Annotated in this window: 47 protein-coding genes, 3 tRNA genes and 1 pseudogene (2 of these 51 running past the window's edge); 21 read left to right on the top strand and 30 right to left on the bottom strand. The window is 59.2% G+C overall.

Features of this window, described 5'->3' with window-relative positions; genetic code table 11:
• The 8 genes from JZ00_RS18070 to JZ00_RS18035 all read left to right on the top strand — a co-directional run.
• Positions 1-1,168: the 3' portion of an ABC transporter substrate-binding protein gene (locus JZ00_RS18070; protein WP_039592274.1), read on the top strand. Its footprint begins 458 nt before the window's first position; the window shows 1,168 of its 1,626 coding nt (coding positions 459-1,626); the start codon falls outside the window, past its left edge; it ends in the stop codon at positions 1,166-1,168.
• Positions 1,169-1,460: 292 nt separating this feature from the next.
• Positions 1,461-3,062 carry an ABC transporter substrate-binding protein gene (locus JZ00_RS18065; RefSeq protein WP_039592275.1) on the top strand — a complete coding sequence of 534 codons (1,602 nt, stop codon included), beginning with the start codon at positions 1,461-1,463 and terminating at the stop codon, positions 3,060-3,062.
• Positions 3,063-3,233: 171 nt separating this feature from the next.
• Positions 3,234-4,667: an OprD family porin gene (locus JZ00_RS18060; RefSeq protein ID WP_039592276.1), complete on the top strand. Its 1,434-nt coding sequence runs from the start codon at positions 3,234-3,236 to the stop codon at positions 4,665-4,667.
• Between the two features lie 75 nt (positions 4,668-4,742).
• Complete coding sequence (locus tag JZ00_RS18055; protein ID WP_039592277.1) at positions 4,743-6,338, top strand: ABC transporter substrate-binding protein; 1,596 nt, start codon at positions 4,743-4,745, stop codon at positions 6,336-6,338.
• Between the two features lie 76 nt (positions 6,339-6,414).
• Positions 6,415-7,425, top strand: coding sequence for an ABC transporter permease subunit (locus tag JZ00_RS18050; RefSeq protein ID WP_039592278.1), 1,011 nt, complete (start codon positions 6,415-6,417; stop codon positions 7,423-7,425).
• A gap of 10 nt (positions 7,426-7,435) precedes the next feature.
• Positions 7,436-8,347, top strand: a complete 912-nt coding sequence (locus JZ00_RS18045) for an ABC transporter permease subunit (RefSeq protein WP_039592279.1) — start codon at positions 7,436-7,438, stop codon at positions 8,345-8,347.
• Between the two features lie 10 nt (positions 8,348-8,357).
• On the top strand, positions 8,358-9,326 hold the full coding sequence (locus JZ00_RS18040) for an ABC transporter ATP-binding protein (RefSeq protein ID WP_039592280.1): 969 nt from the start codon (positions 8,358-8,360) through the stop codon (positions 9,324-9,326).
• The gene (locus tag JZ00_RS18035; protein ID WP_039592281.1) at positions 9,326-10,306 is read left to right on the top strand and encodes a peptide ABC transporter ATP-binding protein; all 981 of its coding nucleotides are present in this window, start codon (positions 9,326-9,328) and stop codon (positions 10,304-10,306) included. The genes JZ00_RS18040 and JZ00_RS18035 overlap by 1 nt, the downstream gene beginning before the upstream one ends.
• A 47-nt stretch (positions 10,307-10,353) precedes the next feature.
• Here the strand turns inward: JZ00_RS18035 and JZ00_RS18030 are convergent, their stop codons facing one another.
• Positions 10,354-10,821, bottom strand: coding sequence for a hypothetical protein (locus JZ00_RS18030; RefSeq protein WP_039592282.1), 468 nt, complete (start codon positions 10,819-10,821; stop codon positions 10,354-10,356).
• Positions 10,822-11,079: 258 nt separating this feature from the next.
• Positions 11,080-11,331 (bottom strand): hypothetical protein, encoded by a 252-nt coding sequence (locus JZ00_RS18025; RefSeq protein WP_039592283.1) that lies wholly within the window; start codon positions 11,329-11,331, stop codon positions 11,080-11,082.
• A gap of 373 nt (positions 11,332-11,704) precedes the next feature.
• Here JZ00_RS18025 and JZ00_RS32005 point away from each other — a divergent pair, with 373 nt between their 5' ends.
• Positions 11,705-11,989 carry a DUF4440 domain-containing protein gene (locus JZ00_RS32005; RefSeq protein ID WP_082112105.1) on the top strand — a complete coding sequence of 95 codons (285 nt, stop codon included), beginning with the start codon at positions 11,705-11,707 and terminating at the stop codon, positions 11,987-11,989.
• On the opposite strand, the gene JZ00_RS18020 is transcribed toward JZ00_RS32005, so the two are convergent.
• Complete coding sequence (locus JZ00_RS18020) at positions 11,922-13,505, bottom strand: peptide chain release factor 3 (protein WP_039592284.1); 1,584 nt, start codon at positions 13,503-13,505, stop codon at positions 11,922-11,924. The genes JZ00_RS32005 and JZ00_RS18020 overlap by 68 nt on opposite strands.
• Positions 13,506-13,834: 329 nt before the next feature.
• On the opposite strand from JZ00_RS18020, the gene JZ00_RS18015 reads away from it, so the two are divergent.
• Genes JZ00_RS18015 through JZ00_RS18000 form a run of 4 tightly spaced genes read left to right on the top strand, consistent with a single transcriptional unit; the run spans position 13,835 to position 17,302 of the window.
• Entirely contained in the window at positions 13,835-14,551 is a 717-nt protein-coding gene (locus JZ00_RS18015) for an ABC transporter permease (protein ID WP_039592285.1), read from the top strand.
• 25 nt (positions 14,552-14,576) lie between these two features.
• Positions 14,577-15,479, top strand: coding sequence for a glycine betaine ABC transporter substrate-binding protein (locus JZ00_RS18010; RefSeq protein WP_039592286.1), 903 nt, complete (start codon positions 14,577-14,579; stop codon positions 15,477-15,479).
• 15 nt (positions 15,480-15,494) lie between these two features.
• Entirely contained in the window at positions 15,495-16,148 is a 654-nt protein-coding gene (locus JZ00_RS18005) for an ABC transporter permease (protein WP_039592287.1), read from the top strand.
• Entirely contained in the window at positions 16,145-17,302 is a 1,158-nt protein-coding gene (locus JZ00_RS18000; RefSeq protein ID WP_039592288.1) for an osmoprotectant ABC transporter ATP-binding protein OsmV, read from the top strand. The genes JZ00_RS18005 and JZ00_RS18000 overlap by 4 nt, the downstream gene beginning before the upstream one ends.
• 3 nt (positions 17,303-17,305) lie before the next feature.
• On the opposite strand, the gene JZ00_RS17995 is transcribed toward JZ00_RS18000, so the two are convergent.
• The 3 genes from JZ00_RS17995 to JZ00_RS17985 are packed head-to-tail and all read right to left on the bottom strand — an operon-like array spanning position 17,306 to position 20,344.
• Complete coding sequence (locus JZ00_RS17995; protein ID WP_152668449.1) at positions 17,306-17,914, bottom strand: hypothetical protein; 609 nt, start codon at positions 17,912-17,914, stop codon at positions 17,306-17,308.
• 41 nt (positions 17,915-17,955) lie between these two features.
• Positions 17,956-18,879 carry a hypothetical protein gene (locus tag JZ00_RS17990; RefSeq protein WP_152668448.1) on the bottom strand — a complete coding sequence of 308 codons (924 nt, stop codon included), beginning with the start codon at positions 18,877-18,879 and terminating at the stop codon, positions 17,956-17,958.
• A 46-nt stretch (positions 18,880-18,925) separates the two neighbouring features.
• On the bottom strand, positions 18,926-20,344 hold the full coding sequence (locus JZ00_RS17985) for a DUF2599 domain-containing protein (protein WP_235433101.1): 1,419 nt from the start codon (positions 20,342-20,344) through the stop codon (positions 18,926-18,928).
• A 798-nt stretch (positions 20,345-21,142) separates the two neighbouring features.
• On the opposite strand from JZ00_RS17985, the pseudogene JZ00_RS30920 reads away from it, so the two are divergent.
• Together JZ00_RS30920 and JZ00_RS17980 are read left to right on the top strand one after the other, a co-directional pair.
• Positions 21,143-21,277: pseudogene (locus JZ00_RS30920) on the top strand (glycine/betaine ABC transporter ATP-binding protein); the annotation flags it as partial.
• Positions 21,278-21,696: 419 nt separating this feature from the next.
• Entirely contained in the window at positions 21,697-22,860 is a 1,164-nt protein-coding gene (locus tag JZ00_RS17980; RefSeq protein ID WP_039592292.1) for a type III PLP-dependent enzyme, read from the top strand.
• Between the two features lie 43 nt (positions 22,861-22,903).
• Here JZ00_RS17980 and JZ00_RS17975 read toward each other — a convergent pair whose 3' ends face one another.
• Together JZ00_RS17975 and JZ00_RS17970 are read right to left on the bottom strand one after the other, a co-directional pair.
• Positions 22,904-23,782 carry a hypothetical protein gene (locus JZ00_RS17975; RefSeq protein WP_039592397.1) on the bottom strand — a complete coding sequence of 293 codons (879 nt, stop codon included), beginning with the start codon at positions 23,780-23,782 and terminating at the stop codon, positions 22,904-22,906.
• Between the two features lie 87 nt (positions 23,783-23,869).
• Positions 23,870-26,098, bottom strand: a complete 2,229-nt coding sequence (locus JZ00_RS17970) for an alpha-xenorhabdolysin family binary toxin subunit A (protein WP_039592293.1) — start codon at positions 26,096-26,098, stop codon at positions 23,870-23,872.
• Between the two features lie 529 nt (positions 26,099-26,627).
• On the opposite strand from JZ00_RS17970, the gene JZ00_RS17965 reads away from it, so the two are divergent.
• Positions 26,628-29,153, top strand: coding sequence for a PepSY domain-containing protein (locus JZ00_RS17965; protein ID WP_200900491.1), 2,526 nt, complete (start codon positions 26,628-26,630; stop codon positions 29,151-29,153).
• A gap of 37 nt (positions 29,154-29,190) precedes the next feature.
• On the opposite strand, the gene JZ00_RS17960 is transcribed toward JZ00_RS17965, so the two are convergent.
• From JZ00_RS17960 to ptsP, 4 genes are all read right to left on the bottom strand, one after another.
• Positions 29,191-30,732, bottom strand: coding sequence for an alkaline phosphatase D family protein (locus JZ00_RS17960; RefSeq protein WP_039592295.1), 1,542 nt, complete (start codon positions 30,730-30,732; stop codon positions 29,191-29,193).
• Positions 30,733-30,855: 123 nt separating this feature from the next.
• Positions 30,856-32,601, bottom strand: a complete 1,746-nt coding sequence (locus tag JZ00_RS17955) for a PTS fructose-like transporter subunit IIB (RefSeq protein WP_039592296.1) — start codon at positions 32,599-32,601, stop codon at positions 30,856-30,858.
• 13 nt (positions 32,602-32,614) lie between these two features.
• A complete protein-coding gene (gene pfkB, locus JZ00_RS17950) occupies positions 32,615-33,556 on the bottom strand; it encodes a 1-phosphofructokinase (RefSeq protein ID WP_039592298.1) in 942 nt (313 codons plus the stop codon).
• Positions 33,556-36,420, bottom strand: a complete 2,865-nt coding sequence (gene ptsP, locus JZ00_RS17945; RefSeq protein WP_039592299.1) for a phosphoenolpyruvate--protein phosphotransferase — start codon at positions 36,418-36,420, stop codon at positions 33,556-33,558. The genes pfkB and ptsP overlap by 1 nt, the downstream gene beginning before the upstream one ends.
• A 289-nt stretch (positions 36,421-36,709) precedes the next feature.
• On the opposite strand from ptsP, the gene cra reads away from it, so the two are divergent.
• Both cra and JZ00_RS17935 read left to right on the top strand, forming a co-directional pair.
• Entirely contained in the window at positions 36,710-37,705 is a 996-nt protein-coding gene (gene cra, locus JZ00_RS17940; RefSeq protein WP_039592300.1) for a catabolite repressor/activator, read from the top strand.
• A 16-nt stretch (positions 37,706-37,721) separates the two neighbouring features.
• A complete protein-coding gene (locus tag JZ00_RS17935) occupies positions 37,722-38,498 on the top strand; it encodes a TatD family hydrolase (RefSeq protein ID WP_039592301.1) in 777 nt (258 codons plus the stop codon).
• Positions 38,499-38,551: 53 nt separating this feature from the next.
• Here the strand turns inward: JZ00_RS17935 and JZ00_RS32000 are convergent, their stop codons facing one another.
• The 4 genes from JZ00_RS32000 to JZ00_RS17915 all read right to left on the bottom strand — a co-directional run bounded on the left by JZ00_RS32000 (position 38,552) and on the right by JZ00_RS17915 (position 44,451).
• Complete coding sequence (locus JZ00_RS32000; protein WP_411829963.1) at positions 38,552-39,256, bottom strand: methyl-accepting chemotaxis protein; 705 nt, start codon at positions 39,254-39,256, stop codon at positions 38,552-38,554.
• Positions 39,257-40,782: 1,526 nt separating this feature from the next.
• Complete coding sequence (ampE, locus tag JZ00_RS17925) at positions 40,783-41,619, bottom strand: regulatory signaling modulator protein AmpE (protein WP_039592303.1); 837 nt, start codon at positions 41,617-41,619, stop codon at positions 40,783-40,785.
• Positions 41,616-42,176: a 1,6-anhydro-N-acetylmuramyl-L-alanine amidase AmpD gene (gene ampD, locus JZ00_RS17920; RefSeq protein WP_039592304.1), complete on the bottom strand. Its 561-nt coding sequence runs from the start codon at positions 42,174-42,176 to the stop codon at positions 41,616-41,618. The genes ampE and ampD overlap by 4 nt, the downstream gene beginning before the upstream one ends.
• 64 nt (positions 42,177-42,240) lie before the next feature.
• Positions 42,241-44,451: a DUF1631 domain-containing protein gene (locus JZ00_RS17915; RefSeq protein ID WP_039592305.1), complete on the bottom strand. Its 2,211-nt coding sequence runs from the start codon at positions 44,449-44,451 to the stop codon at positions 42,241-42,243.
• Between the two features lie 233 nt (positions 44,452-44,684).
• On the opposite strand from JZ00_RS17915, the gene nadC reads away from it, so the two are divergent.
• Positions 44,685-45,533, top strand: a complete 849-nt coding sequence (gene nadC, locus JZ00_RS17910; protein WP_039592306.1) for a carboxylating nicotinate-nucleotide diphosphorylase — start codon at positions 44,685-44,687, stop codon at positions 45,531-45,533.
• A gap of 38 nt (positions 45,534-45,571) precedes the next feature.
• Here nadC and JZ00_RS17905 read toward each other — a convergent pair whose 3' ends face one another.
• Positions 45,572-45,877, bottom strand: coding sequence for a DUF6388 family protein (locus JZ00_RS17905; RefSeq protein ID WP_039592307.1), 306 nt, complete (start codon positions 45,875-45,877; stop codon positions 45,572-45,574).
• Positions 45,878-46,232: 355 nt separating this feature from the next.
• On the opposite strand from JZ00_RS17905, the gene JZ00_RS17900 reads away from it, so the two are divergent.
• Complete coding sequence (locus tag JZ00_RS17900; protein WP_039592308.1) at positions 46,233-46,484, top strand: type II toxin-antitoxin system HicA family toxin; 252 nt, start codon at positions 46,233-46,235, stop codon at positions 46,482-46,484.
• Complete coding sequence (locus JZ00_RS17895) at positions 46,481-46,822, top strand: type II toxin-antitoxin system HicB family antitoxin (protein WP_039592309.1); 342 nt, start codon at positions 46,481-46,483, stop codon at positions 46,820-46,822. The genes JZ00_RS17900 and JZ00_RS17895 overlap by 4 nt, the downstream gene beginning before the upstream one ends.
• Before the next feature lie 17 nt (positions 46,823-46,839).
• On the opposite strand, the gene JZ00_RS17890 is transcribed toward JZ00_RS17895, so the two are convergent.
• From JZ00_RS17890 to glmM, 13 genes are all read right to left on the bottom strand, one after another.
• Positions 46,840-46,915, bottom strand: a tRNA-Thr gene (locus tag JZ00_RS17890).
• A 125-nt stretch (positions 46,916-47,040) separates the two neighbouring features.
• On the bottom strand, positions 47,041-49,146 hold the full coding sequence (gene pnp / locus JZ00_RS17885; RefSeq protein ID WP_039592310.1) for a polyribonucleotide nucleotidyltransferase: 2,106 nt from the start codon (positions 49,144-49,146) through the stop codon (positions 47,041-47,043).
• 177 nt (positions 49,147-49,323) lie between these two features.
• A complete protein-coding gene (gene rpsO, locus JZ00_RS17880; protein WP_039592311.1) occupies positions 49,324-49,593 on the bottom strand; it encodes a 30S ribosomal protein S15 in 270 nt (89 codons plus the stop codon).
• Between the two features lie 142 nt (positions 49,594-49,735).
• Positions 49,736-50,653 (bottom strand): tRNA pseudouridine(55) synthase TruB, encoded by a 918-nt coding sequence (gene truB / locus JZ00_RS17875; protein WP_039592312.1) that lies wholly within the window; start codon positions 50,651-50,653, stop codon positions 49,736-49,738.
• A 3-nt stretch (positions 50,654-50,656) separates the two neighbouring features.
• Positions 50,657-51,058 (bottom strand): 30S ribosome-binding factor RbfA, encoded by a 402-nt coding sequence (rbfA, locus tag JZ00_RS17870; RefSeq protein ID WP_039592313.1) that lies wholly within the window; start codon positions 51,056-51,058, stop codon positions 50,657-50,659.
• Between the two features lie 159 nt (positions 51,059-51,217).
• The gene (gene infB / locus JZ00_RS17865; protein WP_039592314.1) at positions 51,218-53,737 is read right to left on the bottom strand and encodes a translation initiation factor IF-2; all 2,520 of its coding nucleotides are present in this window, start codon (positions 53,735-53,737) and stop codon (positions 51,218-51,220) included.
• A 27-nt stretch (positions 53,738-53,764) separates the two neighbouring features.
• Positions 53,765-55,246, bottom strand: a complete 1,482-nt coding sequence (gene nusA / locus JZ00_RS17860) for a transcription termination factor NusA (RefSeq protein WP_003177868.1) — start codon at positions 55,244-55,246, stop codon at positions 53,765-53,767.
• Positions 55,247-55,305: 59 nt separating this feature from the next.
• Positions 55,306-55,764 (bottom strand): ribosome maturation factor RimP, encoded by a 459-nt coding sequence (gene rimP / locus JZ00_RS17855; protein ID WP_033864484.1) that lies wholly within the window; start codon positions 55,762-55,764, stop codon positions 55,306-55,308.
• A 136-nt stretch (positions 55,765-55,900) separates the two neighbouring features.
• A tRNA-Met gene (locus JZ00_RS17850) sits at positions 55,901-55,977 on the bottom strand.
• A 97-nt stretch (positions 55,978-56,074) separates the two neighbouring features.
• Positions 56,075-56,160: transfer RNA gene (locus JZ00_RS17845), tRNA-Leu, on the bottom strand.
• Positions 56,161-56,182: 22 nt separating this feature from the next.
• The gene (secG, locus tag JZ00_RS17840; protein ID WP_030139789.1) at positions 56,183-56,566 is read right to left on the bottom strand and encodes a preprotein translocase subunit SecG; all 384 of its coding nucleotides are present in this window, start codon (positions 56,564-56,566) and stop codon (positions 56,183-56,185) included.
• Positions 56,567-56,570: 4 nt separating this feature from the next.
• Complete coding sequence (tpiA, locus tag JZ00_RS17835) at positions 56,571-57,326, bottom strand: triose-phosphate isomerase (protein ID WP_039592315.1); 756 nt, start codon at positions 57,324-57,326, stop codon at positions 56,571-56,573.
• A gap of 66 nt (positions 57,327-57,392) precedes the next feature.
• Positions 57,393-57,671, bottom strand: the 3' portion of a protein-coding gene (gene glmM / locus JZ00_RS17830) for a phosphoglucosamine mutase (protein ID WP_039592316.1). 1,059 nt of this gene lie beyond the right edge of the window; the window shows 279 of its 1,338 coding nt (coding positions 1,060-1,338); its start codon lies off the right edge, out of view; it ends in the stop codon at positions 57,393-57,395.

Genomic DNA, 57,671 nt, shown 5'->3' with positions numbered 1-57,671 from the left:
TAAAGTCGACGACCACACCGTCAAGTTCACCTTGAAAGATGTCGATGCCGCGTTCATCCAGAACATGGCCATGAGCTTCGCCTCGATCCAGTCCGCCGAGTACGCCGCCCAACTGCTCAAGGAAGGCAAGGCCCCGGACATCAATCAGAAACCGGTCGGCACTGGCCCGTTCGTGTTCAAGAGCTACCAGAAAGATTCCAACATCCGCTACACCGGCAACAAGGAATACTGGAAGCCTGAAGACGTGAAGATCGACAACCTGATCTTCGCCATCACCACCGACCCTTCGGTACGTATCCAGAAGCTGAAGAAAAACGAGTGCCAAATCACCCTCTTCCCACGCCCGGCCGACCTGAAGGCACTGAAGGAAGACAAAGCGCTGAAGATGCCTGACCAGGCGGGTTTCAACCTGGGTTATGTGGCTTACAACGTGATGGACAAAGTCAAAGGCGACGACAAGCCCAACCCACTGGCTGACCTGCGCGTTCGTCAAGCCTTGGACATGGCCGTGAACAAGCAACAGATTATCGACTCGGTGTACCAAGGTGCGGGCCAACTGGCAGTCAACGCCATGCCTCCGACCCAGTGGTCCTACGACACCACCATCAAAGATGCCAAATACGACCCTGAAAAAGCCAAGTCGCTGCTCAAGGAAGCCGGCGTCAAGGAAGGCACAGAAATCGTTCTGTGGGCCATGCCGGTTCAGCGTCCGTACAACCCGAACGCGAAACTGATGGCAGAAATGCTGCAGAACGACTGGTCCAAGATCGGCCTGAAGGTCAAGATCACCAGCTACGAATGGGGCGAGTACATCAAGCGTTCCAAAGGTGGCGAGAACCAGGCCATGATCATTGGCTGGAGCGGTGACAATGGTGACCCGGACAACTGGCTCAACGTGCTGTTCGGCTGCGACTCGCTGGCCGGCAACAACTTCTCCAAATGGTGTGACAAGAAATTCGACGGCCTCGTGAAAGAAGCCAAGCGCACCACCGACCAGGCCAAGCGCACCGAACTCTACAAACAGGCGCAACACGTCCTCAAGGATGCTGTGCCGATGACACCTATCGCTCACTCGACGGTGTACCAACCCATGCGCGCCAACGTGCAGGACTTCAAGATCAGCCCCTTTGGCTTGAACTCCTTCTACGGCGTCAGCGTCAGCAAATAAGCTCCAGAATCGGCGACGTTGCCTAACGTCGCCGATTTTTTTGGGCTGATGTATCGGAATCTTCCTACGCAGGACCCCGATATCTCACACGGCAGAAGGTAAAGGCGCGTTGCCTTTTCCTACAAGTCTTTAGGACTCAGCGCATTTACTGCCAGACCGACGGCCCCTACCGTCAGGGCTGACAGTATTTGCATGAGTTCTCGGTCTGCCATATGCATGGTTTGGACTCAATGCAGCCATCGGATCCCGGAAGGGTTCGGGCGCATTGCACAACACTACAAGAGGGAGCGTCATGCGCCATACCTTGGTTTTATCCGCATTGCTGGGCACCGGCCTGCTGGCCGCCACATCCGCAGCCCAGGCCGCCGGTGGCAGCCTGGTGTTCTGTTCCGAAGGCAGCCCCGCCGGTTTCGACACCGCGCAATACACCACCGCCACCGACAACGATGCGGCCGAGCCGCTGTACAACCGCCTGGCCGAGTTTGAAAAAGGCGCGACCAATGTCGTCCCAGGCCTGGCAACGAGGTGGGACATTTCCGAAGACGGCTTGAAATACACTTTCCACCTACGCGAAGGGGTGAAGTTTCATACAACCGATTACTTCACGCCGACCCGGGACTTCAACGCCGACGACGTGCTCTTCACCTTCAACCGCATGCTTGACCCACAGCATCCGTTCCGCAAGGCCTACCCCACCGAGTTCCCGTACTTCAACGGCATGAGCCTGAACAAGAACATCGCCAAAGTGGAAGCGACCGGGCCGCTGACCGTGGTCGTGACCCTCAACAGCGTGGACGCCGCGTTCATCCAGAACATCGCCATGAGTTTCGCCGCGATCCTGTCGGCCGAATACGCCGACCAGTTGCTCAAGGGCGGCAAGCCGAGCGACATCAACCAGAAGCCGATCGGCACCGGGCCGTTCGAGTTCAAGAGCTACCAGAAAGACTCCAACATCCGCTACGTCGCCAACGACAAGTACTGGGCGCCGGAACGGGTGAAGCTGAAAAACCTGATTTTCTCCATCAACACCGACGCGTCGGTGCGGGTGCAGAAACTCAAGGCCAACGAATGCCAGGTCACCCTGCATCCACGTCCGGCCGACGTGCCGGCCTTGAAGAACGATCCCAAGCTGCAGTTGATCGAGAAACCGGGTTTCAACCTCGGCTACATCGCCTATAACACCCGCCACAAACCGTTCGACCAGGTCGAAGTGCGCCGGGCCCTGGACATGGCGGTGAACAAGCAAGGCATTCTCAATGCGGTGTACCAAGGCGCGGGGCAACTGGCGCAGAACGCCATGCCGCCAACCCAATGGTCCTACGACGACACCATCAAGGACGTGCCCTACAACCCGGAAAAAGCCAAGGAGCTGCTCAAGGCCGCCGGGGTCAAGGAAGGCACCGAAATCACATTGTGGGCGATGCCTGTACAACGCCCCTACAACCCCAACGCCAAACTGATGGCCGAGATGCTCCAGGCCGACTGGGCGAAGATCGGCCTGAAAGTGAAGATCGTCAGCTACGAATGGGGCGAGTACATTAAACGCACCAAGAATGGCGAGCACGACATCAGCCTGATCGGTTGGACTGGCGACAATGGGGACCCGGACAACTGGCTGGGCACGCTGTACAGCTGTGACGCCATTGGCGGCAACAACTACTCCATGTGGTGTGACCAGGACTACGACAAGCTGATCAAGCAGGCCAAGGTCGTCACCGACCGCGACCAGCGCACCGTGCTCTACAAACAGGCCCAGCAATTGCTCAAGCAGCAAGTGCCGATTACCCCTGTTGCCCACTCGACGGTCAACCAGCCGCTGAGTGCCAAAGTCGAAGGATTCAAAGTCAGCCCCTTCGGTCGCAACGTCTTCTCGGGCGTCAGCCTGAACCCATAACCGTCTAGCCACGCAGCGCGGGCTTCCTTTGGAAGCCCCACGCCGACGTCTTGCCGTAATTCGCCGATTCGGCGCCAAGCAAACGTTTGCAAGCTGCGAATGAGTTAAAAACCAATAGCCGATTCACCCAAAAAGATCGGCATGAAAAAGAAAGAAAAAGGAGCGTTACCAATGAAACTGAGCAGCACCGCGATACTGGCCTTGGCCATCAGCAGCGTTACGGCCACGGCTTACGCAGATCCTCAAAGCCAGGCTGTCAGCCCGGTCTCCCTCAAAGAAAAAAGCGCCCAAAGCGAAGCTACCGGCTTCTTGGAAGGGCAATCGGTGACAGGGTCCACGCGTAACTGGTACGCGAACGAGCAGCTCAAGCGTGGCGGGAAGTTCGTCTACACCAAAAACGGCGCTCTAGCCGAAACTGACCGCCGGATCAACTGGGTTCAGGGCACCATCGTCAATTACACCTCGGGCTTTACCGAAGGCACCGTCGGTTTCAGCACTGAAATCGCTGCCTATAACGCCATTGCGCTGGAGCGTGATCGTGAAAACCTGGCGGCTGGCAATGGCGGCGCCCCGAAAACCGGAACCGCCTCGGGCAACAACCGTACCCTGACCGAAAAAGGCGGTGACGCGGTGGGCCAGTGGAGCAAACTGGGTTTGGCTAACGTGAAGGCGCGCTTCTCCAACAGCACGCTGACCGCCGGTCGCCAAAGCTACAGCAGCCCGCAAGTCGACACGATCGGTAACCGAGCCCTGCCATCAAGCTTTCAAGGGGTGAGCTTGAATGTCGCGGAGCTGGAAAACCTGACCTTCGACGCAGCAACCTTCGATCGCGTGTCCCCACGTTCGGAACAAAGCCTGCGTAAATTCCGCGCCGAATACGCCAACGGTCGCCAAGAGTCCGACCATATCCACACCGCCGGCATCACCTACACGCCGCTCGCCAGCCTGACCACAAGCCTCTGGGCCACCAAGGCCGAAGATCTTTGGAACCAGTATTATTTCGGCGCTAGCCATGTGCTTGGCGACAGCTCCGTGCTGAGCCTGACTACCGGGCTGAACTATTACAAAACCCAGGAAGAAGGCAAAGCGCTGATCGGCGACATCGACAATGACACCTATTCGTTGTCATTCGGCCTGACGCACCAGGCGCACACCCTTACCCTTTCCTACCAGCAAGTGAACGGTAACGAGTATTTCGACTACCTGAACGAAACCAACGGCATCTACCTGGCCAACTCCCTATTGTCGGACTTCAACGGCCCGAACGAAAAATCCTTCCAGGTCGCCTATGGCCTGAACATGGCTGAATATGGCGTTCCAGGCCTGAAATTCAATATCTACCAGGCACGTGGCTGGGGCATCGACGGCACCCACTACAGCGGCAACAACGGCGTGGTTGGCAAAGGCTACGATGGTATCCAGACTCAGGACGGCGAACACCATTACGAATACGGCATCGGCGCATCCTATGCCGTACAGAGCGGCCCTTTGAAAGCCACCGCGATCCGCGCGACCTACACCGCACACCGCGCCAGCGAAAACCAGTCTGACGGCAGCATCAACGAATTCCGCCTGGTCACCACCATTCCGTTCAACATTCTCTAACCTTTCCACCGACGGTCGACCCACAAGGTCGACCGTTCGGTTTTTTGCCGTTCAACCGATTGCAGAGGATTGACGATGAACATGAACCCCCTACGCGCCGCCATCGCCGCCGCGCTGCTGAGTGTCGCCGTTGGCGCCACGGCCAAACCCCTGGTGGTTTGCACAGAAGCCAGCCCGGAAGGCTTCGACATTGTCCAGTACACGACTGCAGTCACCGCCGATGCTGCGGCGGAAACCGTTTTCAACCGCCTGGCCGACTTCAAGCCCGGCACCACCGAAGTGATTCCGGCCCTGGCCGAATCCTGGGACATCAGTGAGGATGGCCTGACCTACACCTTCCATTTGCGCAAGGGCGTCAAATTCCACACCACCGATTACTTCAAGCCGACCCGCGACATGAACGCCGACGATGTGGTCTGGAGTTTCCAGCGTCAGCTGGACCCGAATCACCCATGGCACAAATTGTCGAGCGTGGGCTTCCCGTACTTTGAAAGCATGGGCTTTAAGGAACTGCTCAAAAACGTCGAGAAAGTCGACGAACACACGGTCAAGTTCAGCCTGACCCGCCGCGAAGCGCCGTTCCTGGCCGACATCGCCATGGCTTTTTCCTCGATCTACCCGGCTGAATACGCCGACCAGTTGCTCAAGGCCAACAAAACCGGCGACCTCAACAGCAAACCGATCGGCACCGGCCCGTTCGTGTTCCAGCGCTACAACAAGGACGCCCAGGTTCGCTTCAAGGCCAACCCGGACTACTTCCGTGGCAAGCCGCCGGCGGACGCGCTGATCTTGGCCATCGCCACCGACAACAACGTGCGCATGCAGAAGCTCAAGACCAACGAGTGCCAGATCGCGCTGTATCCCAAACCCGACGACATCCCCAGCGTCAAGAAAGACCCGAACCTGAAGGTCACCGAGCTGGACGCGATGACCGTTTCCTACACCGCCATGAACACCAGCCACAAATACATGAGCGACGTGCGGGTACGCAAAGCCATCGACCTGGCCTTCGACAAGGAAGCCTACGTCAACGCGCTGTTCGGCAAGGGCAACGCTACCGTGGCGGTCAACCCGTACCCGCCGACACTGCTGGGCTTCAACCACGACCTGAAGAACCCGGCCCGCGACCTCGACAAGGCGCGCCAGTTGCTCAAGGAAGCCGGCGTACCGGAAGGCACCGTGTTCACGCTGTTCACCCGCAACGGCGGCGGCCCGACCAACCCCAATCCGATGCTCGGCGCGCAGATGATGCAGGCCGACCTGGCGAAAGTCGGGATCAAGGTCGATATCCGCGTGATGGAATGGGGCGAAATGCTCAAGCGCGCGAAAAACGGCGAGCACGACATGGTCTCCGCCGGATGGGCGGGCGACAACGGCGACCCGGATAACTTCCTGACGCCTATGCTCAGTTGCGAGGCCGCCAAGAACGGCGAAAACTACGCGCGCTGGTGCAATGAGAAATTCCAGGCGCTGCTCGACCAGGCACGCGCCACAGTGAACCCCGAGGAACGCGCCAAGCTCTATGAACAGGCCCAGGTGATTTTCAACCAGGACCAGCCATGGATCAGCATGGCCCACACCCGGATGTTCACTGCAATGCGCAAGAACGTAGAGGGCTACGTGATTAGCCCGCTCACCACCAACAACTTCGCCACCACCCAGGTGAAGTAGATAAGAAAACGCCCGGCGACTCTTGATCCCGAGAATCGCCGGGCACGCCTAACCGGCTGATGAGGTACACCTGAAGATGTTTAGTTTTATTGCCCGCCGACTGGGATTATTAATCCCCACGTTCTTCGGCATCACCTTGCTGACCTTCGCGTTGATTCGCATGATCCCCGGCGACCCCGTGGAAGTGATGATGGGCGAACGTCGGGTCGATCCCGAAATGCATGCACAGGCAATGGAACGCCTTGGCCTCAACAAACCGCTGTATGCCCAGTACCTGGACTACATCGGCAAACTGGCCCAGGGCGATCTCGGCGAATCGCTGCGCACCCGTGAAAGCGTATGGACCGAGTTCAGCTCCCTGTTTCCCGCGACCCTGGAACTGTCCATGGCCGCGCTGTTGTTCGCCGGTATCCTGGGCTTGCTGGCCGGGGTGATCGCGGCACTCAAGCGAGGATCGCTGTTCGACCATGGCGTGATGGGCATCTCCCTGGCGGGGTATTCGATGCCGATCTTCTGGTGGGGCCTGATCCTGATCATGTTCTTCTCGGTGTCCCTGGGCTGGACGCCGGTGTCGGGACGCATCGACCTGCTCTACGACATCGAGCCGAAAACCGGCTTCATGCTGATCGACACGCTGTTGGCCGACGAGCCGGGCGCGTTCCTCGATGCGCTGCATCACCTGATCCTGCCGGCCATCGTGCTGGGCACCATTCCGCTGGCGGTGATCGCCCGCATGACCCGCTCTTCGATGCTCGAAGTGCTGCGCGAAGACTACATCCGCACCGCCAAGGCCAAGGGCCTGTCGCCGTCGCGAGTGGTGTTCGTGCACGGCCTGCGCAACGCGCTGATCCCGGTGCTGACCGTGGTCGGCCTGCAAGTCGGCACGCTGCTGGCCGGTGCGGTCCTGACCGAAACGATCTTCTCCTGGCCGGGCATCGGCAAGTGGCTGATCGAAGCCATCGGCGCCCGGGACTATCCCGTGGTGCAGAACGGCATCCTGTTAATCGCCTGCCTGGTGATTCTGGTCAACTTCGTCGTGGACGTTCTCTACGGCTTTGCCAACCCACGTATCCGTCACCAGCGCTGAGATCAAGACCATGAGTACTCCAACTACCGCGGTAGCAGTCGATCAAAGCCTGCTGTACCCATCCCCGTACAAAGAATTCTGGCAAGCGTTCTCCCGCAACAAGGGCGCTGTCGCCGGGCTGCTGTTCATGACCCTGATCGTGTTCTGCGCGATCTTCGCCCCGTGGGTCGCGCCTCACGATCCGAGCGAGCAATATCGCGACTTCCTGCTGACGCCGCCGGCCTGGCTCGAAGGCGGGCAGATGCAATTTTTGCTGGGCACCGACGAGCTGGGCCGCGACCTGCTCTCGCGGCTGATCCAGGGTTCGCGGCTGTCGCTGCTGATCGGCTTGTCGTCGGTGGTGATGTCGTTGATCCCGGGCATCCTGCTGGGCCTGTTCGCCGGATTCTTCCCGCGTATCCTCGGCCCGACCATCATGCGCCTGATGGACATCATGCTCGCCCTGCCGTCCTTGCTGCTGGCCGTGGCGATCGTCGCCATCCTCGGCCCAGGCCTGATCAACACCGTGATCGCCATCGCCATCGTCTCGCTGCCATCCTACGTGCGCCTGACCCGCGCTGCCGTGATGGGCGAGCTGAACCGCGACTACGTGACCGCCGCCCGCCTGGCCGGTGCCGGCCTGCCGCGTCTGATGTTCATCACCGTGCTGCCCAACTGCATGGCACCGCTGATCGTCCAGGCAACGCTGAGCTTTTCCTCGGCGATCCTCGACGCCGCCGCCCTGGGCTTCCTCGGCCTCGGCGTCCAGCCGCCCACCCCCGAGTGGGGCACCATGCTGGCCTCGGCCCGCGACTACATCGAACGCGCCTGGTGGGTCGTGAGCCTGCCTGGCTTGACCATTTTGCTCAGCGTGCTGGCAATCAACTTGATGGGCGACGGGCTGCGCGATGCGCTGGACCCGAAACTCAAGAATGCCGCCTGAGGAGATTCCCATGTCACTGCTAGAAATCAAGAATCTCAACGTCCGCTTCGGCGACGCCACCGCCGTGCCGGTGGTCGACGGCCTGGACCTGAGCGTGGAAAAAGGCGAAGTCCTGGCGATCGTCGGCGAATCGGGCTCGGGTAAATCCGTGACCATGATGGCGCTGATGGGCCTGATCGAGCACCCTGGCATCGTCACCGCCGACGCGCTGAACTTCGACGGCAAGAACATGCTCAAGCTGAGCAACCGCCAGCGTCGGCAGATCGTCGGCAAGGACCTGGCGATGGTCTTCCAGGATCCGATGACCGCGCTCAACCCCAGCTACACCGTGGGTTTCCAGATCGAAGAAGTGCTGCGCCTGCACCTGAAGATGTCCGGCAAGGCCGCCCGCAAGCGCGCCATCGAACTGCTGGAAAAAGTCGAGATCCCCGGCGCCGCCAGCCGCATGGACGCCTACCCGCATCAACTGTCCGGCGGCATGAGCCAGCGTGTGGCGATTGCCATGGCGATTGCCGGCGAGCCGAAGCTGCTGATCGCCGACGAACCGACCACCGCCCTCGACGTGACCATCCAGGCGCAGATCATGGACCTGCTGCTGGCCCTGCAAAAAGAGCAGAACATGGGCCTGGTGCTGATCACCCACGACCTCGCCGTCGTCGCCGAAACCGCCCAGCGCGTGTGCGTGATGTACGCCGGCCAGGCCGTGGAAGTCGGTAAGGTGCCCGAACTGTTCGACATCCCCGCCCATCCCTACAGCGAAGCGCTGCTGGCGGCGATTCCGGAACACAGCATGGGCGCCGAGCGCCTGGCGACCTTGCCCGGCATCGTCCCCGGTCGCTACGACCGTCCGCAGGGCTGCCTGCTGTCGCCGCGCTGCCCGTACGTGCAGGACAACTGCCGTCAACAACGCCCGGCGCTCGATCCGAAATCCAACAGCCTCGCCCGCTGCTTCTACCCGTTGAACCAGGAGGTGGCGTGATGGCCGTCGTACTTACCGCCCGTGACCTGACCCGTCACTACGAAGTGTCCCGTGGCATGTTCAAGGGCCATGCGACCGTGCGCGCCCTCAACGGTGTGTCGTTCGAACTGGAAGCCGGCAAGACCCTGGCCGTGGTGGGTGAATCCGGTTGCGGCAAATCCACCCTCGCCCGGGCCCTGACGCTGATCGAAGAACCGTCCGCCGGCTCCTTGAAAATCGCCGGCCAGGAAGTCGCCGGCGCCAACAAGGCCGAACGCAAGCAATTGCGCAAAGACGTGCAGATGGTCTTTCAGAGTCCGTACGCTTCTCTCAATCCACGACAGAAAATCGGTGATCAGCTGGCCGAGCCATTGCTGATCAACACCAACCTGTCGGCCACCGAGCGGCGGGAAAAAGTCCAGGCGATGATGAAGCAGGTGGGCTTGCGCCCCGAGCATTACCAGCGCTACCCGCACATGTTCTCCGGCGGCCAGCGCCAGCGCATCGCCCTGGCCCGCGCCATGATGCTGCAACCCAAGGTGCTGGTGGCGGACGAACCGACCTCGGCACTGGACGTGTCGATCCAGGCTCAGGTGCTGAACCTGTTCATGGACCTGCAGCAGGAATTCAACACCGCCTACGTGTTCATTTCCCACAACCTGGCGGTGGTGCAGCACGTAGCCGACGACGTGATGGTGATGTACCTCGGCCGCCCGGTGGAAATGGGCCCCAACGAGAACATCTACAGCCGCCCGTTGCACCCGTACACCCAGGCGCTGCTGTCGGCCACACCAACCATCCACCCGGACCCGAACAAGCCGAAGATCAAGATCGTCGGCGAACTGCCCAACCCGCTCAACCCGCCGTCCGGCTGCGCCTTCCACAAGCGTTGCCCGTACGCGACCGAGCGTTGCAAGACTGAAGAACCGGCGCTTCGCCCACTCGATAACCGTTTGGTAGCGTGTCACTACGCCGAGCGGTTTCTGGATGGTGCGGCGTAAGGCGGTTTAGCGAAGGATCCGTGGCGAGGGAGCAAGCTCTCTCGCCACTACGCTGTGCCTATTCCCCGACGTCGACGAAATACAGAAGATTCACGCTTACTCCAGGGCGAAGCGCCTCTGAGGCTGCCCGTCCCATTTATCTGGATAGCCAGGCCGTCGATGCTGACGTCGAATTTGAACTCGATCTCCGCGCACCAATGATTATGGTCAGGTGAGGAAAAATCCGTGCTCTTGCGCGTGATGTAGCCGCGTTGCCAAGGCTCGAGCTTTCCTTCTATTTCATAAAAAGCCTTAGCTAATGAGTCCAACGTGTATATCCCTGGGCCACCAGGAGGGAAATAAAACGTCAACTGTCTTGCTCCACCATTATTTGATGTCCAATCGGCTTGAACTACGAAATCAGTGCCCCCGTCATCAGCAATCAGTGTCAAATCCTTCAAAACTTCAAACTCAACACCTCCTACAGATCCCTTCATCCAACCAGAGGCTTCAGGATGCTGGTCACTGATTTTCATGTTTGATCTCCTTTCCCGGAACTGATGAGCCATCGGGCAGCCATTTCCAATGGTTATAAGAGCCACACGAAAATCCGTCTACTGTCAGACCTGACAGGTGGTCTCAGCTTTTTCGTATGAGACAAACAAGTAATCCTCCGACTCTTTTCGGCCTACTGCGCCCGGAACGTCGGACCGCTCCAGCGGGAGCCCCCGCCCTCGAGGCAATAAAAAACCTCCAGTCCGACCAAGGCTGGAGGTTTTTTCATGTCGGATGTTCTACGTCTGGCTATCGCCCTCCGCATCCTCATCCTCATCCGGCATATCGACTGGCGAACCATCATCATCCTCGCCATCGTCCGGATCGCCTGCATCCGCATCGGTCGCGGCAAGCATAAACTCGCCCTGCGCCACCGCCCCGCTCGATGCGTGTTTCTCATGCTCATCACACTCAGCCCACGCAGCCGTAGAACCGAGGGACAGCAACACCAATACCTTCAGCAAAAACATCATGCGCAACAGCTTATTCATAGCCCAATTCCTTCTTTTCGGATAAAGCAGAGCCCGACGGCGCCTAAGAGAAGCTAATTATGAATAGAACGGTTCATCAAATAGGACGCCCCGGAACAGCTGGAAATGCCGCCGTTCTACAGATTGGTTTCGAATAAGGGTTATCTCCAAACCTACTAACACCACAAACCTTCTATGGGAGCGGGCTTGCTCGCGAGGACGATACATCCATCATCCAGGCAAGCTGACCACCGGTTTCGCGAGCAAGCTTTGCTCCCACAGCTACCTCACAAAGTTTTTTAACGGGAGCTCGCATCCGCCAAAGGCCTCGCCTGCGCTATGGTAGGCCGAAATTCTTCAAAGGCTCCCCGACATAACTCTGTCGCAAACCCCGATGCAACTGGAACATAGCCTTTTATGCGAAGACACACGGCGTGACGCAGCGGCAATCTCTCGCCTGATCGTCGAGGATTTCATCGAATTTGGCGCCAGCGGTAGCATCTGGACCAAGGCTCAGGTGGTCGAGCAATTACCCCAACAATCCTTCACTCAACGCGCTATAAAAAACCCCGCAACTTTCGCAGCGGGGTTTTCGGTTTCACGCTTGATGCTTAATGATGCTCCCGCGTCGCGCGGAATTTCACATCCGGCCAGCGCTCTTCCATCAGCGCCAGGTTGACACGTGTTGGCGCCAGGTAGGTCAAATGCCCACCGCCATCCAGCGCGAGGTTTTCCACGGCCTTATTGGAAAATTCCTCGAGCTTTTTCTTGTCACCGCATTCGACCCAACGGGCGGAGTACACGGTGATCGGCTCGTAGGAGCACTCGACCTTGTATTCCTCTTTCAGGCGGCTGGCGACCACATCGAACTGCAGCACACCGACCGCGCCGAGGATGATGTCGTTGCTTCGCTCCGGGAAGAACACCTGGGTGGCGCCCTCTTCGGCCAGTTGCTGCAAACCTTGGCGCAGTTGCTTGGACTTGAGCGGGTCCTTCAGGCGTACGCGGCGGAACAGTTCCGGGGCGAAGTGCGGGATGCCGGTGAAGCCAAGGGCCTCGCCTTCGGTGAAGGTGTCGCCGATCTGGATGGTGCCATGGTTGTGCAGGCCAATGATGTCGCCGGCGAAGGCTTCTTCCAGTTGCTCGCGTTCCGAGGAGAAGAAGGTCAAGGCGTCGCCGATGCGCACGTCCTTGCCGGTGCGCACGTGGCGCATCTTCATGCCTTTTTCGTATTTGCCGGAGCAGATGCGCATGAATGCGATGCGGTCGCGGTGCTTGGGGTCCATGTTCGCCTGGATCTTGAACACAAAGCCTGTGAACTTTTCTTCCACCGGCTCCACGGTGCGCTCGTTGGCGACACGCGGCAGCGGGCGCGGGGCCCAGTCGACCACGGCGTCGAGCACATGGTCGACACCGAAGTTGCCCAGGGCGGTACCGAAGAACACCGGGGTCAGTTGGCCGTCGATGAATTCCTGCTGGTTGAACTCATGGCAGGCGCCCTGCACCAGTTCCAGTTGCTCGACAAAACGATCGTACTCGTCACCCAGGTGCGTGCGGGCTTCGTCGGAGTCGAGCTTCTGGATGATCTTGGTTTCGGTGCGCTCATGACCGTGGCCGGGGGTGTAGACGATGATGTAGTCGTCGGCCAAGTGGTACACGCCCTTGAAGTCGCGGTAGCAACCGATCGGCCAGGTGATCGGCGCGGCCTTGATCTTCAGGACCGCTTCGATTTCGTCGAGCAGTTCGATCGGGTCGCGGATGTCGCGGTCGAGTTTGTTGATGAAGCTGACGATAGGCGTGTCCCGCAGACGGCAGACGTCCATCAGCGCGATGGTCCGTGGCTCGACGCCCTTACCGCCGTCGAGGACCATCAGTGCCGAGTCCACAGCGGTCAGGGTGCGGTAGGTGTCTTCGGAAAAGTCTTCGTGGCCCGGGGTGTCGAGCAGGTTGATCATGTGATCGCGATACGGGAACTGCATGACCGACGTGGTAATGGAGATACCCCGCTGCTTTTCCATCTCCATCCAGTCGGAGGTGGCATGGCGGTCGGACTTGCGGGATTTCACCGTGCCGGCCACCGCAATCGCCTTGCCCATCAGCAAGAGCTTTTCGGTGATGGTGGTCTTACCGGCATCGGGGTGGGAAATAATGGCGAAAGTGCGGCGTTTCGCGACTTCGGCGGCCTGTTTGGTCATGGGAAATCGCCTGGCAGGTGATTCAAAAAGGGCGGCGATTATAGCTCAACTTGTGCCAGGAACCGAACCATTGGGCACATTCGGGGTGGCCAAATGCCCCCCTACGTGGGAACCTTTCGCCCCGTGAAGACGTCCACCACCCTGACAAGGCTATTCGTCAGGGTCTGCAAAATCAGCAAGTTAGCCTGACGAGGCTGCGCTCATGGCTCAATTTACAGGCCTTTTTACCGGCACTGAACAGAGCTGCTTCTCGCGAACGTTTTCCCGGCGACCTGACGGTTTGCCGTACGGGCAAGCGTGCGCCGACTGAAAGACAAAGGAGTCCGCCTGTGGCTATCCGCTATGGCAAAGGGCTTATCGGGGGAGCGGTCGTCGTCGCCCTCCTGGCCCTGTTGGTCCACTGGATCGGCATCGATACGATCCAACGCTACCACGACGATCTGCTGTTCTACCTGCAAGCGCACCTGATGCTTGTCCTGGCCTCCATGCTGGCGGCCCTGATTGTCGGCATCCCCGCCGGCATCGCCCTCAGCCGCCCCGGCATGGTCGGGCGCGCCGAACGCTTCATGCAAGTGTTCAACATCGGCAACACCGTGCCACCCCTGGCCGTGCTGGCCATCGCTCTGGGTTTCCTGGGCATCGGCAGCGGTCCCGCCATCTTCGCCCTGTTCCTCGCCTCTCTATTGCCCATTGTGCGCAACACCTATGAAGGCCTGAAAAACGTCCAGGGTTCCCTCAAGGAAGCCGCCGTCGGCATCGGCATGACCCCGCGCCAAGTATTGTGGAAAGTCGAGTTGCCCAACGCCGTGCCGATTATCGTCGGCGGCGTGCGCGTGGCCCTGGCGATCAACGTCGGCACCGCGCCCCTGGCGTTCCTGATCGGCGCCAACAGCCTCGGCAGCCTGATCTTTCCTGGCATCGCCTTGAACAACCAGCCGCAATTGCTGCTCGGCGCAGCCTGCACCGCCCTGCTGGCGTTGCTGCTCGACGGCCTGGTGACACTGGCCAGCCGCCTCTGGCTGGAACGCGGTCTGCGACCGTCCTGAGCCTGGCTGGATAAAGGAATCGTTTATGAAGAAGTTGAGCTTGATACTGGGCTGCGTCCTGCTGTTCGCAGGATTTGCCCAGGCCGCTGAAAACCCGCTGATTCGCCTCGGCGCCCGAGTGTTTACCGAGCAGACGCTGCTGGCAGAAATCACCGCCCAATACCTGCGCGGCAAAGGCTACGACGCGCAGATCACCGGTGGACTTGGAAGCAACCTGGCCCGGAGCGCCCAGGAGAGCGGACAACTGGACCTGCTCTGGGAATACACCGGCGTGTCGTTGGTGGCCTACAACCATGTCACCGAGAAACTCGACAGCGCCCAGTCGTACGCCCGGGTGAAAGAACTCGACGCGAAAAAAGGCCTGGCCTGGCTCGCGCCATCGAAATTCAGCAACACCTACGCCTTGGCCCTGCCGGAGAAAGTCGCGAAGAAATACCCGCAGATCAACTCCATCAGCCAGTTGAACACGGTGTTGCAGGCCGAGGCCGACGAAAATCACCTGGTGGCGCTGGACACCGAGTTCGCCAACCGTTCCGACGGTTTGGCGGGCATGGTCAAGCGGTACGGCATGAACCTGACCCGCAAGAATATCCGCCAGATGGATGCGGGCCTGGTCTATACCGCGCTGCGCAACAGCCAGGTGTTCGCCGGCTTGGTCTATACCACCGACGGGCGCCTGAATGCTTTCAAACTGAAGCTGCTGGAAGACGACAAGCATTACTTCCCTGATTACACCGCCGCGCCAGTGGTACGCCAGGCGTTCCTCGACGCCCACCCGCAACTGGCGGCGCAGCTCAAGCCCCTCGCCGAACTGTTCGACGATGAAACCATGCGCCAGCTCAATGCCCGCGTGGACGTCGTTCACCAAAGCCCTTCCGCCGTTGCCGCCGATTTCCTGCGCCAGCATTCGCTGCTCTCAACCCAATGACCTGGAGGAAAAGCCATGGATTTTCTTGACGCCTTTTCCCATCTGGATTGGCCGCTGGTGCTGCACCTGACCTGGCAGCACATCACCCTGGTGGGCATCGCCGTTACCCTGGCGATTGTCATCGGCGTGCCGCTGGGCATTTTCATGACCCGCTTCCCGGCGCTCGCCGGCCCGCTGCAGGCCAGCGCCACGGTGCTGCTGACGATTCCGTCGATCGCCCTGTTCGGCCTGCTGTTGCCGTTCTATTCCAAGTTCGGCCAAGGCCTGGGGCCAATGCCGGCGATCAGTGCGGTGTTTCTCTATTCGCTGTTGCCGATCATGCGCAACACCTACCTGGCCCTGACCGGCGTCGAGCCGGGCATCCGTGAAGCCGCCCGCGGCATCGGCATGACCTTCGGCCAGCGCCTGCGCATGGTCGAACTGCCCATCGCCGTGCCGGTGATCCTGGCCGGCGTACGCACCGCCGTGGTCATGAACATCGGCGTCATGACCATCGCCGCCACTATCGGCGCCGGTGGCCTGGGCGTGCTCATCCTCGCTTCCATCAGCCGCAGCGACATGTCGATGCTGATCGTCGGCGCCGTGCTGGTCAGCCTCCTGGCCATCTTCGCCGACCTGCTTCTGCAATGGCTGCAACGCTCGCTGACTCCTAAAGGGCTCCTCAAATGATCGAACTTCAAAACCTCAGCAAAACCTTCAAGAGCAACGGCAAGGATGTCAAAGCCGTGGACTCGGTGAACCTGACCGTCAACGAAGGCGAGATCTGCGTGTTCCTCGGGCCGTCGGGCTGTGGCAAAAGCACCACGCTGAAGATGATCAACCGACTGATCCCGCCGACCTCGGGCAAGGTCTTGATCAATGGCGAAGACACCACCGGCCTCGATGAAGTGACCCTGCGCCGCAACATCGGCTACGTGATCCAGCAGATCGGCCTGTTCCCTAACATGACCATCGAGGAAAACATCACCGTCGTCCCGCGCCTGCTGGGTTGGGATAAACAGAAATGCCACGACCGCGCCCGCGAATTGATGAGCATGATCAAGCTCGAACCCAAGCAATACCTGCACCGCTACCCGCGTGAATTGTCGGGTGGCCAGCAGCAACGGATCGGCGTGATCCGCGCCCTGGCGGCCGATGCGCCGCTGTTGCTGATGGACGAACCCTTTGGCGCGGTCGATCCGATCAACCGCGAGATGATCCAGAACGAGTTCTTCGAGATGCAACGGGCGCTGAACAAGACCGTGATCATGGTCAGCCACGACATCGACGAGGCCATCAAGCTGGGGGACAAGATCGCGATCTTCCGCGCCGGCAAGCTGGTGCAATGTGATCACCCGGACACGCTGCTGGCGCATCCGGCCGACGAGTTTGTCAGCAACTTCGTCGGCCAGGACAGCACGCTTAAGCGTCTGCTGCTGGTCAAGGCCGAAGACGCGGCGGACAACGCTCCGTCGGTCAGCCCCGAGACGCCGGTAAACGAGGCGCTGGAACTGATGGACGAACATGACCGGCGCTACGTGGTGGTCACCTGTGCCGAGAACAAAGCCCTGGGCTACGTGCGCCGCCGTGACTTGTACCGTCAGGCCGGAACCTGCGGGCAATTTCTGCGGGAATTCAACGCCACCGCCGCCTACGACGAACACCTGCGGATCTTGCTGTCGCGCATGTACGAGTTCAATCGCTCGTGGCTGCCGGTGCTGGATGCCGAGCGGGTGTTTCTTGGCGAAGTGACTCAGGAATCGATTGCCGAGTACTTGAGCTCCGGCAAGTCCCGTGGGGGCAAGACCAGTATTGTTTCGCCGGCCGAGGCCGCGTCGGCCTGACGCCTATAGCTGGACCCGGAGCACCTGGGAAAACAACCACTGCGGGCTGAGCTTGGTGAACACCGAATAGTTGATCTCTACCGTTCTACCCTTGTTTTTCGAAACCCAGATCGGGTCAAGAACAAAAAGGTTGGGTCTACTGGCTGTCACCAACTGGTGGGTCGTATCAAGAACGCTATCTCCCACGGCTCGTACGCGTAAGGTCGAGCCGGACGGAGCTGGAGCGTTGACCGTGACAGTCCCCGACGAGTAACTGGGTGCGGGAAGAAAAAGAGCCTGGGGATCAATAGTCAAAAAACGCGCTTCAGACTCCATGGTTTCACCGGTGTCGCTTTTTTTAATGGTGTAGCTCACCGGTACGGTAAGCCCGATGCTGTCGACTACCTCGGTGCGGGGAATCTGCACCTGCTTGTTCGCCGGAAGTTCGCCATAGAGGACCGGCGGGCTGCTGTATGGCACGCGGCCTCCCCAACGAATGCTCAAGGTATCAGCGGCCGCAATTCCATCGGTGGGTAATTGCACGATGAGATATTCATCTCGGTAGATATCGCTGGTGTTAAGACGGTCGCCGGATACGGAGCTGTAAGCCTTGGGAACGGTGGGCGCAACCAAAGCCGGTGTCGGGACAACCGCAGGGATTGCCTGGTCCGCACTCACATATTGGAAACTGAAGTGGCTCTGTGGATTGGGGGGCAATGTGACACGAACGATGGGGACAAAAAGGCCATTGGTGCGCTCATGATATTTTTTTGGTCGATTTTGGACGCCGCCAGATCGTTTGAGCCGGATATCCAGAAAAACGCCTGGATAGGCAGCGGTATGGGATTCTTTTCCGGCCAGGTTTCGATTCGAAGTTCGTTGTGATTTTTGAAGTTAAAACTGGCGCCGCCAACCTCAAGCTCAACAAGTTTTCTGACTTGCAGCCCCGCGTTGAAGTTGGCCACCGCTTGCTCATCCAACGCATCGTTGAGCATCCATGCGCAACTGGCGGGATTTCCGTAACTCACCCTTCGAAAATGGGCCAGCCAGGCCTTGGCCGTGAAAATATTCTGTTCATTGCAGGGTTTACTCAAGGGATAGACGAACTGAGTAATGCTGTCACGGCAGCCGCGAGCGCCTGGTTTGCTGCGATAGATCGTTGCGCCGTCGTAGGGGAAATAACAGATAATCGACGGCCTTATTTTTCCCTGCGGAGCCTGGAGGGTAGGATAAAAAATATAGCCATGCCTGGCTTCGTTGTTGCCCCAAGGCGCAGCACCAAACTTGGAGTCGGCCCTCAGGTAAGAAAACGAAACTGCGCCGGTTTTCCTGGAAAATTCACTATGGTCCCAAGGATCAAAGGTCCCTGCATTGGTCGTGCGTGCCACGACACCTGAGCATAAAAAAGCGGGGGCCGTGGGGGAGCCGCAGTTAACTGCCATGTCGTAGTAGTTACGGGTCAAGGCAGCCGCCGTTGCCTCTCCTGATTGGATGGCCTCATCCACCACCAGCGCTTCGCCAAAAGACAGTGGAGAGAGACAAAAGCTCGCCAGCAGTATCAGCATCCTTGTTGATTCTTTACGAATAAAACTTGTCATGTTCTCTCCTCGTTCCTAGACAGGCCAACAGGCTGATCTCACCCTTTCAATGAGGATTGCACCGGTTATTGCCCGGCAACTTCATAATCACGTCATGGGCAACGTAGGGACGCGCGGGCTCAAGGCTCCACATCGATTTATTCTCGGCGATATCGGGGGAATCAAGATGACAGGCCAGCTGCCGACGCATGCTGCTGCCCATGTTGTCGAAACTCCAGTCCTTGCGATTCGGGTCAAGGGCAGCAGCCTTGATCGCCAACTCGGCCAAAACGACGTTGGTTTTCCCTACGCCGGCTTTTCTACCGCACGCCGTAGGCGTGATCTTGAGTGATGAAATTTTTCCAAGGACGGGTTCTACATAATTGTTATCCCACTCGATTTTTTCTATGTAGTTGTCGCAGGAACGACTATCCACGGGGGGCTGAACGTGCTGGTCGACGGGAACGTAAAGAAATTTCGCGTCTTCAGCGATCGAATTCGGAAATTGTATTTTGACGATGGGTCTCCAAGTATTACCTTGCTCCACCCAACGGTGCTGATCATCTCGAGCGAGATCACGCGCGGTATACGTTGTCGTAGTTCTGTCAATATAATCCACACCACTTTCATAAATAAATGCGGCAATGGGAAGTTCTAGATACGTGGCCTTCGCTGAGTCGCCATCACTGGCGACCGACGCATCAAACTTCACCCGTTCCTGGCTGCTCCAGTCTCTTTTCCAATATTTATTATCCGGCCAGGTTTCAATACGCAGCTCAGACTGGGTATTTATCGCATCGCCCTTCTCATCAGAATCGGTGGCAAGAATTTTTCGTGCTTCGACAAAGGTGTTGAATGCATCGGCCTTGTTATAGGTGCCGAAGTAATCTTTCGTGGTATCGAAACCGCATTGAAATCTGTGCGCCTTGGTCGCTTCAGGATCCCGGGTTTGCCGGTCATAGTGCTCCATCCACGCCTTGGCATTGCTGATGCTCAGTTTCTGGCAATAGTCCTCGACGACGCCCAGTGTATTCGCGTTCTCCTGATAGTCACCGCAGCCGTTATTGGTTCGGTAAGCCGTCCAGGAGTCAATAGGAAAGGCGCACAGCACTTTAATCTTAAATTGCTTCTTTTCATCGATAAAATCGTTTGGCATCAAGGCAAAACCGTTGAACCTAAGCATGCCTAGCCCGTTGAACTCTACATCTTTTCTTGAATATGAAACCGACGTGCCACCCGCCGCAATGCCCTCCCCACCTGCTTCAACGCTATGTGAAAACGGACTACTATCCCACGGTAAAAAGGCCCGCTTACTATCAATTCCTCGAAGTATCAAACCAGAGCAATCAGATGCCAACCTGCCGCTTCCACAGTCTCGTGCAGTCAATCGATACCAGTATTCCATCAATTTTGCGGTATCGGTGCCTGGGTCTGCCTGTAACACGCTGGAAGCTGATACAACCCCCAAAAACAAAGAAGTATTCATTACCTGTATGATCCGACGCTTGCACATGATCGCTCCTAGCGCTCTTCGCGCTAAACTCCGCCAGCATTAAAAATCCGTTCAGAAAGACTGCGCACCTGAGCACAATCTAAATACCCGTTCCATTTAGACTTAGAAAAAACCGGCCTTCAGTGTTCGATAATTACTTCGACGCGCCTACTGTCAGAACTTACAGTTCACAGGCCTTACCTAAACGTTTTCCTCATAACCAACCGTTAATTTATCAATAAACGGACTCAGGGAAGCGTCAAGGCACCATCGTCGATAACCCGTTGACTCATGCGCCCAGTTAGACCAAGACGAAGATGGCAAACGCGCCCCTGAGATGAGCAACCCCAGAAAGGTGACCAGTATTATTTCGGCGCCAAGCTCACATCAACGCCGACGACGAGTCAGGCCCGGCGCACAGCATTGTGGTCATAGCGGCTAAGAAATATTTGGTACGGAGAGAATCACGATGACAACCTTACGCAATTCAATCTAAGTGAAGGCAAGCTTGTCATTGAGAATGGCGAGAATGTATGCAAATACACCGGCGACCCCAAAAAAATCAGTCAAGATGGCGATACGGAGGAGCGGGTGCTGAAGCTTAAGCTAAAAAAATGAAGTGCCATTACATTCAAACATCCCTATGTCTTATCGGAGCGAGCTACCGAGACAAAGATGAAAAAAAGCGACATCGCTCCAAAACCCACATCGGTGACGACGAATCAGGCCTGATGCACCGCGTGGCGGCTACAGCGGATAATGTCGCATCGCTGTCCGGCGCACGCTTAAAACATGCCGGTGCTGGATGCCGAACGGGTGTTCCTCGGCGAAGTGACCCAGCAATCGATTGCCGAGTATCTGAGCTCCGGACGTTCGCGCGGGGGCAAGACCAGCCTTGTCTCGCCGGCCGAGACTGCCTCAGTCTGACCAAGCACGACTGCTTTTGTGGCGAGGGGATAAATCCCTCGCCACAAAGGCAAAAGCCATATTGAGCAAGCTCGAAAACCGATCCGAGGGAACATCAACCTGTCACACCGGTCGGTTACATCATGGGCTGTCGCGCACCGCACGACGGAGACGTGCAAAAACGCGACATTTTTAGTTGATCTCAGGCCCCTCACGCCCTAAAGTTCGCGCCGAACGTCCATGCTGGAAACGATCCATCCGGCTCAAGTACTGACGACGAGACAGCAAGGCCAAGGGAATCAAGCGTCCCATGGCCTTTTTGCTTTCGGCGACATGCCTTGGGAAGTAGGCGAACCAAAGTGGGGATACGGAGGACGTTCGCGGGGGCGGCTTGCCCTCAAACCCATTGATCCTGATGTTTGCCAGTAGGAGTCCCAAGTATGTCGATCCAGGTCGAAGATTATTTCGCGCGCGAAACTTTCCAGAAAATGAAAGCGTTCGCCGACAAGCAGGAAACCCCGTTCGTGGTAATCGACACCGCGATGATCGCCCAGGCCTACGACGACCTGCGCGCCGGTTTCGAATTCGCCAAGGTCTACTACGCCGTCAAGGCCAACCCGGCGGTGGAAATCATCGACCTGCTCAAGGAAAAAGGTTCGAACTTCGACATCGCCTCGATCTACGAGCTGGACAAGGTCATGAGCCGTGGCGTCGGCCCGGAGCAGATCAGCTACGGCAACACCATCAAGAAATCCAAGGACATCCGCTACTTCTACGACAAGGGCGTGCGCCTGTACGCCACCGACTCCGAGGCCGACCTGCGCAACATCGCCAAGGCCGCGCCGGGCTCGAAGGTCTATGTGCGGATCCTCACCGAAGGCTCGACCACCGCTGACTGGCCGTTGTCGCGCAAATTCGGCTGCCAGACCGACATGGCGATGGACCTGCTGATCCTGGCCCGCGACCTGGGTCTGGTGCCGTACGGCATCTCGTTCCATGTTGGCTCGCAACAGCGCGACATCAGCGTCTGGGACGCGGCCATCGCCAAGGTCAAGGTGATCTTCGAGCGTTTGAAGGAAGAAGACGGCATCGTCTTGAAGCTGATCAATATGGGTGGCGGCTTCCCGGCCAACTACATCACTCGCACCAACAGCCTGGAAACCTACGCCGAGGAGATCATCCGATTCCTGAAGGAAGACTTCGGCGACGACCTGCCGGAAATCATCCTGGAGCCGGGCCGTTCGTTGATCGCCAACGCCGGTATCCTGGTCAGCGAGGTGGTACTGGTGGCGCGCAAGTCACGTACTGCCGTCGAGCGTTGGGTGTACACGGACGTGGGCAAATTCTCCGGCCTGATCGAAACCATGGACGAAGCCATCAAGTTCCCGATCTGGACCGAGAAGAAAGGCGAAGTGGAAGAAGTCGTCATCGCCGGCCCGACCTGCGACAGCGCCGACATCATGTATGAGAATTACAAGTACGGTTTGCCGCTGAACCTGGCTATCGGTGATCGCCTGTACTGGCTGTCGACCGGTGCGTACACCACCAGTTATAGCGCGGTGGAGTTCAATGGCTTTCCGCCGTTGAAGTCGTATTACGTTTAACGCCACTTATCGATAAAAGGTCCATGGAAACATGGACCTTTTTTTATGTGCGCAGCCACCTATCGAAATCATCCAGCAAGATCATGCCCTCTTCGAACGTCCTGTTGGCTGTGTTCAACCTTATGTTCAGCTCACCCAGGCTCTGGGCATAGCTTGCTCGCTGGAGTTCCAGCACCACATTGTCCACGCCTTGGTATAGCGTTTGGGCTACCAGCCCCAAGTGGGAATTCAAGTTGCTGAAAGCATTGAACAGGGAGCCGATGTCAGCCTTGTATTCCGCAGCCCTGCCCGAGGCATCCTTGGAGAGATAGTCCAGATCCCAAGGCGGTGTAATGCTGGCCTCTTGGAACAATGCCTGCACCACCGTCGGTTGATCGTGACACTGGCAGGATCGATGATCCATGGCCCTCCTGAATACCGCGTTCACACCGAACGACTCCTGGTTGACCTCGGACAGCTTGAAGACCATTTGCCTGATCGCGCTCCTGATCGAGATAGAACGAAGGTAAAACTCGTGAATCAAATCCTCCACGCACTTTGGCGGCGACAGGGTCCAGCGCTCGGAACGGGAAAAACTGAAAAGCCTGTAATCCACCTCAGCCAAGGGCTCGCGTCGCGAGGTCCGCGCCGTAATTTCCAACGCCTCCTGCCTGAACAGTTTTAATTCCTTGTCATGAGCGCTGCTGAGCACCTTGATCTCGTTAACGCGCATCCCCAATGTCAAAAGAGACTGAACATTGAAGTAAGCGTTGTTCAACCTTGAATCCGCAACGAGAGCAGTGGCTTGATGGCCAGCCATACGCCGCCGCTCGAAAACAACCGGTATCTTCTCAAAGACCAAGTGCAAGGTGGAAAGGAAATTTATATAACGGTCCAATACCCGGCGTTGTTCGCTAGTAAAATCATAGCCAAATTTATTCATGATATGCCCTAACGGTGACGGCTCTCGGGCCGTCACCGTTATTCCGTCTGGGGTCAATTCTCGCTGATGTTGACTTGACTCGCTTGATCAGCCGCGAAGGGGGTGCAGGTATTGAATAATGGCGGGAATAACAGCAACCACATTACTGGCACGCACTTCGACGGGCTGCGATTTATCGGGTACAAATGCGCCCACGAACATCCTGTATGCGTCAACCACTTGGGCAAACTCCTTAAGGTAATTCCAACGGAAACTGTCTAGATTATCCAGATTTTCAATCAACTCCATTTTTCCTTGAATGACTGAAACCTCCAGAGCCCAACCCATGGCTTCCGTTCGCAGTTGACTGGCCCTCGCGCTAAGCCTTTCGTATCCGGCAACCATATTGAGATAGGAAAAGGTTTCGCCAATACCCGCGATCAGTTTTTTCACGGTATCGAGGGCCAACAATGCGACCTGTACCTGAGGAGGGGCCATGCCCATCGCCATCAGGTTGTCCACCGTTAGCTGGGCCTCCTGGCCAATTTTTTCGACGCCACTTTTACCAATCAAGTTGATCGCTTCGGACAGCGACTCCATCTGGGCGAGCAACTCGGCGCGCTTGGCTTTGGCTCTATCTTCTTGCCCCTGCGCAAAGGTTCGGTCCTGCTCCAGTGCGAGTGACCGTTGTTTCGACATGTCCATGTCGTAGTGGGCGCTGAGGTTGATCTTAATCTGCTCCAAGTCGGACGCCTGCTGATCTATCGAACGAAATACGCGTTGAAGGTCAACTTCCATCTCCAGACGCCACTCGTTTTTTTCAACCTCATCGACAATGTCTTCCCACTCCTCCTGATAGCTTTTAAGAGCTGTCATTGTTCGATTGAGGTCATTGATGGTCGTTTGTGCAGTGTTGCGCAGGCCGAAGGTATTACTATTCGTAATCGTTGCCACGCTCGTCATCCTGCTCACCACGTCCGGCATATAATCATACCGCTGGGCAAGCAGTTGTACTTGCGTGCGGCAAGTCTGAATATTTGAATTATAATCGCGCAGCGCCGTAACGTTGAGATATGGATAGTCCGAACCGCCAGACAATGTATACATATATGCCATCCTTGCGTTGATTAAAGTACCTGCGTCAATTTCTCGCTGAGCTTCTTCAAAAATCTTGACCAGGACCTTGGAACTCTCACCTATATTCTGCCTCCACGGCGTAATCACTGCTTTAAGGTGGGCGATAAATCTTCTCAGTGATACTGCATTTTCCACTCTATCAAGGGAAAACAGAGAGTCGCTTATGAATTGGCTGAGTGCATTCCAGACTAACATCAGGTTCTGCGTCGCCACTTCAGCCTCAATCGTGACAGTGGTCAGATTTTGAAGATCGCCTCGCACGCGATTCAAAGAACTGAGCGTTTGATTCTTACTGCCCAATTGTTGAATGGCGCTGTCTTGCAGGCCTTTCAGTTCATTGCGTTTTTTGCGCAGTTTCTCTGCCTGTACGCCTTGGTAGATACCCAGGATCAACCCACCAACATTCAGGGTGGCTGCGGCGCCGATGGCCTCTTTAACCATGTCGCCGTATTGCTTGTTTAACTCATCGATCTCTGTGGCACGCTGGTCAATTTCTTCCTGGAGGACCTGGATATCCCGTCCATAGGTATTCTCACTGACCGATTTCAGTCGCAATTTGATTTCTGGCAGCACTTTTTCTCGTAGATCGGTCCCAAAACTATCCAGCTCCCGCCGTACCTCCTCAGCTTTCGCATGTGAAAGCTTCACCCCCGTCATTATGACGTCAAGAAATGCCTTTATATCCTGAATATCTCTAGGCGGTACCGTCAGATCAGGGAGCTGAGGCAGAATTTCCTTGAGATTCAAAAAAGCTTCGACCGAATTAATATTGTACTTATCTAAATACTGGGAAGCCCTAAGATCATCATAAACCGAAATAATTTCATCACCATAAACGATGATAGTATTAGCAAAACGTTCCAGATCTGTTCCGGTCAGCTGAATTTTTTCACGCAACGGCGACCAACGTCTAGCGTGGTCATATGTAGTACCGAAGTTCCCCACAAAATCCAAGGCTGTCAGCCCGGGGGATCCCTCATCTCCAGCACCGTAATTCAAATAGGCAACCACATCGTTTATTCGAGTAGGCAGCGACAACCCCAGTATTTCGTACTTCCTCAGACTGATAATCTGTTCCTTGGTCAACTGTATCCCCGGCTCCCTATTATATTGTTGATCCTCACCAAGCGACGCCGCTACAAAAACCATGGGGGCTTCCACGGCCGCCTTGACCACCTCATCTTTCAACGTAAATTCCATCAGAGACTTCCTGTCTTTAGAGTTAGAAAAAGAATATGCCGACCCCCCATAAATACTTATCCAGCTATTAGTTGATCGTGCCAAAAGACTCTAGAATATTTTTGCGACGCCCGACAACGGACAAAGTATTAACAAACAAAACAGCTGAGCATACCAAGTAACAATCCAAGCCACTTACACATGACAAATAAAAATTGGGTCATGTGACTTTATCGAGCAACAGAACTTACTGAAGAGTCGAACTTGCAGCCATGCTGCAGCCATCCACCTGAGAAGAGGCGGTGCCGATAGGCATGGCCCATGGCCCGTATCTCAGAATGAGTGGAGTCAAGCACTAACCTCCATTTTCAAGCAGGCAGCTGGCCCGTGGAGAGGAAGCTTGCTGCCTTGCCTCAATGGAGCGCTGCAGGCCAGAAACGCCCCGCTCATGCAAGTGATCGGGGCTTTTTGGCGTGTTTATGAATGCTTCTCGATAACACACGGCATAATGCACGCCGTAACGACAACTTGAATGAACAAGGCGAGCGACGTGTTGAAGAAAACCCTGTTCCAGTTGCACTGGTTTTTCGGCATCACTGCCGGGCTGGTCCTGGCGTTGATGGGCATTACCGGTGCGGTGGTGTCGTTCCAGGACGAGATCCTGCGCGCGTTGAACCCGCAGGTGCTGACGGTTGAAAAGCAACCGGCCGGAGTCCTGCCGCCTGCCGAACTGGTGGAACAGATCGAAGCCGCGTCCGGCAAGACCGTCAATATGCTCTGGGTCGAGACCGACAGCGGCAATGCCGCACGGGTGATTTTCACCGCCCCGCCCGGGGAGAAGCGCGGGCCGATGCGCTACTTCAACCCCTACAACGCGCAATTCATGGGCGATGTGGTGGGCCAGGACTTCTTTGGTTTGATGCTGCGTCTGCACCGCGTCCTGACCCTGGACGACGTGGGCCGGCAGATCACCGGCGCGTGCACGCTGATCCTGGTGTTTTTCTGCCTGTCCGGGCTTTACCTGCGCTGGCCGCGCCAATGGAGAAACTGGCGTGCCTGGCTGACCCTCGACTGGGCGAAAAAAGGCCGTAGTTTCAATTGGGACCTGCACTCCATCGCTGGTACTTGGTGCCTGGTCTTCTATCTGCTGGCCGCCCTGACCGGGCTGACCTGGTCCTACGAGTGGTACAACAAGGGCGTGACCCGCCTGCTTTCCGATTCACCCAAGGATGAGCGCGTGCGCAACCGCGGCCCCGTACCCGGCGGCCCGGCGCCGATTGCCGACTACCGCGCCATGTGGAGCAGTATCTACAGCGCCGCAGGTCCTGGCCTGTCCGCTTATAACGTGCGTATGCCGCCGGTAGCGGGACAACCGGCAACGGTGTTCTACCTGCTGAAAAACGCCCCCCATGACCGGGCGCTGAACCAACTCATCCTCGACCCAGCCACTGGTGTCATCAGCCGTCACAGCCGCTACAGCGATAAGAGCCTCAAGGCGCAATGGTTGACGAGCATTTACGCACTGCATGTAGGCAGTTATTTCGGCCTGGTGGGCCGGATCCTGGTGACCGCCGCCGCGTTGGCCATGCCGCTGTTCTTTATCACCGGGTGGCTGCTGTACCTCGACCGTCGACGCAAGAAACGCCAGGTCCGTCAGGCTCGCCAGGCGCTGGCCGACAACCCTGGTGATGCCCCGGCGTGGCTGATCGGCTTCGCCAGCCAGAGCGGTTTCGCCGAGCAACTGGCCTGGCAGACCGCCGGCCAACTCCAGGCTGCCGGATTGCCGGTGAAGGTCCGGCCACTGGCCGGTGTCAGCGAGCAGGATCTGAACAGCTCGACCCGCGCCTTGTTCGTGGTCAGCACGTTTGGCGATGGCGAAGGCCCCGACAGCGTCCGTGGTTTTGAGCGAAAAGTGCTGGGCCAGCCCCTGAGCCTGGAACGCTTGCAGTATTCGGTGCTGGGCCTGGGCGACCGCCAGTACGAGAACTTCTGCGGCTTCGCCCGTCGCCTGCATGCCTGGCTGGCGGAGCACGGCGGCAAGACGCTGTTCGCGCCAGTGGAAGTGGACAGCGGCGATCCTTACGCCTTGCGCCATTGGCAACAACAACTGGCCGAACTCACCGGCCAGGCCCCTGTGGACGCCTGGCAGGCGCCGAGCTTCGAGCACTGGACATTGAGCCAACGCACCCTGCTCAACCCCGACAGCAGTGGATCTGGCGTATATCTGCTGGGCCTCACCGCTCCGGGGCCGAGCAGTTGGCTGGCCGGCGACCTGGTGCAAATCCTGCCGCGCAATGCCCCGTGGGCGATTGCACACTTCCTCGATGGGCTGGGGATCGCCGGAGTCGCTCGGGTACACGTCGATGGCTTGCAGCAGACAATCGAACAGGCCCTGGCGACGCGCCAGTTGCCGCAAAATCGCGCCCACCTGGTCGGTCTGCACGCCCAGGCACTGGTGCAAGCATTGGCGCCACTGGGGATGCGTGAATACTCCATCGCATCGATTCCCGCCGATGGCGTGCTGGAGCTGATCGTGCGCCAGGAACGTCACGCCGATGGCAGCCTCGGCATCGGCTCCGGCTGGTTGACCGAACATGCACCGCTGGGCAGCCTTATCAGTCTGCGGGTGCGGCGCAACAGCAGCTTCCATTTGCCGCCGCAAGGCGTGCCGATGATCCTGCTGGGCAACGGCACAGGCCTGGCCGGCTTGCGCAGCTTGCTCAAGGCTCGCGTCGCCGAGGGCATGCAGCGCAACTGGCTGCTGTTTGGCGAGCGCAACCGCGAACACGATTTCCATTGCCGCGATGAGCTGCAGGAATGGGTCACCTGCGGCGATCTGGAGCGCCTGGACCTGGCTTTCTCCCGGGATCAGGAAAAGAAAATCTACGTCCAGGACCGCCTGCTGGAATCGGCGGCACTGCTCAAGCAATGGCTGGCTGACGGCGCGGTGATCTATGTCTGCGGGAGCCTGCAAGGGATGGCGTCAGGGGTCGATCACGTGCTCAACCTGGTGCTGGGCCGCGAGGAAGTGGAGAAGTTGATCGAGCAGGGGCGGTATCGGCGGGATGTGTACTGATCCTGACCACAACATCAATCCCGCTCCCACAGGGGGATCAAACCGGTTGTAGCTTCTTCTCGAACACCGCCACGCCTTCCAGGTCCCGCAGCACCACGCTCATTTCCCCGCTCTGCCCGTCGATGTTCACCTCGCCAAAAAACTGGTAGCCGGCAAACGGCGAGGTGTTCTGGGCCGGAGGGGCTTTCTGGAACACCACTTCGGGGCCAAAGGTCTTGTCCAGGGCATTGGGCCCGAAACTTCCGGCATTCAGCGGCCCGGCGACGAACTCCCAGAACGGTTCGAAATCCTGGAACGCAGCGTGTTCGGGATGGTAGTGATGGGCGGCGCAATAGTGCACATCGGCGGTGAGCCAGACATAGTTGCGCACCTGATGCTTGCGCAGGTAGCCGAGCAGTTCGGCGATTTCCAACTCACGGCCCTGGGCCTCGCCCGGGTCACCGTTGGCAACCGCTTCCCAGCGCGGCACGCCGGGGCTGACTTCGCCATCCGGCACACCCAAGCCGATGGGCATGTCGGCGGCGATGACTTTCCACTGCGCCCGGGACTGCTTCAATTCACGCTTGAGCCAGTTCAACTGCTCGCGCCCGAGGAACGGTTTCGCCGCGCCGAGGTTGGCGTCATTGGCTTCGCGGTAACTGCGCATGTCCAGCACGAACACATCCAGCATCGGCCCGTAGCCAAGCTTACGGTAGATGCGTCCGCCACCATCGGCCTTCTGCAGGCGCATCGGCGCGTATTCCAGCCAGGCCTGCCGCGCTCGGCCGACCAAACTGTGGATATCCTTGGTCTGGTAGCGCTCGTCCAGTTGCTTGCCCGGCGACCAGTTGTTGACGACCTCGTGGTCGTCCCATTGCCAGATCTGCGGCACTTCGGCGTTGAAGCGACGCACGTTTTCATCCATCAGGTTGTAGCGGTAGTTGCCCCGATATTCGTCCAAAGTCTCGGCGACCTTGCTCTTGGCTTCGGTGGTGAGGTTGCGCCAGATACGGCCACCCTCGGTGGTAATCTGCGCCGGCACCGGGCCGTCGGCGTAGATGGTATCGCCGCTGTGGATAAAGAAATCCGGCAGGCGCAGGCGCATGGCTTCGTAGATGCGCATCCCACCGATGTCCGGGTTGATGCCGAAGCCCTGGCCGACGGTATCGCCGCTCCAGACAAAACGGATGTTGCGCTTGAACTGCGGGACGCTGCGCAGATGGCCGAGCCAAGGTTCGCTGGCTACCCCGCTCTGGGCGTCTTCGAAATGCACGCGATAGAAAATCGCCTGGTCGCGGGGCAAACCGGTGAGTTCGACCCGGGCGGTGAAATCGCTGCGGCTGTCGGCCAGCGCCGAGACAAAGCGCCGGGGATTGGAGAACTGACTGCGGGTGTCCCATTCCACTACCATCCGCGCCGGGCGGTCGCTGCGACTCCAGATCATCGCCCGGTCGCCCTGCAAGTCGCCGGACTGCACGCCTTCGGTCAGCACTGGCCGGTCTTTGACCGAAGCGATCACCGCCGGAGCCAGCCCGGGCAGCAATAAACCAGCGCCGACGACTTGCATGACACGGCGACGGCCCAGATCGAATTCGCTCATGGTGTTCTCCCTTGAAATGGGAAAACTTAAGCATGGCTGTATGAAGTGGGTGTGACAGGGATTTTATGCCTGCTCCAAAAACCAGCTGTGGGAGCAGGCTCCCACAGGGGAACCGGAGTGGGCTCAGGCCTTGGCCGGCTCCAACGCCATTTCCACCGCTTCCGGCCGCTTGAGCAGCGCATACGCCACGCCCGTCACCAGGCTTCCCGCGACGATCGCCAACAGGTACAGCAGCGCGTGATTGATGGCGTTGGGGATCAGCATCACGAACAGCCCGCCGTGAGGCGCCATGAGTTTGCAGCCGAAGTACATCGACAGCGCCCCGGTCAGCGCGCCGCCGGCGATGCTGGCCGGGATCACCCGCAGCGGGTCCTTGGCGGCGAACGGAATCGCACCTTCGGAGATGAAGCACAGCCCCAGCACCAGCGCTGCTTTACCGGCCTCGCGCTCGGTCTTGGCGAATTTGCGGCGGGCAATGAACGTGGCGATGCCCAGGCCAATCGGCGGCACCATGCCTGCGGCCATGGTCGCGGCCATGGGTGCATAACTTTGCGAAGCGAGCAGTCCCACGGAAAACGCGTAGGCGGCCTTGTTGATCGGCCCACCGAGGTCGACGCACATCATCGCCCCCAGCAGCACGCCCAGCAGCAACGCGTTGGTGGTGCCCATGCTGTCGAGGAAGTGCGTCAAGCCCTCAAGCATGCCCGCCACCGGCTTGCCGACGATGTAGATCATCACCAGGCCGGTAAACAGGCTCGCCAGCAATGGAATGATCAGGATTGGCTTGAGCGCTTCCAGGCTCTGGGGCAAACGTGCGTAGCGGTTGATCGCCTTGGCCGCGTAACCGGCCAGGAAACCGGCGATGATCCCACCGATGAAACCGGCGCCCAGGGTGCTGGCCAGCATCCCGCCGATCATGCCTGGGGCCAGGCCGGGTCGGTCGGCAATGGAATAGGCGATATAGCCCGCCAGCAGCGGCACCATCAGTTTGAACGCGGTGTCGCCGCCAATCTGCATCAGCGCCGCGGCCAGGGTGCCAGGTTCCTTGAAGGCCTCGATGCCGAAGACGAACGACAACGCGATCATCAAGCCACCCGCCACCACCATAGGCAGCATGAAGGAAACACCCGTCAGCAAGTGCTTGTAGACGCCGGTCTTTTCGGCTTTCGCCGGACCGCCGGAGGCGCCGCTCGCCGCGCTTTCCTGTCGGCCTTCAGCCAAGGCTTTTTTCAGCGTGGCTTCGGCCTGCTTCAACGCAATGCCGGTGCCGCAGCGATAGATCTTCTTGCCGGCAAAACGCTCGGTGGCGACTTCGATATCGGTCGCCAGCAGCACCACGTCGGCCTCGGCAATCGCCTCGGGGCTCAAGGGATTGCGCGCGCCCACCGAGCCCTGGGTTTCGATCTTGAGGTCGTAGCCCAAGCGCGCCGCTGCCTGTTGCAAGGCTTCGGCGGCCATGAAGGTGTGGGCGACACCGGTCGGGCACGCGGTGATGGCAACCAGGCGTGGGGCGCGCTCGGTCGATGGCGCAGGCTCTTCGGCGAGCACATCGGCTTCGCCCAGTACCTCGGCCTCCTCGGCGCCACGGCGCAGTACCGCATCAACGTCTTGCAAGGCCAGGGCCGGGGTGCTGCGGAACACCCGCTTGCCGACGAATCGCGACAGATCCACCGGGCCGCTGGCAACCAGCAATACCCATTCGGCCGCTTCCAGTGTCGCCGCCGACAATTGGCGCTCCGGGTGAGCCGCGTCATGGACTTCGACACTGGTGCTCCAACCTTGGCGCTGGGCCGCCGCATCCAGCAGGCGGGCGCACAACACACTGGTGACCATGCCGTTCGGGCAAGCCGTCACAATGGCTAATTTCATCTTGCGAACCCTCTTATTGTTCTGTCAGGGGGCGCACGCGCACGCCCTGTTCAAGCGACGCCAGCAACGCGGTGTCGTGGATACCAAAACCGATCTGCGTGACCGCCATGGCAGCAATGGCCGTCGCGGTGCGCAGGGTTTGCTCCGGCGCGTGGGCACCGAGCAATCCGTGCAGCATGCCGGCCAGCAGCGAATCACCAGCGCCGACGGTGCTGGCAACCGTGACCTTGGGTGGCGAGGCATGCAGCGCTGAACCGACGCTGAACCAATTCACACCGTCGGCCCCGTGGGAAATCACTACATGTTCCACGCCTTGGCTATGCAGCTGCCGAGCCGCTTGGGCTTGGGCCAGCTCAGTGACCACATCGCAACCCAGGGCATCGGCCAATTCCTCGGTGTTGGGCTTGATCAGCCATGGCCCTGCCGCCAGGGCGACACGCAGGGCCTCGCCGCTGGTGTCGAGGGCGACGTTCAAGCCGAGCTTTTTCAGCCGGGTAATCAGCGCCTGCAACCATTGCGGACTGACGCCTCGGGGCAAGCTACCGGCGACGACAACCGCGTCATGGCCAGGAGCAATTTGCTCGAGGCGCGCCAGCAACGCCTGCTGCGCGGCTTCATCGACCATCGGGCCGGGGCCGTTGAGGTCGGTGATGCGTCCGTCCTGCTCGGCCAGCTTGATGTTGCTGCGGGTTTCGCCAGGAACACGGATGAAGGCGTCGACAAAGCCACGCTGGGCGAACAATGTCTCGAACACCTGGGCGTTGTCTTCTCCCAGGAAACCGCTGACCGTCAGCGTATGGCCGAGGTCGGCCAACACCTGGGCCACGTTCACACCCTTGCCGGCGGCGTGGGCGTGCATGGCGTCGCTGCGGTTGACCTGGCCCGGCTCCAGGCGCGCCAACTCCACCGTGAGGTCGAGCGCCGGGTTGAGGGTCAGGGTAAGAATCTTCGCCATTACAGCGCCTCCACTAATGCGCGCACGTCATCGGCGCTGCCCACGGCCAAAGCCTCTCGGGCCAGGGTTTGTACTTGCGCCAGGCTCAATTCGCGGACCCGCGCCTTGACCTCGGCAATGCTGCGGGCCGAGACACTCAGCTCGTCGACGCCCAGGCCCACCAGCACCGGCACCGCCAGCGGATCGGCCGCCAGCTCGCCACACACACCGACCCATTTGCCATGGGCATGGGCGGCGCGCACGGTGATGTCGATCAGCTGCAACACCGCCGGGTGCAAGCCATCGGCCTGGGCCGACAGGGTCGGGTGACCACGGTCGATCGCCAGGGTGTATTGCGTCAGGTCGTTGGTCCCGACGCTGAAAAAATCGACTTCCCGGGCGAGCACCGGGGCCAGCAGCGCGGCGGACGGCACTTCGATCATGATGCCCAACTGCAAGTCCGCCACAGGGATTTCCCGACGCAGCCGTTCGGTCATGTCCCGGGCCTGGCGCCACTCGTCGACGCTGCCGACCATGGGGAACATGATCCGTAGGGGACGGTTGTCGGCGGAGCGCAACAGGGCACGCAGCTGTGCTTCCATGACCTGCGGACGTTGCAATGTCAGGCGGATACCGCGCACGCCGAGGAAAGGGTTTTCTTCTTTGGCGATCGGCCAGTAAGGCAGCGGTTTGTCACCGCCCACATCGAGGGTGCGCACCACTAGCGGCCGACCGGCCAGGCCCTCGAGCACCTTGCGGTATTCGGCTTCCTGGGTCGCTTCGTCCGGAGCCTCGGTGTGGGCCATGAAGATCAACTCGGTGCGCAGCAGGCCGATGCCTTCGGCGCCCTGCTCCACCGCGCTGGTGACGCCAGCGCTTTCGCCGACGTTGGCGAACACTTCCACGGCATGACCGTCGCGGGTCAGCGCTGGTTGGTGCCGTTGCTCGGCAGCGACCTTGAGGCGCTGCTCTCGGGTATCGCGCTCTTCGGCGGCCCGTTGCAGGGTCGCGGCGTCCGGATCGACATGCAGGCGACCGCGTTGGCCGTCCAGCAGCAAGGAGGTGCCCGGCGCCAACAGCAACACCGCAGCACCCGCGCCCACCAAGGCCGGAATGCCCAAGGCGCGGGCGACGATGGCGCTGTGGGCGGTGGCGCCGCCACGTGCGGTAAGAATCCCCGCCACGCGGGCCGGGTCCAGGCGAGCGACGTCGGACGGGCCGACTTCGTCCATCACCAGGATGTACGGTTGATCCGGTTCAGCCGGAGTCTCGATGCCGCACAACTGCGCCAGCACTCGACGACCGACGTCCCGCAGATCCGCGGCACGTTCGGCAAGCAACGCATCCTGCAGGGCTTCCTGCTCTTTCGCGGCGGCCTCGATCACCCCCATCCACGCCGCTTGCGCGCTCTCGCCGAGTTTCAGGCGGGTGTCGACTTCGTCGGTCAGTTCCGGGTCGTCGAGCATCTCCTGGTGGGTGATGAAGATCTCGCGGATGGCCTTGGCCTTCGCCCGCTCGATCAGCCCCTGGATATCCCGACGCACTTGGCCCAGGGCTTTTTGCAGGCGCTCGCGCTCGATCGCCGGGGACTCGCCACGCAGCGGATAATCGATGTCTTGCTGCACCTGGATATGCGCCGGGCCGATGGCGATGCCCGGCGCGGCGGCGACGGCCTGGATCAGGCTGCCGGATTCGGGCGCCAGCAGCACCGTGGCGACTTCGGCAATGGTGGTTTCCCGTGGCGCGCTCGGTGGCGGCAGCGGTTCGACTTCTTCGCCAAGGCCTTCTTCGACGGCCGCCAGCAACGCCGGCAACGCATCGGCGGCAATACCCGGTTCGGCAATGAACTCCAGGACCTGACCGCGACGGGCGCCCAGGCTCAGCAGCTTGCTCAGGCTCTTCACCGACACGGCGCTGTCCTGGCCGTCGACGATGCGCACGCGGATCTCGCCTTCGAAGCGCTTGGCCAGTTGTGCGAGGATTTTCGCCGGACGCGCATGCAAACCATGGGCGTTGGCCAGGCCGATACGCGCACTGGGCCAATCGGCAGGCAACTCGCCGCCCAGCACTTCCAGGACCTTGCGGCTGCTGGTGGCGCGACCCAGTTCATGGCCGCGACCTTCGATCAGCAATGCGCAGAGTCTTTCCAACAAGGCTTGGTGCGCTTCCCCGAGACTCGCCAGGCAGAACAGTCCGCTCAAGGGTTGGCCGAGGTAACGAATGGGTTTGTCCGGCGTAACGAAGGCCAGGCCCGGGCGCTTGACGGTCTGTTCGCTGTGCAGCCACCAGAGCCCGTCGCCGAGGGGCAACGCATCGACCTGCTGCAGCACGCCGGCAAAACCGTTGCTCACGCAATCGGCCTGGCGCAGCAACCGAGCGCCGCGCCAAACCAGCTCTTCGAAGTCGTCGGCCGACACGCCGAGGCCGATCATCTGTGCATCCAGCGCCAGTTCCTGCGGCGCGCCTTGCAACAATTTCAACAGGGCTTCGGCGGAACCGGCGCGGCGCAGGGCCTGGCCCAGGTCGGTCTCGCCGAGGGCACGGGTCAGCAGTTGCAGCAAACGCAGGTGTTCGTCGGATTTCGCCGCGATGCCGATCGCCAGGTAAACGATCTGGCCATCGCCCCAATCCACGCCTTCGGGGAATTGCAGCAAGCGCACGCCGGTGGAGTAAACCAGGTCGCGGGTCTGCGGGGTGCCGTGGGGGATGGCGATACCTTGGCCAAGAAAGGTCGAGCCCTGGGCCTCGCGGGCCTGCAAGCCGGCAAGATAGCCCTCGGCTACCAGGCCATCGGCCACCAGTTTGTCAGCGAGCAGTTGCAGCGCGGCGTCTTTATCCACAGCCACCTGGGCCATGGATATCTGCTCTAGAGTGAGCTCGAGCATGCTTTCTCCTTTTTGGCGTCCGGTCGGCGCCAGGTATTGTTTTGAATGAATCAGCTTAGCGTTGCAAAACGGCTTCCGGCGGGATTGCGGCAGCACCGACCAAAAACCTGAGAGCCCTGAAAATACGCTTGCTGAAACGTTTAATCTAGAAAGATTGGCACGTTACTCGATAATCTCTCATCCTTGAAGTGCAACTTGTCGAAAGCGTCCGGAGGGTGACCATCGATCCGAATCGGGTAGGATGAGTCTTCATTGTCGGGGCACACTCGAAAAAACAAGGAAAACCGGGTTGAAACTCAGTGATATCGCACAGCTTGCCGGTGTGTCCGTGACCACCGCCAGCTACGTCATCAACGGCAAGGCCGAACAGCAACGCATCAGCAACGCGACCGTCGAACGGGTGCGGGCGGTGGTCGAGGAGCATGGCTTCACGCCCAATCCCCAGGCTGCCGGACTGCGCAGCCGGCATACCCGCACGCTCGGGTTCATCCTGCCCGACCTGGAGAACCCCAGCTACGCGCGTATCGCCAAGCTGCTGGAACAAGGTGCCCGGGCCCGAGGTTATCAGTTGCTGATCGCCAGTTCCGATGATGCGCCCGACAGCGAGCGCCAACTGCTGCAACTGTTCCGTGCCCGGCGCTGCGATGCGCTGATCGTCGCCAGTTGCCTGCCCGCCGACGATGACAGTTATCGCCAGTTGCAGGCCAAGGGCATCCCGATCATCGCCATCGACCGGGTGATGGAGCCGGCGCATTTCTGCTCGGTGATCAGCGATGACCGCCAGGCCAGCCTGCAACTGACCCGCAGCCTCCTGGAGACGAACCCTCGGCAGATCGCCCTGATCAGCGCCCGCCCCGAACTGAGCATCAGCCAGGAGCGGACCGCGGGTTTCCGCGAAGCGCTGGAAGGCTTCGAAGGTCAGGTCCTGATCGAACATGGCGAATCGTTCAGCCGTGAATGCGGTCGCCAGTTGATGGACGAAATGCTCGCGCGCCTGGGCCATTTGCCCGACGCGCTGATCACCACCTCATACGTGCTGCTGCAAGGGGTGTTCGATGCCCTGCATGATTTTCCGCTCAAGGCGCGTCCACTGCGCCTGGGCACGTTTGGCGACACGCAACTGCTGGATTTCCTGCCGCTGCCAGTCAATGCCATGTCCCAACAGCACCAACTGATCGCCGACAAAGCGTTGGAACTGGCGCTGACGGCCATCGAAAACGATGTCTATCAACCCGGCGTCCAGGCGATTGCGCGGACGTTCAAGCAGCGCATTCACCAAGGCTGAGGTTCGGGGTCCGGTTATGCAGTTGATCGACACCCATACTCACTTGGATTTCCCGGATTTCGACGCGGACCGCTCGGCGCTGCTGGCCAAAAGCCGCGCCTTGGGCGTTCGGGAAATGGTGGTGCTGGGCGTGTATCGCGACAATTGGCAGCGCGTCTGGGACTTGGTCCAAAGCGACCCTCACCTGTACGCCGCGCTGGGCCTGCATCCGGTGTATCTCGATCAGCATCACAACCATGATCTCGCGCAGTTGCGAGAATGGCTGGACCGCCTCGCCGGGCACCGGCAGTTGTGCGCAGTGGGGGAAATCGGCCTGGACTATTACATCGAGTCCCTGGATCGCGACCGGCAGCAGACGCTGTTCGAGGCGCAGCTGGAACTGGCCATGGAGTTCGAGCTGCCGGCGCTGATCCATGTGCGCCGCAGCCATGCCGCCGTGATCGCGACGCTCAAGCGCATCTGCCCGGCGCGGGCCGGCATCATCCACGCCTTCGCGGGAAGCTTCGAAGAGGCCCGCGAATACATCAAGCTCGGTTTCAAGCTCGGCCTTGGCGGCGCGGCTACTTGGCCCCAGGCCCTGCGCATGCACCGGGTGCTGCCGAAACTGCCGTTGGACGCGGTGGTGCTGGAGACCGACTCACCAGACATGGCTCCGGCGATGTTTCCTGGCGAACGCAACAGCCCGGCCCATTTGCCGGCGATCTGCGAAGCGCTGGCGGGGATCATGACGGTGACGCCTGAGCGATTGGCCGAGGCCAGCACGGCAAACGCCCGCCAACTGTTCCAGTGGTGAACTCGTGGGGGAGCGGGCTTGCTCCCACACGCTTTTGTGATGAGCCCTGGCGGTTAAACCCGGAACGCATTGATCAACTGTTTGAGCTGCGTCACCTGGGCGGACAGTTCTCGGCTGGCGTCTTCGGTCTGGTGGGCGCCTTCGGCGGTGCGTTCGCCGGCGCGGTTGATCTCGACGATGTTCTGGTCGATGTCATGGGCAACGGCGGTCTGCTGCTCCACCGCAGCGGCGATCTGCTGGTTCTGGTCGACGATCATGCCGACGGCGCCAAGAATGTTTTCCAGGGCCTGCTGCACCTTCTCCGACTGTCCGACCGTGCCGCTGGCCATCTCATGGCTAGTGCCCATCGCCTTGACGGCGGCACCGACCCCGCCATGCAGACGACTGATCATGGCTTCGATCTCTTCGGTCGACTGCTGCGTCCGCTTGGCCAGGGTTCGCACCTCGTCGGCCACCACCGCAAACCCGCGCCCTTGCTCGCCGGCCCGGGCGGCTTCGATGGCGGCGTTGAGGGCCAACAGGTTGGTTTGTTCGGCAATGCTCTTGATCACCTCCAGCACGCGGCTGATCGCCTGACTGTCGGTCGCCAGTTGATTGATCACTTGCACTGACTGGTCGATTTCATTGGCGAGCCGCGCAATGCTGCCCTGCTGGGACTCCACCAATCCCCGCCCGCTCAGGGTTTCGTCGTTCACACTGTGGGCGCTGCTGACCGCCGCCGCCGCGCTGCGGGCGACTTCCTGGGCTGTGGCGGACATCTGGTTCATCGCCGTGGCAACCAATTCGATCTGGCTGCGTTGACCGGCGACGGCCTGATTGCTCTGGGCCGATACCGTTTCTACCTGCCCGGCCTGGCGCTCGACCTCGGCGACGGTGTGGCCGACCTGTTCGATCAAGTCATGGATCTTCGCCACGGTGCCATTGAACACCTCGCCCAACTCGCCCAACTCGTCCTTGCTGCGGGCGACGAAATTGACCGTCATGTCCCCCGCCGCGACTTTGTCCATCATCGCGCCCAGATGCTTGAGCGTGGTGCGCGTCGAGGCGTAGAAACCGGCGTACAGATAGAAGATCAGCAAGAACACCGCTGCCAGCGCCACGGCTTGCAACACCATGTGGCTACGGTTCTGCCCCAGGCGCTGCTGCAATTGCACACCGAGAAATTCCAGGGTCGCTTCGTTGAGCCGGTAGGTCTGCTCCATCAGGCCGCTGACCTGTTCGAAAAATGCTGGCCAGGGAGCATCAAGCGTGTCGGCCATCACTACTTGATCTTCGATCAATTGCGCAGCCTGCTTGAGCGTGCCCTTGCTGCCTGCGGCCGGATCGGCGAGCGCTTGTCCAGCCGCCGAGCTCGAACCCAGGGCGTCTTGCAGTTTCAGGTCGTATTCGCCCTGCAGCTTTTCGATCTGCACCAACAACTCTTCGAACCGGGTACTCGACGCTGAATTGAGAAAGCCCAGCCCCAGCGACGAAGCACCCAACGCACGGCCCTCGCCGAGGATTTGGGTGACCTTGGGCGTTACACCGACGATCAACTCGCTGAGCTGGCGGATGTCACCCTGGTTGTCACGACTCAGGCCCGCCTGGCTGGCGATGATCTGGCCGAATATCTGTGCGTTGTTGAGCAGACTGCCAATCAAGGCACTTTTGCTTTGCAGGGAGCTTTCGGCCTGTTGGGCCTTGAAAGCGGCGATCATCTCGTCGCGCTTGGCATCGAAGGTGCTGACGTGCTCGGGCTCGATGGCCATGGCCGTCATGCCTTGCAACCGTGCGAGCACCTTTTGCTCGAGCGCGGTGATCTTCGCTTCCACGTCGCCGGCCTTGCCGGACTGACCCAGGCTGGCGTTGATCTGCACCAGATTGTTCAGTGTCTCCAGGTCGCGCCGCAGCGCCAGGCTGCTGCCCAGCAAGTCCAGGCTTTGCAGCTCCACTTGCGTGCCCTGGAACTCCCGATAGGAATCACGCACCAGGAAAAAATTGGTCACCAGCATCGGCAGCAGGAACAGGACGCTGATCAGGCTGAACTTCATGCCGAAGCTCAGGCGATTCATCAGGGCGACGGCGGGCCAGAGCAAACTCTTCACAAGGAGGTCTCCCGGTAGTGTTCTTATTGTTATGCGCACGTGCACGGAGACAGCACAAAGCCACTATTCGTGACGCTGTCCCTGTATAGCCTAAATCGGCGGAGAGATTTGTAACTTAAGGTTAACGAGGGCACACCATCCGTGGCCAGCGAACTTGCTTGCGCTGGCCTGCGAAGCACGCCCAGGATAAGTGCGGGGCGTCAGGCCAACACCGTCCACAACGCAAACCCGGCGTACCAGAGCACTGCCGCGCGCAACAGCAATTCCCAGAGTCGATCCAGGGTGTTGATGCCTTCCGGCCCGACGACGGCGGTTGGGATCTCGCCAGCCACCAGCCCGACCTTGTCGATGAGGTCGGCGGCGCTGATGTTCCAGTTCAGCAATTCATGCAGCATGACCCGGCTGACCGCGACGAAGTTACCCACCAGGGCGAAGCTCGCCGCCAGCAACCGCACTGGCACCCAGTCGAAGGCGTGGCGCAATTGCGCGGCCCGCTCGGCCACGCCGGGGTTCAGGCTGTGCTCGGCGGCCAGCGCCAGCAATCGATAGCTCAGCGCTGCGACCGGGCCCAGCAGGAAGTACCAGAAGATAACAGCGAAGAAGCTCTGGTACGCCTGCCACAGCAGATGCCCCTGGACCCGTCCCAGCAATTGCTCGCCATTGTCGGCATCGATGTTCAAGTCACGCTTGGCCACGTGGGTCGCCGCTTGCAGGTCTTCACGTCGCCATGCATCGCGAAACGGCCCGAGATCAGCCAACAGATCGCCACGCCCCAGGCTGTAGATCACCACAATCAGATGTATCGGCAATGCCAGCAAACCATAGGCTACCGGCTCCAGTACCCAGAGCAGCAACGCCAACAGCGACACTGGCAGCAGGACCGTCACCACAAGCACCAGCCAGGGGCGATTGACCCAGCGCGGACGCGCCTCGAGCTTGTTCAGCTCGCCCAGCCAGCCGCCATCACGCTGGATCCGCTGGCGCAAGGCCGAGAACTTCTCGATCCAGACCGCCAGCAGCAACACCAGAAAACTCATTGTTCTTCCCCTTCTGTCAGGGCCGCACGATAGCGCGCCCAGTCGAATGCCGGTCCCGGATCGGTCTTGCGTCCCGGCGCGATGTCGCTGTGCCCGCAAATGCGCTGCACCGTGATCGCCGCGAACGCCTTTTGCAACTGCCGGGTCAGGTCCACCAGGACAGCATATTGCGCATCGGTGAATGGCAGATCATCGGTGCCTTCGAGCTCGATGCCTATGGAAAAATCGTTACACGTCTCCCGCCCTTCGAAACACGAGACGCCCGCGTGCCACGCACGATCAAGACAAGAGACAAACTGGGTTACCGCGCCGTCACGTTCGATCAGGAAATGCGCAGAGACGCGCAGGTCTGCAATACCGGCAAAGTAGGGATGTTCCGTGACATCCAGGCGATTCTGGAAAAATTCCTGCACTTTGCCCGTGGCGAACTGTGCCGGCGGCAAGCTGATGTTGTGGATGACCAGCAGGGAGATTTCACCCTCGGGGCGCGCATTGAAATTGGGTGATGGGCAATGACGCACGCCATCGCACCAACCGCTCGCGGAGTCCAGCTGCATACAGGTTCCTTCGATGACGACGGTGAAGACCGTCAGTATGCCGCGATCGGCCTTGGCTGCGCGATCACTTGCCGCGATTGAGCTGGCGCAGGTTGCCGAGCACGGACTCCAGCGCCCGGTCGAACAGCAGGGTGTCGTCCAGCAATCGCGCCGCGCCTCGGCGGAACTCCAACGCCAGGCTGGTGCGGCTGTGCTCCAGGACCTTGAGACCGGTGCGGTTGACGAAGACAAACTTGCCGGTGGCCTGGATGATGGCCGCGAGCTTGCACCGAAGATTGTTGTCTTCGTCCTCCTGGAATTCGACCCAGCTTCCCAGGCGCAGCTGATCGACCTGGATCAGGCCAACGTCATCGGCAGGCAAGCGCACGGTCGGTTCGTCAGTCGGCGTTTTCGGCGTGGTTCGCAGGACGATGGGCTCCACCACCTCGACCAGCACCGGCGAATCCGCCGGCTGCGCCTGCTCGGTTGCCTGGCCCAGCCGTTGGAGCGCCTGGACATGGAGCACTTCCAGCTCGCTGAAGAATTCGCTGGTGGCAAACGGGTCGAATGCCGAACGGCTCAAGCCTTCGCGCAAGGCCTTGAGCAGCTCCGGCACCATCGCCAGCAAGCGCAGACCCGCATCGGATTCTTCGTGGTGTTGGACACTCCAGACCAATTGTTCGAGGGTCAACACGTCGGCCTGCCATTCGGCTGATTGCTCGCCATGCTTGAAACCGGTCAGCAACAACACCTGGCTCCAGGCCTGCTGCACAAAATCCACCACCGCCTGGGGCAAGACCTTGCCCAGCATGACCTGGTTCAGCGCCCCTTCCACTCGCTGCCGGGCCAGTTCGGCCTTGGCGCGGCCTTCTTCAGCGTCGCGGATGCGTTGTTCCAGCAGTTCGCTGCGACGGCGTTCGTCGCTGGTGAACGCCAGGAAGTCGGCCAACACTTCGGAAAAGATCGCCGGATCGTCGACGAAGTCATTCAACAAGCGCTGCACGACTTGCTCGATGCGCAGGTATAGGCTGTCGCGCTGATGATCGTCGCAATCACCCCAACCCATCGCTGCCGCGGCAATTTCGTTGAGCAACCGACGGGCCGGATGGTTGCCGCGGCTGAAAAAACTCTTGTCCTGTACCGCGACCTTGAGCATGGGAATCTGCAGTCGACCGATCAAGGCCTTGAGCGAGTCCGGCAAGTTATGGTCGTCTAGAATGAATTCGAACATCATCGCGATCAGGTTGATCACGTCTTCATCAGCACCATCGACGACCCGGGACCTGCCGCTCTTGACACTGACACGGGTCAGCAGCTGTTCGAGTTGACTGCGCAGGTCGAAGTCATCCTGCACGGTGGGCGACGGTACGTACTGCTGTAGGTGAGACAACAGTCGCAGCAGGTCCCGTGTCGAGATCGGCTGGGCTGGCACGCTGGGTTCCAGGGTCGGCGCAACGCTGCCGCGCACCTGGACCAGCAACTTCTGCAACGCGGCGAAGACCTCCTGGACGCTGTCGTCGACCTCATCGGCCCTAGGCCTGGCGGCGCCATCGACGTTGGGTCGGGTCACTTCCTCGACACGATCCGACGCCCGTCGCGACGGTGAGACCTTGAGGTCCGGCAACACGCCCGTCGCGGCCAGCAACTGATTGGCCTCCGCATAGAACTGATCGCATTCACTGAGTACGTAACGTTCGAAAAGCTTGAGCAGGATCAGCTTGACCTTGATCCCCACGCCCAGGTTGCGCCCGGCCTGGAGAAAATGCTCGCACAACAGTGCCGGACTCAAGGGGTTCTGCTGGTTGGTCAAGGGCCGGTCCAGCAATACGCCGAGCCGCGCCGTCAGTTGATCGAGCGATACACCGTCGCGGCTAAGCACCCGGGCGACCATGGTCTCCACCGCCAGGCGGCGTTCAAGCTCGTCATGGTTCGGCTGGCTCGGCAGGGTGCCCAGCACAGGCGCCAGGGTTGCCTGGGTCAGGTCATATTGAGCAAGACTGACAAAGGCCTCGAAAAACTGCTCGAGGAACTCACGCTCGATACTCTTTCGCTTCAACCGCAAGTCGCGCATCGCTTCGAAGTACAGATTCTGCTCGATGTCGTTGCGCGCCCGGTCGGCCATTTCGAACAAGGTGTCATCGGCGTTATCGAACAGGCCCTGCAAACCAACGCGCAATTGCTGCGCGGCCTTGTCGCGGACCTGAAGCAGAATCACAGGCAGGCGGGCGAGCGGCGAACGATTCGCCTGGTCGGTAGGCACTTTATGCAAAGGCACTACATTCCCGTCGTTGTGCATCCTGGCCTCCTGAAACGGCATTCTTCGGTTCGCGACGTCAAACTCATGACGTCAATCGAAAGGCGGATTATCGGGTAAAAAGAACTCGTCGCACCAGAGGACTCTGTGAACCGGCTCAAAGAGATCGCAATAAAAGACCTGCTATTCAGGTAAATGTTGCGGGCAGGCGACCAAATGCAAGCCAACAAGTCCCAAGCGGATATAATCCGGCCACTTTGTTTGTGGAGCCCGTTATGCCGAATCTACGTCTCGCCGACCTGACCGCCGAAATCGAAGCCAACGTGCGCCGCGCGCTTTTGGAAGACATCGGCAGCGGCGACATCACTGCGCAACTGATCCCCGCCGAACGCCTGGCCAAGGCCACCATCATTACCCGTGAAGCCGCAATCATCAGCGGCACGGCCTGGGTCGATACAGTGTTCCGGCAGCTGGACCCGCGTGTCGCGGTGCATTGGCAAGTACACGACGGCGACCGCGTGAACCCTGACCAGGCGTTGTTCCACCTCGAAGGCCCGGCCCGCTCACTGCTGACAGGCGAACGCAGCGCGCTGAATTTCCTGCAGTTACTGTCAGGCGTCGCCACCCGGGCTCGCTACCTGGCCGACTTCGTCGCCGATACCCAGGTCAAGCTGCTGGACACTCGCAAAACCCTGCCGGGGCTACGCCTGGCGCAAAAATATGCCGTGACCTGCGGCGGCTGCCATAACCACCGCATCGGCCTGTATGACGCGTTCCTGATCAAGGAAAACCACATTGCCGCTTGCGGCGGGATTGCCCAGGCCATCAGCGCCGCCCACCAGATCGCACCGGGCAAACCGGTGGAAGTCGAAGTGGAAAGCCTGGCGGAACTGAAAGAAGCACTGGCGGCCGGTGCCGACATCATCATGCTCGACGAACTGAGCCTGGACGATATGCGCGAAGCGGTACGCCTGAACGGCGGCAAGGCGAGGCTGGAAGCCAGCGGGGGCATCAACGAAAACACGTTGCGGCCGATTGCCGAGACCGGAGTCGACTACATCTCTATCGGTGCGATGACCAAGGATGTCAAGGCGGTTGATCTGTCGATGCGCTTGAGCCTCTGACAAGAAAAAACGCCAGCCTTGAAAGGCTGGCGTTTTCTTCAGACCACCAGATTGTTCATCTCGCAGTATTCATCCCATTCCACACCCAACACCTCGGCAGCCTCCTTGTGCAAGGCAAGGCGCTGCGTCTCGAACTCTTCAGGCGTGCTGGTGTATTTGAGCGTCAGCTCCCAAGGCTGCAGCCCCTGGGCTTCGGCCTCGTCCTCGAACGCCCACTGGAGCTGGTCTTTTTGATCATCGGGGCTCAGGTCCTTGATCTCTTCCAGTAACTGAGGCGTGTCCGAGGCATATTGGCGCAGGGCTTCTGCGTGCCTGGCTTCTTGGGTCAATTCTTTAGCGTTCATGGCGTTCTCGCTGATCTGGGAATGGAAGATGGATCTGGATCATCAAGGATCTCTCTGACGCAGGAAGCCGTTGGAAGCCCGGTTTACCTGGCCTTCAGAACCATTCGGGGGATCATCTGAAAACAACGGTGTTTGTTTTTTGGGACAAGGAATCCTAACAGAGACGAAAGCCAGTGCAACAACTGGAATCGAGTGCAGGTGCGAGGTATGTGCGCGGTTACAGTTTCTCGTTTCCATACCCGGAATTCACCCCGTATAAATTTCCACCTTCCTTACCCGGGTTTCGACGAACAGAAGCCTATCCATTGACCGTTCAAGAGCATGCAACTATATTCAGTTGCAAGAAAAAGCATTCATGTCAAAGAATGAAAAACTTCTCGCAAAGCTACTCAACGGGCAAAGCGCATTCACTTGGTCGGAGCTTGTCACGCTGTTATGTCGGCTTGGCTATTCCCAATTAGAAGGGTCAGGCAGTAGGGTCAAATTCGACAATGGAGACCCGAATGCAATGAACAACCTGCACAAGCCGCATCCCGGAAATGATCTCAAAGCGTATATAAGACGCCAGATTATTGAGCAATTGAAAACAGGAGGCCTGATTCCATGAACCCCCAGCTGCAATACAAAGGCTATGTCGGCTCAATTGAAGCGAGCACCGAAGACAAATGCCTGTTTGGAAAGCTCTTATTCATCAGGGCGCTGGTGAGTTATGAAGGGCAAACCGTGGCTGAGCTGGAAGCAGCTTTTCGCGAGGCGGTGGATGACTATCTACAAACCTGCGAGCAGCTTGGGCAGAAGCCAGAGATTCCGTGCAAGGGATCATTCAATGTTCGTATCGGGCACGATCTGCATCTGGCAGCCGCTTTGGCGGCAACCCGGCAAAATGTGTCGCTGAATGACCTGACACGCCAGGCACTGAACGAATATCTACAGCATCACGCATAAAGGCGAATGTAGAACCCTGGTGCCCGAGACAGGAATCGAACCTGCGACCTTCGCGTTACGAGTGCGCTGCTCTACCGACTGAGCTACACGGGCGGTGGCTAAAACTAGCACCGTCCCCTGTAGCCAGGCAACCTGCCAGGCAGGGATTTTCGCCACATAGCAAAACGCCCCGAACCAGTCGGGGCGTTTGCTTGTTCAGCGGTTAGACAACGGGGTGATTAAACGCCCGATGCCTTGGCTGCTGCGACGTCCTTGATGGACAGCTTGATACGGCCGCGGTTGTCCACGTCCAGTACCAGCACTTCCACTTCCTGGCCTTCTTTGAGGATGTCGGTCACTTTCTCGACGCGAGCATCGCTCAGCATGGAGATGTGAACCAGACCGTCCTTGCCCGGCAGGATGTTGACGAACGCGCCGAAGTCGACGATGCGCTCAACCTTGCCGACGTAGATCTTGCCGATCTCGGCTTCTGCGGTAATACCCAGGACGCGCTGGCGTGCTGCTTCTGCCGCTTCCTTGGTTTCGCCGAAGATCTTGATCGAACCGTCGTCTTCGATGTCGATCGAAGCCTTGGTTTCTTCGCAGATCGCACGGATGGTCGCGCCGCCTTTACCGATGACATCACGGATCTTGTCGGTGTCGATTTTCATCGCGATCATGGTCGGAGCATTTTCCGACAGCTCGGTGCGGGACTGACCGATGATCTGGTTCATCTGGCCGAGGATATTCAGGCGCGCTTCCAGGGCTTGGCCCAGGGCGATTTCCATGATCTCTTCGGTGATGCCCTTGATCTTGATGTCCATCTGCAGCGCGGTGACGCCTTTGGCGGTACCGGCCACTTTGAAGTCCATGTCGCCCAGGTGGTCTTCGTCACCCAGGATGTCGGTCAGGACGGCGAATTTCTCGCCTTCTTTAACCAGGCCCATGGCGATACCGGCAACGGGTGCCTTCATCGGCACACCAGCGTCCATCAAGGCCAGGGAAGCGCCGCAGACCGAAGCCATCGAGCTCGAACCGTTGGATTCGGTGATTTCCGATACCACGCGGATGGTGTACGGGAACACGTCAGCGGCCGGCAGCATGGCCTGGACCGAACGACGAGCCAGACGGCCGTGACCGATTTCGCGGCGACCAGCACCACCCATGCGACCACACTCGCCTACCGAGAACGGAGGGAAGTTGTAGTGCAGCATGAACGGGTCTTTCTTTTCGCCTTCCAGGGTGTCGAGCAGTTGCGCGTCACGGGCGGTGCCCAGTGTTGCAACGACCAGGGCCTGGGTCTCGCCACGGGTGAACAATGCCGAACCGTGGGTCTTCGGCAGGACGCCGACTTCGATGTTCAGCGGACGTACGGTACGGGTGTCGCGACCGTCGATACGTGGCTTGCCGTTGACGATGTTTTCGCGGACGGTGCGGTATTCGATTTCACCGAAAGCCGCCTTCACGTCGCTGGACGATGGCTGGCCTTCTTCGCCGGAGAACTTGGCAACAACCTGGTCACGCAACTCGCCCAGACGCGCATAACGGTCGGCCTTGATGGTGATGGTGTAGGCCTGGGAAATCGCTTCGCCGAACTCGGCACGGATCGCGCCCAGCAGTTCGGTGGCTTCTGGCTGTGGAGCCCAGGTCCAGGTTGGCTTGGCGGCTTCGGCGGCCAGTTCCTTGACGGCGTTGATCACTGCCTGGAACTCGTCGTGGGCGAACAGGACGGCGCCCAGCATCTGGTCTTCGGTCAGCTCTTTGGCTTCGGATTCAACCATCAGCACGGCTTCGGAAGTACCGGCTACGACCATGTCCAGGCTGGAAGCCTTCAGTTGCTCGTAGGTCGGGTTCAGCAGGTAGCCGGTGCTTTCGTGGAACGCAACGCGGGCAGCGCCGATCGGGCCATCGAAAGGAATGCCGGAGATGGCCAGGGCAGCCGAGGTACCGATCATCGCAGCGATGTCCGGATCGGTCTTCTTGCTGGTGGACACGACGGTGCAGACAACCTGCACTTCGTTCATGAAACCTTCTGGGAAAAGCGGACGGATCGGACGGTCGATCAGTCGGGAAGTCAGGGTTTCTTTCTCGGAAGGACGGCCTTCGCGCTTGAAGAAACCGCCAGGGATCTTACCGGCAGCGTAAGTCTTTTCCTGGTAGTGGACAGACAGAGGGAAGAAACCCTTGCCTGGATCGGCTTGCTTGGCACCGACAACGGTCACCAATACGCTGACGTCGTCGTCAACGGTGACCAGCACTGCGCCGGAGGCCTGACGGGCGATACGGCCAGTCTCGAGGGTAACGGTCGACTGACCGAACTGGAATTTTTTGATTACCGGGTTCACGGTGTCCTACCTTCTTTGTGGCTCTTGGGGAACTTGTCTTCTTTAACGAAATTCTTGGGCAGTGCGGGGAATCGGCCCAACGACTGTCCAGATAAAACTTGAGGCTGGGAGCCTGCCGGTCGCCAACGCAGAACGCCGGCAACTGGCAGACAACCAACCTCATAGCGCAATCGCTGATTAGCGACGCAGACCCAGGCGACCGATCAAGGTGCTGTAACGATTAACGTCCTTGCCCTTGAGGTAATCCAGCAGCTTGCGACGCTGGTTTACCATGCGGATCAGACCACGACGGGAGTGGTGATCTTTACCGTTGGCCTTGAAGTGACCTTGCAGTTTGTTGATGTTGGCGGTCAGCAGTGCAACTTGCACTTCTGGCGAACCAGTATCACCAACAGCTTGCTGGTAGTCGGTCACGATCTGAGCTTTTTCTTCAACGCTGAGTGCCATGTGGCTTTCCTCTTGTGAGGTACCGTTTCCGGGGAAACCGTACCAACAGGCCAGGGACAAATCCCTGTATCTATAAATGAGTAGTGACCGTGCCTGTTAACAGCCACACTCGCCAACCTGTTGTTACGCAGGCTGGTTCCGGTCATTCCGACCGAATCAGTCGACGCGGCGCAATGCGCCCGTCTTCGCTCACTTCACCAATACCGATGAAACGACCGTTGTGATCCTGTACCCGGACCATGCCGAACTTCGGCGCATCCGGGGCACGTACGGGCTGGCCGTTGAGCCAGTAGAACGCACTGTGTTCAGAGAACTGCAGCAGCGGCCAATCGAGCAAGCCACTGTCCGATGGCATCAGGAAACGGTCGACCGCTTCGTTCCCGCCTTCGGCATGCACCGCTTCGAGTTCTTCCAGCGTGACCGTCTGGGCCAAGGTGAAAGGTCCGGCCTGGGTCCGTCGCAATTCTGCCACGTACGCACCGCAACCGAGCTGCTCGCCTATATCCTCCACCAGGGTCCGGATATAGGTGCCCTTGCTGCAATCCACAGCCAGCCGCGCAGTATTACCGTTAAAAGCCAGTAATTCCAAGCGCGCAATAGTAACAGAACGCGGTTCGCGCTCCACTACCTCGCCTGCACGGGCCAGTTTGTACAACGGCTGTCCATCGCGCTTCAAAGCGGAGTACATCGGCGGTATCTGACTGATTTGCCCGCGAAATTTCGGCAGCACCGCTTCGATATCCGCCTGACCAACGGTCACCGGGCGTTCCAGCAAAACCTCACCTTCGGCGTCCGCCGTGGTGGTGGTCTTGCCCAACTGCGCCAGGGTTTCATAGCCCTTGTCGGAATCGAGCAGGTACTGGGAGAACTTGGTCGCCTCGCCAAAGCACAGCGGCAGGACGCCAGTGGCCAGCGGATCGAGGCTGCCGGTGTGGCCGGCCTTCTCGGCATTGAGCAGCCAGCGAACTTTCTGCAAGGCTGCGTTGGAGGTGAACCCCAGCGGCTTGTCGAGCAGGATGATGCCGCTGACGTTACGACGGATACGTTTGACCTGAGCCACCGATTACTCCTTGGTGTCTTCGGGTTCAGGCGCCGCCGGGTGTTGGCTGTCTTCAGCCACGGCGCGCTCGATCAACGCCGACAGGTGCGCGCCACGCACGACGCTTTCGTCGTAATGGAAGTGCAACTGTGGAACGCTGCGCAGCTTCATCTCCCGGGCCAACTGCATACGCAGGAAACCGGCAGCCGAGTTGAGCACCTTGATGCTCTGGGCGATTTCTTCGGCGCTGTCCTGCCCCATCACGGTGATGAAAATCTTTGCATGACCGACGTCACGGCTGACTTCCACGGCGGTAATGGTGACCAGGCCAACGCGCGGATCTTTGACTTCGCGACGGATCAGTTGGGCCAGCTCGCGCTGCATCTGATCGCCGATTCGTTGGGTACGGCTGTATTCTTTTGCCATGTCTTGTTACCTGTTACTGCCCCACGGTGAAACCCGCGAGGTCTGAAAGCGGCAAACGCCCGGCCTGGCAAAAGCCAGACCGGGCGTTGCGTTTAGAGTCCGCCAGCGAGGCAATGCATGTTCATGCAAATGCCCGATGCGGCTCTTGAAGTGCGCGAGTCAGAGGCTGCGAGCAACCTGGACCTTCTCGAAGACTTCGATCTTGTCACCGACCTTGACGTCGTTGTAGCTCTTGACGCCAATACCGCATTCCATGCCGGCACGTACTTCGGAAGCGTCATCCTTGAAGCGACGCAGGGATTCCAGCTCGCCTTCGAAAATAACGATGTCTTCACGCAGTACACGGATCGGACGGTTACGGTGAACGACACCCTCGATCACCATGCAACCGGCGATGGCACCAAATTTCGGCGAACGGAACACGTCGCGAACTTCGGCCACGCCCAGGATGTTCTCCCGCACGTCGCTGCCCAACATACCGGTCAACGCTTTCTTGACGTCTTCGATGATGTCGTAGATCACGTTGTAGTAACGCATATCCAGGCCTTCCTGCTCGACGATCTTGCGAGCGCCAGCATCGGCACGCACGTTGAAGCCGAACAGTACAGCGTTGGAAGCCAGTGCCAGGTTGGCATCGGATTCGGTGATACCACCGACGCCGCCACCGACCACACGCACTTGCACTTCGTCGTTACCCAGGCCATTCAAGGCGCCGTTCAACGCTTCCAACGAACCACGGACGTCGGATTTGAGGACGATGTTAAGCGTCTTCTTCTCTTCCTGGCCCATGTTTTCGAAGATGTTTTCCAGCTTGCCGGCGTGAGCACGGGCCAGCTTGACTTCGCGGAACTTGCCTTGACGGAACAGAGCAACTTCACGGGCTTTCTTCTCGTCAGCCACAACGCTCATCTCGTCGCCAGCGTCCGGAGTACCGTCCAGGCCGAGAATCTCGACCGGAATAGCCGGACCGGCTTCCTTGATTGGCTTGCCGTTCTCGTCGAGCATGGCGCGCACGCGGCCATAGTTCGAGCCAACCAGCACCATGTCGCCTTGACGCAGGGTACCGTCTTGAACCAGCACGGTTGCCACCGGGCCGCGGCCCTTGTCGAGGCGCGATTCAACAACCACACCACGGCCAGGCGCTGAAGGCGTAGCGGTCAATTCCAGAACCTCGGCCTGCAACAGGACGGCTTCGAGCAGTTCGTCGACGCCAGTACCCATCTTCGCGGAAACCGGAACAAATGGCGTGTCGCCACCCCATTCTTCGGAGGTCACGCCGTGAACCGACAGTTCGCTGCGGATGCGATCGAGATCAGCGCCCGGCTTGTCGATCTTGTTCACTGCAACCACCAGCGGCACGCCAGCAGCCTGGGCATGCTGAACGGCTTCGATGGTTTGCGGCATGACACCGTCGTCCGCTGCAACCACCAGGATCACGATGTCGGTCGCCTTGGCACCACGGGCACGCATCGCGGTAAACGCGGCGTGACCAGGGGTGTCGAGGAACGTCACCATGCCGCGGTCGGTTTCAACGTGGTAGGCGCCGATGTGCTGGGTAATACCGCCAGCTTCGCCAGCGGCAACCTTCGCACGACGGATATAGTCGAGCAGCGAGGTCTTACCGTGGTCAACGTGACCCATGACGGTCACGACCGGCGCACGGGCAACCGCTTCACCTTCGAACTTCAGCGACTCGGCCAGGGAATCTTCCAGGGCGGTGTCGCTGACGAGGGTCACTTTGTGGCCCAGCTCTTCGGCGACCAGCTGGGCAGTTTCCTGGTCCAGCACCTGGTTGATGGTGGCCGGGGTGCCCAGCTTGAACATGAACTTGATGATTTCAGCAGCCTTGACCGACATCTGCTGGGCCAGATCGCCCACAGTGATGGTCTCGCCGATCTTCACTTCGCGCACGACAGGGCCGGTTGGGCTCTGGAAACCGTGGGCGTTGCGTTTCTTCAGCTTGGCCTTGCCGCGACCGCCGCGACGGAAGCCATCGCTTTCTTCGTCAGTAGTACGAGGCGCAACGCGTGGTGCCGGCGCCTTTTCCTTGACCGAAGCGCGATGAGGAGCGTTCTTGCGCTCGCCATCGCCACTACCACGACGGTTGTCGTCGGCACGTGGCTTGTCCGGACGACGCTGTTCGTCGCGCTTGCGGGTATCGGCCGGAGCCGGCGCCGGCGCTACGACTGGAGCGGCTTCGCGCACAGGTTCGGCAACCGAGGCAACAGCCTCGACAGCTTCGGTCGGAGCGGGTTGCGCAGCAGCAGGCTGGCGACGCGCTTCTTCTTCAGCACGACGCTTGGCTTCTTCTTCAGCCTTCTGGCGAGCAGCATTTTCTACTGCGCGACGTTCTTCCAGTTCGCGTTTACGCTCGGCTTCGATTTCTTCCGGGCTGCGCTGTACGAAGACTTTCTTCTTGCGTACTTCAACGCTGATGCTTTTGCTACCGGCAACACGCAGGGTGCTGGTGGTTTTACGCTGCAGAGTGATCTTGCGCGGTTCTTCCACTTTCGCCTTGTGACTGCTCTTCAGGTGAGTCAGCAGGGACTGCTTCTCACTGTCGGTCACATGTTCCTCGGCGGCGGTGTGCGGCAGACCTGCCTCACGCATCTGCTGCAACAGGCGCTCTACCGGTGTTTTGACCTCATCGGCCAGTTGTTTCACCGTGACTTGCGTCATGCACTTCTCTCCTCAGGCCGCGCCTAATTACTCGAACCAGTGGGCTCGGGCGGCCATGATCAACTTGCCGGCACGATCATCGTCAATGCCGTCGATGTCGAGCAGATCGTCAATAGACTGCTCGGCCAGGTCTTCGCGGGTAATTACGCCGCGCACCGCCAGTTCCATCGCCAAATCCTTGTCCATGCCCTCAAGCGAGAGCAGGTCTTCGGCCGGATGGGCGTCTGCCAGCTTTTCCTCAGTAGCGATGGCTTTGGTCAACAAACGATCCTTGGCCCGAGCGCGAAGCTCGTTGACGATTTCCTCGTCAAAGCCGTCGATGTTGAGCATTTCCTCCACCGGTACGTAGGCAATCTCTTCCAGGCTGGTAAAGCCTTCATCCACCAGCACCTGCGCCAGCTCTTCATCGACTTCAAGCTCTTCGATGAAGTTGCGCAGGATATCGCCGGTTTCAGCTTGCTGCTTAGCCTGGATGTCCGATTCGGTCATCACGTTCAGGGTCCAGCCAGTCAATTGGCTGGCCAGACGCACGTTCTGACCACCGCGACCGATGGCCTGAGCCAGATTGTCTGCGCCAACGGCGATGTCCATGGCATGGGCATCTTCGTCGACGATAATTGCCGCCACTTCAGCAGGCGACATGGCATTGATCACGAACTGAGCCGGGTTGTCGTCCCACAGGACGATGTCCACGCGCTCACCGCCCAACTCGCCGGATACGGCCTGGACACGCGAACCACGCATGCCGATGCAGGCACCTTGCGGGTCGATACGCTTGTCCTTGGAGCGGACCGCGATCTTGGCACGCGAACCCGGATCACGGGACGCGGCCATGACTTCGATCAGGCCTTCAGCAATCTCCGGCACTTCGATGCGGAACAACTCGATCAGCATCTCCGGCGCAGTACGCGACAGGATCAGCTGCGGGCCGCGGTTCTCGGTGCGGATTTCCTTGAGCAGCGCACGCAAACGCACGCCAACCCGGAAAGTTTCGCGAGAAATGATGTCTTCGCGAGCCAGCAACGCTTCGGCGTTGTTGCCCAGGTCGACGATCACGTTGTCGCGGGTCACTTTTTTCACGGTGCCGGAGATGATTTCCCCCAGGCGCTCGCGATAAGCGTCGACGACTTGCGCGCGCTCGGCTTCGCGAACTTTCTGCACAATAACCTGCTTGGCAGTCTGTGCAGCGATGCGACCGAATTCAATGGACTCGATTTTTTCTTCGACGACATCACCGACCTTGGCGCCCGGGTGCGTTTCCGCAACCTTGCTCGGCCAGGTTTCGATAGCCGGGTCGTCCAGGTCCGCTTCCTCGACTACCGTCCAGCGACGGAACGTCTCGTAGGCACCCGTGTGGCGATTGATTTCCACACGCAAATCAACTTCGTCTTCGAACCGCTTCTTGGTAGCAGTGGCCAGGGCCAGCTCCAGCGCTTCAAAAATAACGTTAGCCGGTACGCCCTTTTCATTGGATACCGACTCAACAACCAGCAGTACTTCTTTGCTCATCGTACGCCTCGCCTTTCGCAAGCCATTGGATCCGCGGGATCCGCAGTATCTGGCACGTATCAGTCAAAACTGGGAATAATGTTGGCCTTGTCGATCATATCGATCGGCAACAGGAATTCGTGTTCGTCTACTTGAACCACGACATCCTGCTCTTCTACACCGCGTAGAAGGCCTTGGAAGTTGCGTCGACCTTCGAAAGGCGAGCGCAGCCTGATTTTCACTTGTTCACCGGCAAACGAAGCAAACTGCTCAAGAGTGAACAGAGGGCGTTCCATGCCAGGCGAGGAAACTTCAAGGGTGTATTCGGAGGCGATTGGATCTTCAACATCCAGTACACCACTGATCTGACGGCTGACAATGGCGCAATCGTCCACCAGCACACCGCCTTCCTTATCAATATAAACGCGCAACATTGAGTGGCGACCTTGAGCCGAAAACTCAATACCCCAGCATTCATAGCCTAGGGCCACGACCACCGGGGCCAACAAGGCCTGCAACTCTTCTAGCTTGCTCGACACCTGAACCCCCTCGTGCATGTAGTGCATGCTGTGCAAAATAAAAAATGGGCGAAACGCCCATCCTTGAAACGCCGTTGAACAGCGGCGTTGTAAAGTGTCCAGCTAACAAAAAGCCCCTTGGAAGGGGCCCTGAAACTGGTTGCGGGAGCCGGATTTGAACCGACGACCTTCGGGTTATGAGCCCGACGAGCTACCAGGCTGCTCCATCCCGCGACAAAGCTGGGGCGGAAGTATACGACCGATCCCTAATAGGGTCAATGTAACGCTTCCACCTACAAGAAAGCCCGCAAAAGCGGGCTCTCCTGATAATTGGTACCGAGAAGGGGACTCGAACCCCTACACCCTATGGGCACAACCACCTCAAGGTTGCGTGTCTACCAATTCCACCACCTCGGCAAATACAGCGCTTGAAACCTTCTTACTTCTGCTCTTGAGCTGGAGGTACGTCAGTCGCCGAGTTGGCCGACTTTTGCTCTTGAAGCACCGGGACATCATCAGAAGCCGGCTGTTGCTTTGGCGCTTCCAACACCGCTGGATTTGGCAAACCTACCTGAGTCAGCTCTTGAGCCTTCTCTTTAGCAAAGTAACCTAACCCTAAGCTGGTTATGAAGAAACCGGCGGCGAGTATAGCAGTAAACTTACTAAGAAAGGTAGAGGAACCTTGGCTTCCGAATACAGTATTTGAAGCACCTGCACCGAAAGACGCACCAGCATCCGCACCTTTACCCTGCTGCAGCAATACGAGAGCGACTACACCCAGCGCGCCCAGCAGATGAAAAACGACTACGACTGTTTCCAGCATTTTTTCAGTTTCCCGCGGCGCGACAGATCGCACCGAACTCATCTGCATTCAGGGACGCTCCACCAATGAGCCCCCCATCGATATCCGGCATGCCGAACAGTTCAGCCGCATTGGCCGCCTTCACGCTGCCGCCGTATAGAAGCCGCACACCTCGTGCCACTTCAGAATTCTCTGCCGCCAACTGCGCACGGATGGCGGCGTGCACATCCTGCGCCTGCTGCGGCGAAGCCGTGAGCCCTGTACCAATGGCCCAGACCGGCTCGTAAGCAATGACGGCCTTTGCAAAAGCACCGACACCCAAGTCTTCTATGATGCTGCCCAGCTGACGCCCGACAACCTCAAGCGTCTTGCCGGCTTCACGCTGCTCGAGAGTTTCCCCTACACACAGCACCGGAATCAGACCGCAAGCCTGAGCCGCAGCAAATTTGCGGATCAGCATCTTGTCCTGCTCGCCCATAATCTGGCGACGCTCGGAATGTCCGATCAGGACCAGGGAACACCCTGCATCCACCAACTGACTCGGCGCAATCTCACCGGTCAGCGCACCTTGCATGGATTCCACCGCAGAGTTCTGCGCGCCGACCAAAATCGACTTACCCTTCAAGGCATCAACCACTTGGTTGATATACAAGCAGGGCGGGAATACCGCGACATCAACACCGCTTGGCAAGGCCAGATGACGAAGGCCGTTGGTCAGCTCAGCGACGCTGGCGCGGGTACCGTGCATTTTCCAGTTACCAGCTACCATAGGGCGACGCATGCTGTACCTCGTCGGTCAAAGTGGGCGCAGATGTTACCCAACCGTTTCATGACTGGCAAGCCGAATTCAGGCAGAAACTTCAGTAACAAGCTTTGCCAGCTCTTCGGCATAACCACGGACCTGGGTTTCGTCCTCTCCTTCGACCATTACGCGCACCAAAGGCTCTGTTCCCGACTTGCGCAACAATACCCTTCCACGCCCTGCCATTGCCTGGGTGACGCGCTCACTGGCTTGCTTGACCGTCGCGTGATCAAGCGGATTCACACCCCCGCCGAAACGTACATTGATCAACACCTGCGGACACTTGCGCAACGCCTGGCGCGACTGCGCGAGGCTTTCGTTACG

It is taken from the genome of Pseudomonas frederiksbergensis, from assembly GCF_000802155.2.
Taxonomy (GTDB): Bacteria; Pseudomonadota; Gammaproteobacteria; order Pseudomonadales; family Pseudomonadaceae; genus Aquipseudomonas; species Aquipseudomonas frederiksbergensis_A.
This window is presented reverse-complemented; position numbering and strand designations above follow the sequence as displayed.

Excerpts from the sequence above, each read along its gene's own strand:
- ampE (WP_039592303.1), bottom strand. The coding sequence starts at position 41,619 with ATGAGTTTTCTGGTGTTGCTGCTGGCGGTCTGGATCGAGAAGTTCTCG.
- JZ00_RS18005 (WP_039592287.1), top strand. The coding sequence starts at position 15,495 with ATGGATTTTCTTGACGCCTTTTCCCATCTGGATTGGCCGCTGGTGCTG.
- JZ00_RS17990 (WP_152668448.1), bottom strand. The coding sequence starts at position 18,879 with ATGACAAGTTTTATTCGTAAAGAATCAACAAGGATGCTGATACTGCTG.
- JZ00_RS18065 (WP_039592275.1), top strand. The coding sequence starts at position 1,461 with ATGCGCCATACCTTGGTTTTATCCGCATTGCTGGGCACCGGCCTGCTG.
- pfkB (WP_039592298.1), bottom strand. The coding sequence starts at position 33,556 with ATGGCGAAGATTCTTACCCTGACCCTCAACCCGGCGCTCGACCTCACG.
- tpiA (WP_039592315.1), bottom strand. The coding sequence starts at position 57,326 with ATGCGTCGCCCTATGGTAGCTGGTAACTGGAAAATGCACGGTACCCGC.
- JZ00_RS17935 (WP_039592301.1), top strand. The coding sequence starts at position 37,722 with ATGCAGTTGATCGACACCCATACTCACTTGGATTTCCCGGATTTCGAC.
- JZ00_RS17955 (WP_039592296.1), bottom strand. The coding sequence starts at position 32,601 with ATGAAATTAGCCATTGTGACGGCTTGCCCGAACGGCATGGTCACCAGT.
- JZ00_RS18035 (WP_039592281.1), top strand. The coding sequence starts at position 9,326 with ATGGCCGTCGTACTTACCGCCCGTGACCTGACCCGTCACTACGAAGTG.
- JZ00_RS17895 (WP_039592309.1), top strand. The coding sequence starts at position 46,481 with ATGAACCCCCAGCTGCAATACAAAGGCTATGTCGGCTCAATTGAAGCG.
- JZ00_RS18030 (WP_039592282.1), bottom strand. The coding sequence starts at position 10,821 with ATGAAAATCAGTGACCAGCATCCTGAAGCCTCTGGTTGGATGAAGGGA.
- JZ00_RS17980 (WP_039592292.1), top strand. The coding sequence starts at position 21,697 with ATGTCGATCCAGGTCGAAGATTATTTCGCGCGCGAAACTTTCCAGAAA.
- JZ00_RS18055 (WP_039592277.1), top strand. The coding sequence starts at position 4,743 with ATGAACATGAACCCCCTACGCGCCGCCATCGCCGCCGCGCTGCTGAGT.
- ptsP (WP_039592299.1), bottom strand. The coding sequence starts at position 36,420 with ATGCTCGAGCTCACTCTAGAGCAGATATCCATGGCCCAGGTGGCTGTG.
- JZ00_RS17970 (WP_039592293.1), bottom strand. The coding sequence starts at position 26,098 with ATGGAATTTACGTTGAAAGATGAGGTGGTCAAGGCGGCCGTGGAAGCC.
- JZ00_RS17985 (WP_235433101.1), bottom strand. The coding sequence starts at position 20,344 with ATGAATACTTCTTTGTTTTTGGGGGTTGTATCAGCTTCCAGCGTGTTA.
- JZ00_RS18045 (WP_039592279.1), top strand. The coding sequence starts at position 7,436 with ATGAGTACTCCAACTACCGCGGTAGCAGTCGATCAAAGCCTGCTGTAC.
- JZ00_RS17900 (WP_039592308.1), top strand. The coding sequence starts at position 46,233 with ATGTCAAAGAATGAAAAACTTCTCGCAAAGCTACTCAACGGGCAAAGC.
- JZ00_RS18000 (WP_039592288.1), top strand. The coding sequence starts at position 16,145 with ATGATCGAACTTCAAAACCTCAGCAAAACCTTCAAGAGCAACGGCAAG.
- JZ00_RS32000 (WP_411829963.1), bottom strand. The coding sequence starts at position 39,256 with ATGTCCGCCACAGCCCAGGAAGTCGCCCGCAGCGCGGCGGCGGCGGTC.
- secG (WP_030139789.1), bottom strand. The coding sequence starts at position 56,566 with ATGCTGGAAACAGTCGTAGTCGTTTTTCATCTGCTGGGCGCGCTGGGT.
- JZ00_RS18020 (WP_039592284.1), bottom strand. The coding sequence starts at position 13,505 with ATGACCAAACAGGCCGCCGAAGTCGCGAAACGCCGCACTTTCGCCATT.
- JZ00_RS17905 (WP_039592307.1), bottom strand. The coding sequence starts at position 45,877 with ATGAACGCTAAAGAATTGACCCAAGAAGCCAGGCACGCAGAAGCCCTG.
- JZ00_RS18025 (WP_039592283.1), bottom strand. The coding sequence starts at position 11,331 with ATGAATAAGCTGTTGCGCATGATGTTTTTGCTGAAGGTATTGGTGTTG.
- JZ00_RS18060 (WP_039592276.1), top strand. The coding sequence starts at position 3,234 with ATGAAACTGAGCAGCACCGCGATACTGGCCTTGGCCATCAGCAGCGTT.
- ampD (WP_039592304.1), bottom strand. The coding sequence starts at position 42,176 with ATGCAGCTGGACTCCGCGAGCGGTTGGTGCGATGGCGTGCGTCATTGC.
- JZ00_RS17960 (WP_039592295.1), bottom strand. The coding sequence starts at position 30,732 with ATGAGCGAATTCGATCTGGGCCGTCGCCGTGTCATGCAAGTCGTCGGC.
- rpsO (WP_039592311.1), bottom strand. The coding sequence starts at position 49,593 with ATGGCACTCAGCGTTGAAGAAAAAGCTCAGATCGTGACCGACTACCAG.
- rbfA (WP_039592313.1), bottom strand. The coding sequence starts at position 51,058 with ATGGCAAAAGAATACAGCCGTACCCAACGAATCGGCGATCAGATGCAG.
- JZ00_RS17915 (WP_039592305.1), bottom strand. The coding sequence starts at position 44,451 with ATGCACAACGACGGGAATGTAGTGCCTTTGCATAAAGTGCCTACCGAC.
- JZ00_RS18010 (WP_039592286.1), top strand. The coding sequence starts at position 14,577 with ATGAAGAAGTTGAGCTTGATACTGGGCTGCGTCCTGCTGTTCGCAGGA.
- nusA (WP_003177868.1), bottom strand. The coding sequence starts at position 55,246 with ATGAGCAAAGAAGTACTGCTGGTTGTTGAGTCGGTATCCAATGAAAAG.
- JZ00_RS18050 (WP_039592278.1), top strand. The coding sequence starts at position 6,415 with ATGTTTAGTTTTATTGCCCGCCGACTGGGATTATTAATCCCCACGTTC.
- JZ00_RS17975 (WP_039592397.1), bottom strand. The coding sequence starts at position 23,782 with ATGAATAAATTTGGCTATGATTTTACTAGCGAACAACGCCGGGTATTG.
- infB (WP_039592314.1), bottom strand. The coding sequence starts at position 53,737 with ATGACGCAAGTCACGGTGAAACAACTGGCCGATGAGGTCAAAACACCG.
- JZ00_RS32005 (WP_082112105.1), top strand. The coding sequence starts at position 11,705 with ATGCAACTGGAACATAGCCTTTTATGCGAAGACACACGGCGTGACGCA.
- nadC (WP_039592306.1), top strand. The coding sequence starts at position 44,685 with ATGCCGAATCTACGTCTCGCCGACCTGACCGCCGAAATCGAAGCCAAC.
- JZ00_RS18040 (WP_039592280.1), top strand. The coding sequence starts at position 8,358 with ATGTCACTGCTAGAAATCAAGAATCTCAACGTCCGCTTCGGCGACGCC.